Origin of the sequence: Vibrio sp. 10N.261.46.A3, from assembly GCF_041472995.1 — a bacterium.
In the GTDB taxonomy this organism is placed as follows: Bacteria; Pseudomonadota; Gammaproteobacteria; order Enterobacterales; family Vibrionaceae; genus Vibrio; species Vibrio coralliirubri.
On sequence record NZ_JBFRRH010000113.1, the window covers coordinates 1 to 46296 of the forward strand.

43 protein-coding genes and 2 pseudogenes are annotated in these 46296 nt (G+C 44.3%); 27 read left to right on the forward strand and 18 right to left on the reverse strand.

Annotation, left to right across the window (positions count from 1 at the left end):
* A partial coding sequence (locus AB4484_RS22520) for an FIST signal transduction protein (RefSeq protein ID WP_372080501.1) occupies positions 1-1120 on the reverse strand: 1120 nt, incomplete at its 3' end.
* 115 nt (positions 1121-1235) lie between these two features.
* Positions 1236-1601 (reverse strand): hypothetical protein, encoded by a 366-nt coding sequence (locus AB4484_RS22525; protein WP_048610975.1) that lies wholly within the window; start codon positions 1599-1601, stop codon positions 1236-1238.
* Positions 1602-1853: 252 nt separating this feature from the next.
* On the opposite strand from AB4484_RS22525, the gene ccoN reads away from it, so the two are divergent.
* The 10 genes from ccoN (at position 1854) to uspE (ending at position 10858) form a co-directional block, all read left to right on the forward strand.
* Complete coding sequence (gene ccoN, locus AB4484_RS22530; protein WP_009846707.1) at positions 1854-3287, forward strand: cytochrome-c oxidase, cbb3-type subunit I; 1434 nt, start codon at positions 1854-1856, stop codon at positions 3285-3287.
* An 11-nt stretch (positions 3288-3298) separates the two neighbouring features.
* Positions 3299-3919, forward strand: a complete 621-nt coding sequence (gene ccoO, locus AB4484_RS22535) for a cytochrome-c oxidase, cbb3-type subunit II (protein ID WP_017059643.1) — start codon at positions 3299-3301, stop codon at positions 3917-3919.
* Positions 3920-3928: 9 nt separating this feature from the next.
* Entirely contained in the window at positions 3929-4102 is a 174-nt protein-coding gene (locus tag AB4484_RS22540; RefSeq protein WP_004733679.1) for a CcoQ/FixQ family Cbb3-type cytochrome c oxidase assembly chaperone, read from the forward strand.
* The gene (gene ccoP, locus AB4484_RS22545) at positions 4102-5076 is read left to right on the forward strand and encodes a cytochrome-c oxidase, cbb3-type subunit III (RefSeq protein ID WP_017063857.1); all 975 of its coding nucleotides are present in this window, start codon (positions 4102-4104) and stop codon (positions 5074-5076) included. Before AB4484_RS22540 ends, ccoP begins: the two co-directional genes overlap by 1 nt.
* 108 nt (positions 5077-5184) lie before the next feature.
* Positions 5185-5664 (forward strand): FixH family protein, encoded by a 480-nt coding sequence (locus AB4484_RS22550; protein WP_017059641.1) that lies wholly within the window; start codon positions 5185-5187, stop codon positions 5662-5664.
* Between the two features lie 5 nt (positions 5665-5669).
* A complete protein-coding gene (locus AB4484_RS22555; protein WP_372080503.1) occupies positions 5670-8042 on the forward strand; it encodes a heavy metal translocating P-type ATPase in 2373 nt (790 codons plus the stop codon).
* Positions 8042-8278, forward strand: a complete 237-nt coding sequence (gene ccoS, locus AB4484_RS22560; RefSeq protein ID WP_050621316.1) for a cbb3-type cytochrome oxidase assembly protein CcoS — start codon at positions 8042-8044, stop codon at positions 8276-8278. The genes AB4484_RS22555 and ccoS overlap by 1 nt, the downstream gene beginning before the upstream one ends.
* Complete coding sequence (locus AB4484_RS22565) at positions 8268-8942, forward strand: sulfite exporter TauE/SafE family protein (RefSeq protein ID WP_050634304.1); 675 nt, start codon at positions 8268-8270, stop codon at positions 8940-8942. The genes ccoS and AB4484_RS22565 overlap by 11 nt, the downstream gene beginning before the upstream one ends.
* A gap of 86 nt (positions 8943-9028) precedes the next feature.
* A complete protein-coding gene (locus AB4484_RS22570) occupies positions 9029-9775 on the forward strand; it encodes an FNR family transcription factor (RefSeq protein WP_017059637.1) in 747 nt (248 codons plus the stop codon).
* 132 nt (positions 9776-9907) lie between these two features.
* On the forward strand, positions 9908-10858 hold the full coding sequence (uspE, locus tag AB4484_RS22575; protein WP_017070547.1) for a universal stress protein UspE: 951 nt from the start codon (positions 9908-9910) through the stop codon (positions 10856-10858).
* A 122-nt stretch (positions 10859-10980) separates the two neighbouring features.
* On the opposite strand, the gene ttcA is transcribed toward uspE, so the two are convergent.
* The 4 genes from ttcA to AB4484_RS22595 form a co-directional block, all read right to left on the reverse strand.
* Positions 10981-11874, reverse strand: coding sequence for a tRNA 2-thiocytidine(32) synthetase TtcA (gene ttcA, locus AB4484_RS22580; protein ID WP_017059635.1), 894 nt, complete (start codon positions 11872-11874; stop codon positions 10981-10983).
* Between the two features lie 320 nt (positions 11875-12194).
* Entirely contained in the window at positions 12195-12845 is a 651-nt protein-coding gene (locus AB4484_RS22585; protein WP_372080505.1) for a DUF2987 domain-containing protein, read from the reverse strand.
* 123 nt (positions 12846-12968) lie between these two features.
* Complete coding sequence (locus AB4484_RS22590) at positions 12969-13817, reverse strand: glucosaminidase domain-containing protein (protein WP_372080507.1); 849 nt, start codon at positions 13815-13817, stop codon at positions 12969-12971.
* The gene (locus tag AB4484_RS22595; protein ID WP_048612081.1) at positions 13810-14637 is read right to left on the reverse strand and encodes a hypothetical protein; all 828 of its coding nucleotides are present in this window, start codon (positions 14635-14637) and stop codon (positions 13810-13812) included. The genes AB4484_RS22590 and AB4484_RS22595 overlap by 8 nt, the downstream gene beginning before the upstream one ends.
* Before the next feature lie 329 nt (positions 14638-14966).
* Between AB4484_RS22595 and potA the strand changes: the two genes are divergently transcribed.
* From potA to AB4484_RS22625, 6 genes are all read left to right on the forward strand, one after another.
* Positions 14967-16082, forward strand: coding sequence for a spermidine/putrescine ABC transporter ATP-binding protein PotA (gene potA, locus AB4484_RS22600; RefSeq protein WP_017059631.1), 1116 nt, complete (start codon positions 14967-14969; stop codon positions 16080-16082).
* Entirely contained in the window at positions 16066-16923 is an 858-nt protein-coding gene (potB, locus tag AB4484_RS22605; RefSeq protein ID WP_017059630.1) for a spermidine/putrescine ABC transporter permease PotB, read from the forward strand. Before potA ends, potB begins: the two co-directional genes overlap by 17 nt.
* Positions 16923-17693, forward strand: a complete 771-nt coding sequence (gene potC, locus AB4484_RS22610) for a spermidine/putrescine ABC transporter permease PotC (protein ID WP_004733706.1) — start codon at positions 16923-16925, stop codon at positions 17691-17693. Before potB ends, potC begins: the two co-directional genes overlap by 1 nt.
* A gap of 148 nt (positions 17694-17841) precedes the next feature.
* Positions 17842-18876, forward strand: a complete 1035-nt coding sequence (locus AB4484_RS22615) for an extracellular solute-binding protein (RefSeq protein WP_017059628.1) — start codon at positions 17842-17844, stop codon at positions 18874-18876.
* 211 nt (positions 18877-19087) lie between these two features.
* Positions 19088-20125 carry an extracellular solute-binding protein gene (locus AB4484_RS22620; protein WP_017059627.1) on the forward strand — a complete coding sequence of 346 codons (1038 nt, stop codon included), beginning with the start codon at positions 19088-19090 and terminating at the stop codon, positions 20123-20125.
* An 84-nt stretch (positions 20126-20209) separates the two neighbouring features.
* Positions 20210-20995, forward strand: a complete 786-nt coding sequence (locus AB4484_RS22625) for a GGDEF domain-containing protein (RefSeq protein WP_372080509.1) — start codon at positions 20210-20212, stop codon at positions 20993-20995.
* Between the two features lie 144 nt (positions 20996-21139).
* Here AB4484_RS22625 and cobB read toward each other — a convergent pair whose 3' ends face one another.
* The 11 genes and pseudogenes from cobB to AB4484_RS22680 form a co-directional block, all read right to left on the reverse strand.
* Positions 21140-21874, reverse strand: coding sequence for a Sir2 family NAD+-dependent deacetylase (gene cobB, locus AB4484_RS22630; protein ID WP_048612080.1), 735 nt, complete (start codon positions 21872-21874; stop codon positions 21140-21142).
* A gap of 258 nt (positions 21875-22132) precedes the next feature.
* Positions 22133-23353: an ammonium transporter gene (locus tag AB4484_RS22635; RefSeq protein ID WP_048610990.1), complete on the reverse strand. Its 1221-nt coding sequence runs from the start codon at positions 23351-23353 to the stop codon at positions 22133-22135.
* 376 nt (positions 23354-23729) lie between these two features.
* A complete protein-coding gene (locus AB4484_RS22640; protein WP_372080511.1) occupies positions 23730-24146 on the reverse strand; it encodes a hypothetical protein in 417 nt (138 codons plus the stop codon).
* Positions 24130-25203 (reverse strand): formate dehydrogenase subunit gamma, encoded by a 1074-nt coding sequence (locus AB4484_RS22645; RefSeq protein ID WP_372080513.1) that lies wholly within the window; start codon positions 25201-25203, stop codon positions 24130-24132. The genes AB4484_RS22640 and AB4484_RS22645 overlap by 17 nt, the downstream gene beginning before the upstream one ends.
* Before the next feature lie 13 nt (positions 25204-25216).
* Entirely contained in the window at positions 25217-25825 is a 609-nt protein-coding gene (gene fdh3B, locus AB4484_RS22650; RefSeq protein ID WP_004742271.1) for a formate dehydrogenase FDH3 subunit beta, read from the reverse strand.
* A gap of 11 nt (positions 25826-25836) precedes the next feature.
* Entirely contained in the window at positions 25837-28692 is a 2856-nt protein-coding gene (locus AB4484_RS22655) for a formate dehydrogenase subunit alpha (protein WP_248338102.1), read from the reverse strand.
* 10 nt (positions 28693-28702) lie between these two features.
* Positions 28703-28903, reverse strand: coding sequence for a twin-arginine translocation signal domain-containing protein (locus tag AB4484_RS22660; protein WP_004733728.1), 201 nt, complete (start codon positions 28901-28903; stop codon positions 28703-28705).
* Between the two features lie 76 nt (positions 28904-28979).
* On the reverse strand, positions 28980-29612 hold the full coding sequence (locus tag AB4484_RS22665; RefSeq protein WP_372080515.1) for a molecular chaperone: 633 nt from the start codon (positions 29610-29612) through the stop codon (positions 28980-28982).
* A gap of 9 nt (positions 29613-29621) precedes the next feature.
* Entirely contained in the window at positions 29622-31283 is a 1662-nt protein-coding gene (locus tag AB4484_RS22670; RefSeq protein ID WP_050634332.1) for a 4Fe-4S dicluster domain-containing protein, read from the reverse strand.
* 299 nt (positions 31284-31582) lie between these two features.
* Positions 31583-32265 (reverse strand): annotated as a pseudogene (locus AB4484_RS22675) (DUF3306 domain-containing protein).
* Complete coding sequence (locus AB4484_RS22680) at positions 32255-32719, reverse strand: DUF3305 domain-containing protein (RefSeq protein ID WP_372080517.1); 465 nt, start codon at positions 32717-32719, stop codon at positions 32255-32257. The pseudogene AB4484_RS22675 and the gene AB4484_RS22680 overlap by 11 nt, the downstream one beginning before the upstream one ends.
* 454 nt (positions 32720-33173) lie before the next feature.
* Between AB4484_RS22680 and AB4484_RS22685 the strand changes: the two genes are divergently transcribed.
* The 10 genes from AB4484_RS22685 to AB4484_RS22730 all read left to right on the forward strand — a co-directional run bounded on the left by AB4484_RS22685 (position 33174) and on the right by AB4484_RS22730 (position 43263).
* Entirely contained in the window at positions 33174-34004 is an 831-nt protein-coding gene (locus AB4484_RS22685) for a formate dehydrogenase accessory sulfurtransferase FdhD (protein ID WP_048611568.1), read from the forward strand.
* 387 nt (positions 34005-34391) lie between these two features.
* Positions 34392-35333 (forward strand): MBL fold metallo-hydrolase, encoded by a 942-nt coding sequence (locus AB4484_RS22690; protein WP_046225231.1) that lies wholly within the window; start codon positions 34392-34394, stop codon positions 35331-35333.
* Position 35334: 1 nt separating this feature from the next.
* Complete coding sequence (locus AB4484_RS22695; RefSeq protein ID WP_004733741.1) at positions 35335-35649, forward strand: hypothetical protein; 315 nt, start codon at positions 35335-35337, stop codon at positions 35647-35649.
* Between the two features lie 83 nt (positions 35650-35732).
* Positions 35733-36617, forward strand: a complete 885-nt coding sequence (locus tag AB4484_RS22700) for a DUF692 domain-containing protein (RefSeq protein WP_372080526.1) — start codon at positions 35733-35735, stop codon at positions 36615-36617.
* Positions 36610-37395: a putative DNA-binding domain-containing protein gene (locus AB4484_RS22705; RefSeq protein WP_372080520.1), complete on the forward strand. Its 786-nt coding sequence runs from the start codon at positions 36610-36612 to the stop codon at positions 37393-37395. Before AB4484_RS22700 ends, AB4484_RS22705 begins: the two co-directional genes overlap by 8 nt.
* A complete protein-coding gene (locus AB4484_RS22710) occupies positions 37392-38000 on the forward strand; it encodes a DoxX family protein (RefSeq protein ID WP_017083666.1) in 609 nt (202 codons plus the stop codon). The genes AB4484_RS22705 and AB4484_RS22710 overlap by 4 nt, the downstream gene beginning before the upstream one ends.
* Before the next feature lie 108 nt (positions 38001-38108).
* The gene (locus tag AB4484_RS22715) at positions 38109-39725 is read left to right on the forward strand and encodes a cytochrome ubiquinol oxidase subunit I (protein ID WP_050052531.1); all 1617 of its coding nucleotides are present in this window, start codon (positions 38109-38111) and stop codon (positions 39723-39725) included.
* 9 nt (positions 39726-39734) lie between these two features.
* Positions 39735-40871: a cytochrome d ubiquinol oxidase subunit II gene (gene cydB, locus AB4484_RS22720; protein WP_372080523.1), complete on the forward strand. Its 1137-nt coding sequence runs from the start codon at positions 39735-39737 to the stop codon at positions 40869-40871.
* Between the two features lie 26 nt (positions 40872-40897).
* Entirely contained in the window at positions 40898-41005 is a 108-nt protein-coding gene (gene cydX / locus AB4484_RS22725; protein WP_082151276.1) for a cytochrome bd-I oxidase subunit CydX, read from the forward strand.
* A 368-nt stretch (positions 41006-41373) separates the two neighbouring features.
* Positions 41374-43263, forward strand: coding sequence for a methyl-accepting chemotaxis protein (locus AB4484_RS22730; RefSeq protein ID WP_372080525.1), 1890 nt, complete (start codon positions 41374-41376; stop codon positions 43261-43263).
* A 140-nt stretch (positions 43264-43403) separates the two neighbouring features.
* Here AB4484_RS22730 and AB4484_RS22735 read toward each other — a convergent pair whose 3' ends face one another.
* Entirely contained in the window at positions 43404-44987 is a 1584-nt protein-coding gene (locus tag AB4484_RS22735) for an ABC-F family ATPase (protein ID WP_009846736.1), read from the reverse strand.
* A 451-nt stretch (positions 44988-45438) separates the two neighbouring features.
* Between AB4484_RS22735 and AB4484_RS22740 the strand changes: the two are divergent.
* Positions 45439-46296: pseudogene (locus AB4484_RS22740) on the forward strand (ATP-binding protein); the annotation flags it as partial.

Here is a 46296-nt window from a genome sequence, read left to right on the forward strand (position 1 = left end):
GCGACAACGTCGCCGGTTCACCAAACGTAAATGGACATATGTATGGAAGCCCATTAAGTGCTTGATTTATTTGGTCACAAACCTCATCCATATCTTGTTTAAGGTTCAACATTGGACCGGCACAAAAGATATTGATCGCCCCTAGTTTCTCTTCAAGATCCATGTCGTTGTAGTATGAGGAGTGAATGATATTCGCAGCCCGGCTAATCAACTGCTGCTTAGACCCTTGCATCAGGTAGATGGTGTCGCCTTCACTGATGTCTGTGAACAGCTCAATCCCATTACACTCCGTCTCTCTGATCGAATGAGACAATTTGAAATATGGGTAATCGTAAGAAGAGCCAACTTTCCTGCCTAATGGGTAGACTGACGACTTTTCGAAGATATAACCATCATCACTGCCACCTAAGTGGAAATTAGTCCATTCGTTATAAACGGTGACGGCTGGCCTGTGGTCTATCTCCAACAATATTCGGTTTCTTACTTTTGTCACGGTGCCTGAATAGCGCGTGGGTGTATGACCGGCGCTGAAAGAGGAATAGATGGACTGAGACGCAAACACTACGGTTAAAGAGACACCATTTATAGACAGCGACTCTTCGGTGAAGATACTCCAGTTTCCTGAAACCTGATTGTCTGCAGCACTGCCACCAATAATTGGCACTTCAGTACCAAATTTCTTATCGATAGCCGCCATCACCTTTTCTTCGTTACCCGGTGTGGAATGCAACAAGATAAGATCAGGGATTTCACCTTCTCGGTTGGCGTTCTTGAGTGCTTTGTCTATCGCGCTGAAGGTACTGCGGCCTATGGAGTCGCTGAAATGTTCGATTCCCGTACCATAGGCGTTGATCCCCGAGTCATAAATAATGAGGACGCCAATGACTGGACCAGAATGAAAACCAGTTTCAGTCATAATGCCGTGACAAGTAGTACAGCCATGTATGGGAGTATTCGGGAGAGCATCTACGAAATATCTCTGTACAGCGAGTGTCGAATACTCTTCTGTGCAGTAGCAAATAAGACAAGCAATATCGTCAGGGTTTTCCACCCCGCTGAGCAACTCATCTACTGCGATTTTATCGTCTAGGGAGTAAGAGACTTTTGATAGAAATTTCATAGATTCTGGGTAACTTTATTAATGTTCTCTTTATAACACTTTAATGCATTGTGTTTCACTGATTTGGTATATATTTCTATCAAAAGACCCGAGGCGTGCCCCAGTTTTATCTCTGTTACTCTTTGGACAAGTTTACAGAAAACGTGCTCACCTGTTGTGGAAATGTAACCGTTATTGAGGAGGTCTTATCATTAGTTTGTAACAGCCAATTTGATGGCCCTTTTTCTTCCAGAATTCCGCTTTCATTATAGCTAATGATAAATTTGCCAGTTTTAGATGTTTCGATCGAATATCCTAGGTTATCGCCCGAAATTAAAACATTATGATTATCAATACCAAATTCACAAGGTTTTGAAACTATACAGTTTACTGTTTCGTTATTATCGTATGTTACTGTTCTCCAAGTAAATGCAGCTATTAAAATAACCAACATGACGATAATTTGAACAAGCCTGCCTTTTGTTAGCTTTTGTGCCGCCATTATAATCTTTACTCCTTGTTACAAAGTTCAAAGTTTTTAAATAAAAATCCAATTCCAGACCAAGCGTAAGGTTACTACTCTGTCATTGATTTGTTAATTCAAGTATAGTGTCGCGTTGAAAATGCCACTTTTTTTTAAAATCAGCAAGTGGAAATAAAGCCCTGAATAGGCTGAATTTCCTTTTCTAATTTGGGTGGCATTACGACGTGAGTCGTGTTGGAAGTAAAGTGTAGTAAATAAGAAATTGGAAGCATGCAAATGAGCCAAGAAAAGCAGCTTGAACAAAACTACAACTATACGGTCGTCCGTCAATTTACCCTAGTTACAATTTTGTGGGGTATTGTCGGTATGGGCGTTGGTGTTTTGATTGCCGCTCAATTAGTTTGGCCACAGCTAAACTTTGATACGCCGTGGTTGACGTACAGTCGTTTACGTCCCCTGCATACTAATGCGGTTATTTTTGCGTTCGGTACAAGTGCGCTGTTTGCAACATCATATTATGTTGTACAACGTACCTGTCAGACGCGTCTCTTTGGTGGCCCTCTCGTAGCCTTTACCTTTTGGGGTTGGCAAGCGATTATCCTGTCCGCTGCAATTACTTTACCGTTAGGTTTAACCTCTGGTAAAGAATACGCAGAACTTGAATGGCCAATCGATATTGCTATTACTCTTGTGTGGGTAGCTTATGCGGTCGTGTTCTTCGGAACCATGATTAAACGTAAGACATCGCACATTTACGTAGCAAACTGGTTCTTCGGAGCCTTCATCATCACGGTTGCCGTGTTGCACATCGTTAACAGCCTAGCTGTTCCTGTCTCCGCGTTTAAATCGTACTCGATTTATTCCGGTGCGATCGATGCAATGGTGCAATGGTGGTACGGACATAATGCGGTAGGCTTCCTATTGACAGCTGGTTTCCTAGGTATGATGTACTACTTCGTTCCTAAACAAGCTGGTCGCCCTGTTTACTCTTACCGTTTGTCGATTGTTCACTTCTGGGCTCTCGTGTCTCTGTATATCTGGGCTGGTCCTCACCACCTACACTACACTGCACTTCCTGACTGGACTCAATCTCTAGGTATGGTTATGTCTTTGGTTCTGTTTGCTCCATCTTGGGGTGGCATGATCAACGGTATTATGACTCTATCTGGTGCGTGGCATAAGCTTCGCTACGACCCAATCCTACGTTTCCTAATCGTTTCTCTATCATTCTACGGCATGTCGACTTTCGAAGGCCCAATGATGGCAATCAAAACGGTTAACGCACTATCTCACTACACGGACTGGACTATCGGTCACGTTCACTCTGGTGCGTTAGGTTGGGTTGCAATGGTTTCTATCGGTTCGGTTTACCACTTAGTTCCTAAACTATTTGGTCAAGAGCGTATGTACTCTGTATCTCTAATCAATGTTCACTTCTGGTTAGCAACGATTGGTACGGTTTTCTACATTGTTGCAATGTGGATCTCTGGTGTGATGCAAGGTCTGATGTGGCGTGCAGTTAACTCTGACGGTACATTAACTTACAGCTTCGTTGAATCTGTAGAAGCGTCTTACCCGTTCTACTTTGTACGTTTCTTAGGTGGTTTCATCTTCCTATCTGGTATGTTCTTAATGGCATACAACACGTACAAAACTGTTTCTGCACCTAAAGATAGCCTTAAAGCTATCCCTCAACCGGCTTAAGGAGATTTAGAATGAGCTCAAATTCAAATAATCGCCATGAGTTGGTAGAGAAGAACGTTGGCCTACTAGCGATTCTTATCGTTATTGCTATCAGTTTTGGTGCTTTAGTAGAAATTACCCCGCTTATTTTCCAAAAGCAGACAACTGAACCTGTAGAAAATCTACGCGTTTACTCTGCTCTGGAAATGGAAGGTCGTGATATCTACATTCGCGAAGGTTGTAACGTATGTCACAGCCAAATGATTCGTCCTTTCCGCTCTGAAACTGAACGTTACGGTCACTACTCTGTAGCTGGCGAAAGTGTTTGGGAACACCCATTCCTATGGGGTTCTAAGCGTACTGGTCCTGATCTAGCGCGTGTTGGTGATCGTTACTCTGATGAGTGGCACCGTGTTCACCTTATCGACCCTCGTGAACTTGTTCCTGAATCAAACATGCCTGGTTTCCCATGGCTTGCTGAGAATGTACTTGATGGCAAATTGACTAAACAGAAGCTTGAAATCTTCCGTAATCAATTTGGTGTTCCTTACACAGACGAACAAATTGCTAACGCTAAACAAGATGTTGAAGGAAAAACAGAGATGGATGCAATCATCGCTTACCTTCAATCGCTTGGCCACGCAATGAAATAAGGAATAATTATGGACATTATTACATTTCAAAGTGTTTGGACTGTTACTGTTTTTGCTTGTTTCATCGGCATCGTTTGGTGGGCTTTCGGTAAAAATCGTAAGTCGCGCTTCGACGAAGATGCAAACCTAGTGTTCGCTGATGAAGCACCTGCGAAAGATAAAAATCAAGGAGTGACGAAGTAATGAGTACATTCTGGAGTATTTGGGTAACAGTAATCACAATCGGTACATTGATTGGCTGTGCAGCCTTACTTCGTTGGTGTTCCAACGATAAAACAGGTGTAGAAGAAGGTCAGGATATGGGCCATGAATACGATGGTATTCGTGAGCTTAATAACCCGCTACCTAAATGGTGGACATACCTTTTCGTTAGCACAATTGTGTTTGCAGCTGTTTATCTAGCTCTATACCCAGGCCTTGGCAACTTTAAAGGTCTACTAGGTTGGACGAGTTCAAACCAAACAGTTCGTAGCGTAGAAGAGTCTCGCTCTGCAATCGCTGCTGCGCAAGCAAACAAACAGTTAGATGCATACGCGAAAGAGCTTGATGATGCAGACACCTACTTTGGTGAAGCATTCAGAAAGCTAGCTCACGACGAAAATGGTCTACGTTCTGTCCCTGACATTGCATCAGATGCTGATGCAATCAAAGTGGGCCAACGTTTGTTCCTACAAAACTGTTCTCAGTGTCACGGCTCTGATGCACGTGGTCAGAAAGGTTTCCCGAACCTAACTGATGACGCATGGCTATATGGTGGTGAACCACAAGCTATCGTTACTACCATCATGCATGGTCGTGTCGGTCAAATGCCAGGTTGGAAAGACGCTCTTGGCGAAGAAGGCGTAAAAGAAGTAGTTAGCTACACGCTTAGCCTTTCTGGTCGTAGCGTAAACGCACGTGAAGCAGAAGCTGGTAAAGCTCGCTTTGTAGTGTGTGCAGCGTGTCACGGTACTGATGGTAAGGGTAACCCTGCTGTTGGCGCCCCTGACCTGACTGACCGTGACTGGCTATTCGGCGATTCTCGCGCTGATGTGACGGAAACAGTCATGTACGGACGTTCTGGTGTAATGCCGGCTTGGAAGGACATCCTCGGTGAGGATAAGGTTCAGCTCGTCTCTGCCTATGTCTGGAGCCTCAGCAACTCAGATAAAGAGTAACATAATAATAACAGCCCCTTCTTAAGGGGCTGTCTTTCTTTTACAGTTATAACCTTAAGTGTTTGTAAAAATTAGTTTTATTTCATTGTATATATTGAGAATAATAATATGGAACAACCTTGGTATAAGCAGTTTTGGCCGTGGTTTTTGATCTTCCTAACCGTTGGCGTTTCTATGCTAACATTGGTTCGAGTCGCGATACTTACCAACCATTCAGTTAACGTTGTCACTGAAGATTACTATAAAAAAGGTAAAGGTATTAATGTCGACATTTCGAAAGTAAATGTTGCTAAAGAGCTTGGCCTATCAGCTTCAGTTAGCGAGAAAGGTAACTCAGTTATCATTACCCTAGACAAAGGCAAGCTAGACCACTTCCCTGCTATTAGCGCAATGTTCGTGCACCGAACGCTGCCTGATCGTGATTTTACTCAGCTACTGACCGCTGATGCGAGAGGCAACTACACGTTGACTCTGGACCATGAAATGCAAGGTCCATGGTTTATCGAGCTTTCTCCGCATGATTCTGAATGGTTAGTGCAAGGTCGCATGAACTTCCCTATTGATACTCCTACTCAACTAACGAACTAAAGCTTATGTGTGAATCCTGTTATCACTGCGGTGAAGATGTACCAGCGGAAACGGATTTTAAAGTAGAAATCTTAGGATCTGTGCGACCTATGTGTTGTCCGGGTTGCGAAACCGTAGCCCAGACAATCGTTGATAGCGGCTTGGTCTCTTACTACCAATATCGTACCGCTCCAGCTGAAAAAGCGGACCTCGTGCCAGAGCAACTTCTGGCACTCAGTCATTACGACAACGAAGATGTTCAATTGGAGTTCGTCCGTAACTCTGAAAATACCTCTGAGGTGACATTGTCACTAGAGGGTGTCTCTTGTGCTGCTTGTGCTTGGCTTATTGAAAAGCAAGTCTCTTCAAAGTTAGGGGTTGTTAGTATTCGTGTTAATACCACGACTAACCGCGCCCTGCTCAGTTGGGACAACACTCAGACGAAACTGAGCGAGCTGTTGTCTGCAATCCATACCCTAGGCTACAAAGCCGCACCATTCGAAGCTGATCAACAAGAAGCCGCCTATCATCGATCGATGAAGAATTATCTCTATCGTCTTGGTATTGCTGGTTTAGCAACCATGCAGGTCATGATGCTGGCTGTGGCGCTTTATCTTGAAGTCTTTGGTAACCTTGAGCCCGAATTCAAAAGCTACTTCCGTTGGGTGAGCTTAATCTTCGCAACACCGGTTCTGCTCTACTCTGCATTGCCTTTCTATATCAACGCGTGGCGTAGCCTCAAAGGTCGAACACTTGGTATGGATGTACCTGTGTCGATCGCTCTGTTGTTTGCTTACGTTGCAAGTTTGGTCGCAACGGTGACTGAAAAAGGTGAAGTATTCTTCGAATCTATCTCGATGTTTACCTTCTTCTTACTGCTTGGTCGTTTCCTTGAAATGCGCGCTCGCCGTAAAGCAGCCGCTGCTAGTGGTAACCTGCTTAAGCTCGTTCCTGCTATGGCAACAACGTTAGATGGCGAACAAGTTCCGGTAAAAACCTTAAAAGTTGGCGACCAAATTCGCGTTCTTCCGGGTGAACACATTCCTGCCGATGGCAAAGTATTGTCAGGCAGAGTCCATATCGATGAATCGATGCTGACTGGCGAATCCATCCATGTGGTCAAAAACGAAGGCGATACCGTCTTCGCTGGTACATTGAATGGTGATGAATCGTTTGAATTGGAAGTAATGACGTCAAAAGCGGATTCGGTTATTTCCAATATCGTTCGCCTGCAAGATGAAGCGCAACTGTCTAAGCCTAGAATTGCTGAAATTGCCGATGTGGTAGCGCGATACTTTGTTGCGGTGATCTTAATCATCTCATTCGGCACTTGGTTTTACTGGCACCAAACACGACCAGAAGACGCTTTCTGGATCATGCTTTCGGTATTAGTAGCAACGTGTCCTTGTGCTCTGTCACTGGCAACACCGACGGCGATTACTTGCTCAACGTCTCGCATGGGTAACTTCGGTATTTTGCTGCGCAAAGGCCACGTATTCGAAACCTTGTGTAAAGTAAATCACTTGATCATCGATAAAACAGGCACATTGACTGAGGGTGATATTCGTATCAGCCAAGTTGAAACCTTCGCTGAACTTGATAAAGACACTTGTCTCAAAGTAGCGGCGAGCCTGGAACAACACGCTAACCACCCTATAGCTAAAGCGTTCAAGACTCATATTTCAGATGATATCGAAGTAGAGTCTGTCAATAACGTGATTGGTTCAGGCATCACTGGTGAGTGGAACGGCCAAGAAGTTGCGATTGGTAGTAGCGAATTCATTCTAGGTGAAGCTCAACCATCGGAAAGCAACGGCATTTACTTGTCGATGGCGGGCCGTCATATCGCGACATTTACTTATGAAGATCCCATTCGCAAAGAAAGCATCGAGTTTATTAAGCAATTTAAAGAAGCGGGAATCAAAACGACTCTGCTGACTGGCGATTCTTTGATTAACGCTAAGCCTGTTGCTGAAGAGATCGGGATTACTGATATTGTTGCTAACGCGAAACCTGAAGATAAACTTGCTTACCTGAACTCTCGAGATACAAGTGATATTACCATGATGGTTGGCGATGGTATTAACGATGCCCCTATTCTTGCGGGTGCTCACCTTTCCGTTGCTATGGGCGGCGGTACCGATGTGGCGAAAGCCTCTGCAGATATGGTGTTATTGGGTGATAAGCTCGATAGATTACTTAAGTCGCGTACTTTGGCATTAAAAACGCGTAAGATAATCCGTGAAAACCTAGCTTGGTCATTAGGATATAACCTACTGATCCTTCCATTGGCCGTAGCGGGTTTGGTTGCTCCATACATTGCCGTTGTGGGCATGTCTGCCAGCTCTATTATTGTTGTGTCTAACTCGTTAAGGCTTTTAAAAGAGCAAGGTAAATAATGGAAAGTTTATACATTCTGATCCCCATTGCGATTGTTCTGGTGTGCATCGCTGTTGGTATTTTTCTATGGGCGGTGAAGAGCGAACAGTTTGAAGACCTAGAACGTCAAGGTCACAACATTCTGTTTGATGAAGACGAAAAGGCTCACAACCATTCTGATAGCAAACCTGTCAAGAATGAGAAAGCTAACACCGAAAGCCAAACTAACGTAGACAAAAAGAACGATGACGCCTGATTGGATCGGAGCCTTTGTTGTTGGATTGATCGGCGCAGGCCACTGCATGGGAATGTGTGGTGGTATTGCGTCGCTTCTTTCGATTGGCAACAGTAAACCCTCCCCTGTTATTCCCCTACTTTATAATCTAGGACGCTTGCTAAGTTATGCCGTAATTGGTGGTGTGATTGGCGGTGCAATCTCTTCGATAGGTCAGCTAAGCGATTTTAACGCTCTGCTGGGTTGGCTGCGATTATTTGCTGCTGCCTTTATGATCATCTTAGGTTTGTATATCGGTAAATGGTGGTTCGGCTTGTTGTTCTTTGAAAAAGTCGGACAGAAGCTATGGCGCTATATCTCTCCTTTAGGTAAATCATTTCTACCATTGAAGCACCCTAGCCACGCTTTGCCGTTTGGCTTTATTTGGGGTTGGCTACCATGTGGCTTGGTTTACTCTATGCTTACGTGGGCAGCCGTATCAGGAAGTTGGTACAACGGAGCTGGTATCATGCTTGCTTTCGGTTTAGGTACGCTTCCAGCAATGCTCACCGTTGGTATGGGCGCTAATTTCCTCAAAAAACTGCAACAAGCTGACTTATTTCGCCAATTAGGCGCAATTTTAATCCTCCTTTATGGTTTCTATACCGGATATATGGCATTGCAGCTCATTATTTATACCGTATAGGCAATCTTTAAATCCGGTTTTTTTACTACCCAACTGGATAAAGGAATGCTAAAATATTGACGTATATCAAATAGTGAAAGATTGTTATGATTTCTGAAAAGCCTGTGACGAAACGTGTTCAGTCTGGTGGCTGTGCGATCCATTGCCAGGATTGTAGTATTAGCCAGCTCTGTATTCCGTTTACTTTGAATGAATCTGAACTCGATCAACTTGATCAGATCATTGAGAGAAAAAAGCCTATTCAAAAAGGCCAAGAGTTATTTAAAGCCGGTGACGAGCTTAAATCTCTATATGCTATTCGCTCTGGAACGATCAAGAGCTACACGATTACCGAGCAAGGTGATGAGCAGATTACTGCATTCCATCTAGCGGGCGATCTTGTTGGCTTCGATGCGATTACTGGTGACCAACACCCTAGTTTCGCACAAGCGCTAGAAACTTCTATGGTATGTGAAATCCCATATGAGATTCTTGATGACCTATCAGGAAAAATGCCTAAATTGCGTCAGCAAATTATGCGCCTGATGAGTAACGAGATTAAAGGTGACCAAGAAATGATTCTGCTTCTTTCTAAGAAGAACGCGGAAGAGCGTCTTGCTGCATTCCTTTACAACCTTTCTACTCGCTTCTCTCAGCGTGGCTTCAGCCCGCGTGAGTTCCGCCTAACGATGACTCGTGGCGATATTGGTAACTACCTTGGTTTGACTGTTGAAACGATCAGCCGTCTTCTAGGTCGTTTCCAAAAAGCAGACATCTTGAGCGTTAAAGGCAAATATATCACTATCGAAGATCACGATGCGTTGATGGAACTTGCTGGCGTTTCAAAAGAATAGTCTAGATATCAATGATGTAGTTCAATAATGAGCTACATCATGTTTCTCTCTTAAAACCTCTTATATTTCTCTTAATCTCTCCATAACTACGCTACATTATTTATATGTTCGGTCTGAAAAGTAGGCTTAGTTATGAGTATCTATAACAAAATTTTAGTTGTCGCAGACATTAATCACGATGAGCAACCTGCTCTAGTTCGTGCTATCCAACTTGCTAAGAAAAGCACCTCAACAAGCCACATCACTTTCTTTTTGTCGATATACGACTTCTCGTATGAAATGACATCTATGCTCTCTATCGATGAAAGAGACGCAATGCGCAAAGGCGTAATTCATCAACGCGAAATTTGGATGAATAAAGTCGCAGAACCTTACCTAGATGATTCTATTGAATTTAATGTACAAGTGGTTTGGCATAATCGCCCGTACGAAGCGATCATTGCCGAGGTTTACAGCGGCGAGCACGACATCTTAATCAAAGGCACGCGTAAGCACGATACTTTGGAGTCTGTCATCTTCACTCCAACCGATTGGCACTTATTGAGAAAGTGCCCTAGCCCAGTGCTATTGGTTAAAAACGATTTCTGGCCAGATCACGCGAAGATTTTTGCTTCCGTTCACGTTGGCTCTGAAACAGAAGCTCATTTAGAGCTTAACGATACGATGGTCGACAGATTGCTAGAGATCACCGGTCGTTTGGATGCGGAACCTTTCTTGGTGAATGCCTACCCGGTGACACCTGCGAATATTACCATTGAACTGCCAGAGTTTGATCCAACGTCTTATACCGACGCGGTTCGTGGTCATCACTTAACAGCAATGAAAGCATTGCGCCAGAAGCACGGTATGTGTGAAGAGCAAACTGTGGTCGAGCAAGGCTTGCCTGAAGATGTTATTCCTCGTGTCGCTTCTGAAAATAACGCTGCGATGGTGATCCTGGGTACAACGGGTCGTACTGGCTTGTCTGCCGTGTTTATTGGTAATACCGCGGAACATGTTATCGACAAGATTAACTGTGATGTGTTGGCTCTTAAACCGTCTGGTTACGTCAGCCCACTAGACCCTAACCTTTCGAAAGGTTGAGCCGGCGACAAGTTTAACTTATAAAAAAACGCCTCAAGCATTGCTTGAGGCGTTACTGTTTGTCTAGAGCAACGCCATTCCAAACACAGAATGGCTAGCAGCATCTTTATCGAATCAAATGGCTAAACGTTCGTCACGTCGATGAACATTGACTCATCAATGTTTGAAGATGAAATTTCTGCTTCTTCGAATTCGTATGCTTTGCGGTCTTCACTACGGTCCAGTGGAAGGTTCACGAAGTCAAACAGCTCGCGGTCAGCCAGTTGGCTTGGGCTTACGTTCTGGATTGACTTGAAGATCTTCTCAACACGACCTGGCGTTTTCTTATCCCAATCAATTAGCATCGCTTTAATGTTCTGACGCTGTAGATTCTCTTGAGAGCCACATAGGTTACAAGGAATGATTGGGAACTCTTTGTGCTCAGCGTATTTGATTAGGTCCGTTTCACGACAGTAAGTCAGTGGACGAATAACAACGTTACGACCATCATCTGAACGAAGCTTTGGTGGCATAGCCTTTAGGCGCGCACCGTGGAACATATTTAGGAACATGGTCTCAACGATGTCGTCTAGGTGGTGACCCAGTGCGATCTTAGTTGCTCCAATCTTCTCTGCGAATGAGTACAAAGTACCACGACGAAGACGAGAACATAGGCCACACGTTGTTTTGCCTTCTGGCACTTTCTCTTTAACTACTGAATACGTGTCTTTATCTACGATGTAGTAAGGAATGTTCAACGTTTCAAAGTACTCAGGAAGAATGTGTTCAGGGAACCCAGGTTGTTTTTGATCTAGGTTTACTGCCACAACATCAAATTTGATCGGTGCTGCTTCACGTAAACGTAGCAAAATGTCTAGCATCGCAAATGAATCTTTACCGCCACTAATACATGCCATTACTACGTCATTCTCTTCGATCATGTTGTAGTCGATGATGGCATTTCCAACATTTCTTCTCAGACGTTTCTGAAGTTTGTTGAATTCAAGTGTTTCTTTTCTATTATCGTTTTGGTTCATTGCGACTCTCACACCGTCGTATTACCGACTGTAGATTGCTAGTGGGACTGTTTTAGGGCGTGGATTATACGGATTTTTATTTAATGTTGAAATAGTAACGGCAGGATAAACAAGCTGAGTAATAGAAAGATTCTGCTTTTATTGTTCGATAAGCTCTCTAGCTGATAGAGAAACGCGGCTTTACATGCTCTCGGTTGGCATCGCAGATAAAGAAAAGCAGCCTGATCTAATTCGATGAGGCTGCTTTAAGATATGTCGTAAAAGCTTAGGGGAATGATTTCGCTAAGCTTTTACTTCACTAACCATGATTCCGTTAAAAGTTATTGCGCGGGAATGTACGGCAATACGCGAACTGTTGGTTCTGGTAACGTGATGCTGTCACTTCCATTCAGTTCGTCTAAGGTGAATTTCGCTCGCCCTTCTTTGATTGGTAGTTGCTTACCATTTGAAAGCTCGATGTTGCCTTCCAGCTTATTAGCGAACTCTAGCGTTAGCCCTTGGATATCTGGTGTGAACCAACCAGAGAACATGCCGCTGACGTCTTCAAGCATCGCCTGCATCTGTGGTAATAGGTTTTCTATCTGTGCAACTTCGACAGTGCCAACTAAAGGCTCTTGAGTCATCACAACTAAAGAATACGCACATTCTTGTTCTTGAGTTTGTACAAAGATAAGAGGATTTGCTGAGCGTAGATTTTGATCTACCGGTAGAAGCAGTTCATTGGCAGGAGAGACTTTTAGCTCTTCGTAGTGCTCTTCTTTTTCCATCCAAGCTTTGCTGATGTGACAGGTTTGCTGAGCTTGTTGATCAACAAAGAAGACCGCAACTTTGACATCATCATGCCCTTCTTTGGTGTTGTTTTTCAACTGAGTATAAAGCTTAGAATACGTGAACATGTATTCTTGCGCTGAAGCAGGAAGAGAAACCCCAAGGCTTAATGAGGCTAATAAAGCGAGTGCTGTCTTTTTCATTATTATAATCTTGTCGAAGTTGAGCGTTTATAAATAGAAAGAGCAGCCAATGAGCTGCTCTTTTTGTGATATTACTTGGTACAAGCCGACTATCGAAGGCAACTAAGTTGGTATCAAAATGAGTTACTTTTTCCAGTATACCTCGTTGTGACGGATCATAGCTTGTAAATCAGTCACATAGTCGGAACCTCGCTCAGAATATTTTAACAAGCCATTGGTGAGCTCTGTCGCCGTTGCGGTTGTTAAAAGATCATCACCTTGCGCAGCAAGTTTTGCACGAATCGCTCTTAGATCGGCGTAAGCACGATTACGATTAAGGTTCATGAAGTAACGATGTACAGATTCTTGGCTTGAAGAGAATGTGGCGACTTCATGCGAGCTACCTTCGTTACGTTGTAGCGGAACAAGGCCACAACCTTTGGTATAACACCAGTGTCCAAAATAGTTGTTGGCTTTAGTAGCGAAACGCGACGTTCCCCAAGCTGACTCATTTGCTGCCTGTGTCAGTACAAGCGCCTCTGGCAGCACATTCACGCGGTTAAGCATCTCTGCCAGCCATGCCTGATCCAAACCTTCACTAGGGACTGGCAGGCTGTACAACTTCCCTAACCTTTTCGCATAAGACGCATCTTCAGAATCAATACTGCTTAAACCAGACTCAGAGAGCTTAGTTAAAAACGCGCGCTCTTTGGTGATACGTTTGTTTTCGATATTGATGCTTGGACGTAGGAACGAAAAGAACGTGTCCTTTTTCTCATTCACATCTTCGATGGCCGCAAAGTTTGGTGTGCTCGAAGAAACCGTCAAGTCACCAAACTGGTCAGCTGAATTGGAGCTCTGCTCTGTCGTTCGTCGACGCTCTTCTTCTTGGTAAATATAAGGACCAATCAGTGAAATAGAGCCAACAAGAGCCAGTGCCGTCACTTTAAGCGCAAGTGATTTGCTTGTGCTTGCCTGTGTGTCTTTATGCATCGAACACCTGTGGGTTTTTGTTATTGTCGTCGTTATTGCTGTCGTTGTTATCGTCATCGCTCTTTGGACGGTCTGAAGCAATCAGTTTCAATTTGATGCCAAACATTTCACGGTAAAGGATACCTTTCACGTGGAAGAAGAACGGAAGAACGAAGATTAAGCCAATGCCGTACATCATTGCAGCCACGATGAACATCAACATAACCATTAAGTAGATAGACGCGACTACGAAGATCTTCTTATTTACTGCTCTTAATGAAAGCAGCAGCGATTGCATTGGCGGCACTTTCTTATCACAAATCAGCAGAATTGAATGGCTGAACGCAAGCGAGAAGTAAATCGACAAGAATGGCAGAATCATACCTGCGATGCCTTGAAGCATTAGGCTAAACAAAGTCACTAGAATAACCGGAACCGTAAACTGCAAACCTTTACCGATGTGGCGTACTTTGGTTTGTAGGCCAGCGGCGTGGCTCATTGCCATTAAACAGATACCGGCATAGATAGGTGCGCTGATCACTTCATAGCTAAAGTTCGCAATAAAAATCGATTCAACAATTTGTGGCGTGAACGATTCTGGGTCGATAACCGCATCCAAGATAACCGCAGGATCACCAAGCTGTAGTTTTAGTGCGATATAAAAGATAGCGAGCTGCACAAACATCAAAGCAATAATCGCTGGGGAAAACGAAAGAAAGTGACTTATCGTATGTTTCCAAGCTTCTTGGAATACAGCCGTTGCTTTGAGCTCATAATCGCCAGAAAGTGCACGGTTGATACTACCGCCCAAATTAAAATCTTTTTCGATGTCGTTGTTCATATTGATACCTAGGTGTGCCGATTAAGCGAAGCCACCTAACTTATTGATAAAAAATTACCTTCATTATACTCATATGTCGGATACAAACTAAAATATGAATCTGTAACAAGGCTTGCTTTTGCGTCTTAATGGTTAATAATTAGACACTTGTTAGGGTGTAAACCCAGTAAATAACAGTATGGTAAAGGATGTTTACTTTTACCTGCGAAATTTTTTATCTTCGAAAGGTAAAAAATGCTTTGAATTCACGTTTTTGGTGATTATGATGCGCGCCTTAAAGGTGTATAGCAACAGGTCTCAAATAGAACCAAGGTGGAGAAAAACAGACGTTGAACGCTAAAAAATCAGTAGGAAAGCCAGTAGTACAGCTAACTGGCATCAGTAAAAGTTTCGATGGTAAGGAAGTCATCGGCAATCTGGATTTAAACGTAAATCATGGTGAGTTTCTCACGATTTTAGGCCCATCAGGTTGTGGTAAAACAACCGTGCTAAGAATGATTGCGGGTTTTGAAACGGCAGATAGTGGTCAAATACTATTAGCTGAACAAAACGTAACCCAAGTTCCTGCTGAACAAAGGCATGTAAACACTGTATTCCAAAGCTATGCCCTATTCCCGCATATGACCGTTTTCGACAATGTGGCATTTGGCTTACGCATGCAGAAAGTTCCAAACAGCGAGATTGAACCTCGTGTAATGGATGCTTTGAAAATGGTGCGCCTAGAACAAATGGCACAACGAAAGCCACACCAGCTATCTGGTGGCCAACAGCAACGTATCGCAATCGCTCGTGCTGTCGTTAATAAGCCTAAAGTTCTTTTGTTGGATGAATCTCTATCTGCTCTGGATTACAAACTACGTAAACAGATGCAAATCGAGCTGAAACAATTACAACGCCAACTTGGTATCACGTTCATTTTTGTAACGCATGACCAAGAAGAAGCGCTGTCTATGTCTGACCGTATTATTGTTATGCGTGATGGTGTGATTGAACAAGACGGAACACCAAGAGAGATCTACGAAGAGCCTAAGAACCTATTTGTAGCGCGTTTCATTGGTGAAATTAACGTATTCGAAGCGACAGCGAAATCTCGTCAAGATGAAAAACGCATTGTTGCGACAATCGAAGGTGAAGAGTCCATTATCTATCACGATAAAGACGTAACACCGGGTCAAAAACTGCAAGTATTGCTTCGCCCTGAAGATCTTCGTATCGAAGAAATTAAAGAGTCTGAGCAACGCGGTATTGTTGGCCACATTGTCGAGCGAACCTATAAAGGCATGACATTAGACTCAGTCGTAGAACTTGAATCTGGTATGCGTGTCATGGTTAGCGAATTCTTCAACGAAGATGACCCTGATGTTGATCACTCACTGGGCCAAAAAGTTGCAGTAACTTGGGTTGAGAGCTGGGAAGTGGTATTAGAAGATGAGCAAGAAGTTTAATTTACAAAACGCAATTGTTGCTTTAATCACAGGTTGGTTAGTGCTGTTCGTGATGATTCCAAACATCATGATCATTGGTACTAGCTTCCTTACTCGTGATGAAGCGAACTTGATCGAGATGACCTTCACTCTCGATAACTACGTGCGTTTGGCTGACCCGCTGTATTTTAAAGTGTTGATGCACTCTTTCTATATGGCAATTGTCGCAACCCTACTTTGTTTGATTATTGGTTACCCATTCGCTTACATCGTGGCAAAAATGCCGGCGAAGTGGCGTCCAATCATGTTGTTCCTAGTGATAGTGCCATTCTGGACTAACTCTTTGATTCGTACATACGGATTGAAAATTGTACTGGGTACGCAAGGTGTCTTGAACAAAAGCTTGTTAGCGCTCGATATCATTGATAAACCGCTACGTATCATGTACTCAGAAACCGCAGTAATGATCGGTTTAGTGTACATCCTACTTCCGTTTATGATTCTGCCGCTGTATTCAGCGATTGAAAAACTGGACGATACGTACTTAGAAGCGGCTAAAGATTTAGGTGCGAACAAACTGCAAACGCTATTGAAAGTTGTACTGCCACTAACAATGCCGGGCATTATTGGCGGCTGTTTATTAGTACTACTGCCAGCGTTAGGTATGTTTTACATCTCTGACCTATTAGGCGGAGCTAAGAACCTATTGATTGGTAACGTGATTAAGAGCCAAGTGCTCAACGCTCGAGACTGGCCGTTTGGCGCAGCGACGAGTATCGCACTGACCATGGCAATGGCTGTGATGCTGTATGCCTACTACCGAGCAGGTAAGCTATTGAACAAGAAAGTGGAGCTAGACTAATGGGTCGCACAGTTAAGTTCAGCTTTATGGCGCTGGTATACGCCTTTCTATACCTACCTATTATCGTATTGATCGCTAACTCGTTTAATGCCAATAAGTTTGGTATGAAATGGGGTGGCTTCACCACTAAATGGTATGACGCGCTTATTAACAACGACAGCCTAATGCAGGCTGCGTGGCACTCGATCAACGTAGCGGTGTTCTCTGCAACAGCTGCAACGATTGTCGGGAGCCTTACAGCAGTAGCCCTATTCCGTTACCAATTCAAAGGTAAAGGCATCGTAAATGGCATGCTGTTCATCGTAATGATGTCTCCAGATATCGTAATGGCGATTTCGCTTCTTGCGCTATTCTTGGTAATGGGTGTTCAACTGGGCTTCTTTACCCTACTTGCTGCTCACATTACCTTCTGTCTACCGTTCGTTGTAGTAACGGTATACAGTCGCTTGAATGGCTTTGATGTGAAGATGCTAGAAGCCGCAAAAGACTTAGGCGCAAGTGAATGGACGATTCTAAAGCAGATCATTCTACCTCTTGCTAAGCCAGCGGTTGCTGCGGGTTGGTTATTGAGCTTCACTCTGTCTTTGGACGATGTGATCATCAGCTCTTTCGTAACCGGCCCAACGTATGAAATCTTACCACTGAAGATTTACTCAATGGTTAAAGTGGGTATATCTCCTGAGGTAAACGCCCTAGCAACAGTGATGTTAGTGGTGTCGTTAATACTGGTGATCATTTCTCAGTTATTAGCGAGAGAAAAAATCAAGTAAGTCTCCTACTCTATACAGAGACAGGCTTGATTAAGAAGTTAAGAGACTTCAAGTTCAAAAAAGTGTTAATCATAAACAGAATGGTAAATTGCCATTCTGTTTTTCTATCTACTGCCTTCGGGCAACGTTTAGTTTGGAGCTAACGTCAATGAAAAAATGGGCTACTCTATTAGCTGGTAGTGCATGTGCGCTTTCAATGTTATCTGCACCATCATTTGCAAAAGATAACAAAGAATTGGTATTCATGAACTGGGGACCTTACATCAACAGTGAGATTCTAGAACAGTTCACTGATGAAACTGGTATTAAGGTTATCTACTCGACTTACGAGTCGAACGAAACCCTGTACGCAAAGCTAAAAACACACAACAAAGGCTACGACCTAGTTGTGCCGTCGACTTACTTCGTATCTAAGATGCGTGACGAAGGTATGCTACAAAAGATCGACAAAACTAAGCTGAACAACTTCAAGAATCTAGATACTAACTACCTAGATAAGCCGTACGACCCAAGCAACGACTACTCTATTCCTCACGTAGTTGCGATCACAGGTCTTGCTGTTAACACTGACATGTACGATCCAGAAGATTTCCAAAGCTGGGCTGATCTATGGAAACCTGAGCTTGAAGGTCAACTGATGATGATGGACGACACTCGTGAAGTGTTCCACATCGCACTACGTAAGTTAGGTTACTCTGGTAACACAACAAACGAAAAAGAGATCGACGAAGCGTACGCTGAGCTACAAAAGCTAATGCCGAACGTTCTAGTATTTAACTCAGACAACCCAGGCGCGCCTTACATGTCTGGTGAAGTGGGTCTTGGTATGCTGTGGAACGGTTCTGCTGCTGCAGCGCAAAACGAAGGTCTGCCAATCAAACTGGTTTTCCCTAAAGAAGGCGGTATCGGTTGGGTTGATAACTTTGCGATTAGCTCTGGTGCGGTAAACGTAGAAGCAGCTCATAAGATGATCGACTTCCTACTTCGCCCTGAAATTGCTGAACAAATCTCTCGTGATACTGGCTACCTAACAGCCGTTAAAGCGTCTAACGAGAAGTTCAAAGACAGCCCTGCGCTATTCCCATCGCAAGAAGACCTTGATCGTGTTGAATGGCAAGCTGCGGTTGGCGATAAGACAGTGAAGTACGAAGATTACTTCATGAAACTTAAAGCAGGTCAGTAATTTAGCCTATTATCTCACGGCGACTAAGTAACTGGTTTACTTAACAGCCCGACGTAGAGAATCAATAAGTTAAAAATAAGAATATCAATGAATAGGCAGCTTAGGCTGCCTATTTTATTATATCACTGCTATAATATAGCGCGATTTTTCGAAATCCTTTTACTTTGGGTTCACTACCCAGCTCCAAATCAAACAAATGAACGGAACAGTAATGAAAAAAACACTGTATACCGGCGCATTGTGTGCTGCTACTTTACTTTCTACACCCTCTTTCGCAGCTGACCAAGAACTGTATTTTTACAACTGGTCTGAATATATTCCAAATGAAGTACTAGAAGACTTCACAGAAGAGACTGGTATCAAAGTCTACTACTCAACTTATGAGTCTAACGAAAGCATGTACGCTAAGTTAAAAACTCAAGGTACGGGTTACGACTTAGTGGTTCCTTCTACTTACTTCGTTTCTAAGATGCGTAAAGAAGGCATGCTTCAAGAGCTTGATAAAACCAAGCTAAGCCACTTTGCAGATTTGGATCCAAATTACTTAGATAAGCCATTTGACCCAAACAATAACTACTCAATCCCATACATCTGGGGTGCGACGGGTATTGGTATCAACTCAGACATGCTAGACAAGTCTTCAGTTAAAAACTGGGGCGATCTGTGGGATACGCAGTGGGAAGGTCAACTGATGATGATGGATGACTCTCGTGAGGTTTTCCATATCGCTCTATCTAAACTGGGCTACTCTCCAAACACGACTAACCCTGAAGAAATCAAAGAAGCCTACGAAGAACTTCGTAAGCTAATGCCAAACGTATTGGTATTTAACTCAGATTTCCCAGCGAACCCTTACCTAGCAGGTGAAGTGTCGCTTGGTATGCTTTGGAATGGCTCTGCTTACATGGCACGCCAAGAAGGCGCAACGATTGACATTATCTGGCCAGAAAAAGGTGCTATCTTCTGGATGGACAGCCTAGCAATTCCAGCAGGTGCTAAGAACACAGAAGCGGCTCATAAGATGATCGACTTCCTTCTTCGCCCTGAGAACGCTGCGAAAATTGCTCTAGAGATCGGTTACCCGACACCAGTTAAAACCGCTTACCCTCTTCTTCCTAAAGAATTTGCTGAAGACAAGAACGTTTTCCCACCACAATCAGTGATGGATAACGGCGTTTGGCAAGATGAAGTTGGTGAAGCGAGTGTCATTTATGACGAGTACTTCCAAAAACTTAAAGTAAACAACTAGACTGTTACTGACAGGTTAATAAAGCGGCGTAAGCCGCTTTATTTTTATCTATACTTTATATAGTATGGCATTAAACGATATGGAGTGCGTTATAATATGCCAGCGAACCCGATATTATTGGTTGTGACTCTGATGCTTCTTGCGTCGTTCTTGATGCTCGGCCTGAGTTCATTCATCCACATAGACTCTAATTACGACCTGTTTTTCGAAACAAACACCCTCGTGATTACCATGTATATCTATTACGTTGCTCGACATGCCATTCGTCCCCACAAGATCCTTCGCTGTGGCGCACGCCTTCTTATTTTCAACCTCTTTTATGATGTAACGACAGAGCTCAAATACCTCGATGAGTGGGCAGATAGAAACGAATTACTCGATACATTTCTTGAAGATGGTTTATTGCAGATCGCCTTCCTACTTATCGCTTACGGTATTACTGAACTGACAACCAAATTGAAAGATCAGGGCAAGCAAGATGAGCTAACAGGCCTATACAATCGCAAGAAGTTCGACGCGATCCAGCTTAAGGAGTTCGAGCTAATCTACTTTGATTTGGATGGATTAAAGCAGGTCAATGACCGCAAAGGGCATCAAGTTGGCGATCTGATGATCGTTCGTTTCTCTCAAGCGCTCAGTCAATCCGCACTCGAAGATGAAATGGTCTTTAGGGTTGGAGGCGATGAGTTTGTTGTGACAGCGCAGCTTGGTCGTGGAGGCGAGTTTGTTAATCAACTTACTAACCTACTGCATGGAGAAAACATCAGTTTCTCTTACGGAATTGAAGTGACCAATCAAGATAACTTCAAACAGGCGCTTATTGAGTCCGATAAGGCGATGTACGAGATGAAGAAAGCTCAACGAACTTAATTGAATCTTGCTTTAATGACCGCTTCTGCCTTACGACACTTGTATTAGCGCAAGCCGTAAGTAGAAACAAAAAAGCAAACATACATGTGACTCTAAGGTTCTTAAAGCCGGTGTATATTTGCCCTTGGTAACGGATTGGGAGGTTTAAGCCGTTAGAGAGCCCTTCTCTGAACATAACAGCTCACCAACCAGTTTAGGCACCTCGATGCTCGCCTTGCCGTAACGCTTCTCTTCAAATTCACTTTCAACCGCACTTGGTTCGAGGTTTATCTCGATAGTATGTGCACCATGCATTTTCGCATCGTGAACAAAGCCTGCCGCTGGATAAACAACACCTGAAGTTCCGATAGAGATAAACAGATCTGCTTCTTCCAGTGCTGAATAGATGTCACCCATTCGTAATGGCATTTCGCCAAACCACACAATGTGTGGACGCATTTGCGCTGGAATTTGACAGCAATGACAAAGCTCGCCGGTTTCGATGTTGTCTTTATGGTCGATAACTTGATTGGATTCACTGCAACGTGCTTTCAAAAGTTCGCCGTGCATGTGGATAATGTTGTTACTACCGCCTCTCTCGTGCAGGTTGTCGATGTTCTGAGTGATGATTGTTACTTTGCCATCAAGTTTGTCTTCGAGCTCACCTAGCGCCTTATGGGCGGAATTTGGTTGAATGCTCTCACCTTGTAAGCCATGGCGACGCTTGTTATAGAATGCTTGAACCAAGTCGGGATCTTTCGCAAACCCTTCTGGGGTCGCGACATCTTCGATTTTATGGTTTTCCCATAGCCCGTCTTGTGCTCGGAATGTTTGTATCCCCGACTCCGCAGAGATGCCAGCGCCAGTAAGAATTACGATATTTCGATATGGGAAATGCATACAACGTCCTTTTCAATATGTCACTTTGTAACAGCTTAGCACTGTTCAAATTTCAACAATAGTTTTAGGGATTAGACCATAGTCTTAGGCAACTGAATTCATTGGCTATTTGTGACATAACTCGCTTGATGGATACTGCCGTTGTTACTCAAACTCTTGGTTTAGCTTTTCACAGAACCAAAAAAAGCGACCGAAGCCGCTTAGTTCTGTTTAACTGATGCCTACTTGATGAGCTTAAACCCATCAAAGTGAACGACGTTAGTCTTCGTTGATAGACGAGATCTTATGGATTGAAAGATCCGCGCCGTTGAATTCGTCTTCTTCACTTAAACGCAGGCCTGTTAGTTTGCTCAACACACCATAAACAATCATTGCGCCAATCAAAGCCACAGCAATGCCCGCCAGCGTGCCGACCACTTGAGAAGCAAAGCTCACGCCCCCTAGGCCCCAGAATGTTTGTGAACCGAAGATACCTGCTGCTATGCCACCCCAAGCACCACATACGCCGTGTAGAGGCCACACACCGAGTACATCATCGATCTGTGTTTTGTTTTGCATGTAAGTAAATAGGTAAACAAATAGCGCGCCTGCCACGCCGCCCGTCACCAAAGCGCCAAGTGGGTGCATCAAATCTGAGCCCGCACAGATAGCAACGAGACCAGCCAAAGGACCATTGTGGATGAAGCCCGGGTCATTTTTACCTGCAATTAGAGCCGCAAGAATACCGCCAACCATTGCCATGAGTGAGTTCATCGCCACCAAGCCGCTGATGCCATTGATCGCTTGAGCTGACATCACGTTAAAGCCGAACCAACCCACACATAAGATCCAAGAGCCTAGTGCTAAGAATGGGATGTTCGATGGCGCGAAGTTGGTGTGTTTACCCGCACGGATTCGACCTTTACGCATCCCTAAGAAGTAAACTGCGACCAAAGCAATCCAACCACCTACGCCGTGAACCACTACAGAGCCTGCGAAGTCATGGAACCCATAACCAAACTGGCCTTCTAGCCAATCTTGGAATCCAAAGTTGCCGTTCCAAATGATGCCTTCAAAAAATGGATAGATGAAACCAACCGTAAACAGTGTCGCAATCAAAATTGGGTAGAAACGTGCGCGCTCTGCGATACCGCCTGAAACGATCGCTGGGATTGCAGCTGCGAATGTCATAAGGAAGAAGAACTTCACCAGCTCATATCCGTTGCCTTGCGACAGTGTTTCTGCGTCTGCAAAAAAGTGTGCACCGTAAGCAACCCAGTAACCGATAAAGAAGTAAGCAATGGCGGAGACACCAAAATCCGACAGGATCTTAACGAGCGCGTTTACTTGGTTCTTCTTTCGAACGGTACCGACTTCTAGAAATGCAAAGCCAGCGTGCATCAAGAAAACCATGATGGCACCGAGTAATAGGAATAAAGTATCTGAACTTTGGGTAAGGGTTTGTACTGCACTATGAACTTGAGTCACCGTTTCACTCATTAAAGCATTCTCCTTCGCTTTATCTGATTTGCACTGATATCGTGCGATTCAATGTTGTAATTAATTAAAGACTCAACAGTGAACGCAAGATGCGTTCCAAGTGTGTGGTGTAATTTTCGTGCAACAGTTTTTACTTTTAACTTACTGATTAATAGTGCATAAATTTATCGGTGCACTTTCTTGGTTCTGAATAAGCGTGAAAATGGAAACAAGAATTGCACCAATTAAGGGAGTTGCACCATATTGAAGCGGTCAATACCATGCTTCATTAAGTTTCGTTGCTGATTAGAAACAAAAAGCCCAATGACCGAAATCATTGGGCTTTCAAAAGGATGATTGTGCTAGATAATTCGCTATCTAATGAGCCAATACTCGACTACAAGTTTGGACCTGTTGTCGGGTTTTGCGGTAGGTTTTGACTTAAACGCTGCATACCTTGATACATACGAATAAACCAAACCACAATCGCAACACCACCAAACAACATGCCTACATACGGGATGTAGTAAGCGATGTCATCGATAATATGGTTTTGATACCAGTAATCGTTCACACCAATCAACATGCCATTAGAGGTCGCTACCGTCACGATAAGCACAACAAAGAACGTCAGGTTCAAGAAGAACGAGCGAATCAAGCCGTAGTAATGCGTATCCACTACTTCGCCGTCTTCGCCTTTATCTAAACGATAGCCCGCGTAGATGATGGCAACCACACCAGAGAGAAGACAAGTAAATGGTGTAAAGCAGCTTAGGATGTAAGCAACCCAAATACCTTTATGAGGTTTGTTCATTCTTATTCACCCCTTCCGTTTTCTCTGTTGCAGCGTTTGCGCTTTGTTCAACGCCGTTTTTCTCTTGTTCCATCACTTCTTTGTACCAAAGGTCATGGTGCTCTTTTGCCCAAGTTTCATCAACTTCGCCTGTTACCATGCCTTCTAGTGCACCTTCCATACCGAACAAGCCGATGTAGATGTGGAACACAAAGCCACAGATAAGGATCAAAGCAGCCAACATGTGGACTAGGTTTGAAAGCTCCATATCACGACGCGTTTGACCGAAAATTGGGAAGTCTAAAACCAAGCCACTGATCGCAGCCACACTACCCATTACAATCAATAGCCAGAACAGCGCTTTCTCACCCGCGTTCGAAAACTCTGCAGATGGATGAGAACCTTTATGTTTCCCGACCATACCACCTAGTTTCATGAACCACTGGATATCGACCATCTTGAAGATAGACTTACGCCACCACTTGATGAGAACAGCCATCAACAGCACATAGAAAATTGGGCCGATGTAGTTATGGTATTGCTTAGCCAGTAGAACGATGAAACCCCACAGATCCGTTGGGATATAAGGTTTCAAGAAGTGTTTACCGTAAACCAACATCAAACCACTGAACGCCAGTGTTAAGAAGGTAAACGCCATACTCCAGTGCAAGGCACGGTCAAGTCGCGACCAACGTTTGATCTTACGACCGGTTCTTGGCGCGCTTAGCATTAGCGGGCCAATCACAACGTACATCAAAGTCACGAAAGCAATACTGCCAAAGATAGCGACAGCACCGGCTGGTGACATCCACTTCTCTTTCAATATGTACCACGTTTGACCCGGAGTACTGATCAACACACCGTGTTCAGCAGATTTAGATGTGGTGTAACCTTCTTCACCGTTTCTTACTTGTCGCCAAAAATCAGCACCAGCAAGCTGTGTGATTTCTCGTTGAGCAGAGCTCGATTGAGTTTGTGATGAGTTCGTCTCAGATGCATGACTCATAGGAGAAAGCATTGTTAGTGCTGCCAACATCGGCAGCACAACAAGGAAGAGACGCTTAAACATTGTAAGCATATGTCTCTCCTACTTAGCTCTTAGTCGCATCGTAAGAAAGGTCGTTGCCGTCTGTCCAACCTGCACCTTTCGCACCACGTTCAACAACACGCTGACGGAATACATCAGAAACTTTTTCTGCGTCACCCGCTAGCAGTGCTTTTGTTGAACAAAGTGAAGCACACATTGGCAGCTTGCCTTCAGCAATACGGTTCGCACCGTACTTTTGACGCTCTTCAACAGAACCTGGCTCTGTTTCTGGACCGCCAGCACAGAAGGTACATTTGTCCATCTTACCGCGCTCACCAAATGCTTCCTGTTTAGGGAATTGAGGTGCGCCAAACGGACAAGCAAACAAGCAGTAACCACAACCAATACATAGGTCTTTATTGTGAAGTACGATGCCGTCTTCTGTATGTTCAAAACAGTCTGCAGGACAAACTGCCATACAAGGTGCATCAGTACAGTGCATACACGCTACTGAGATAGAGTTTTCACCCGGTTCACCATCGTTCAGTGTTACAACGCGGCGACGCTGAATACCCCATTCCAGAGCATCATCATTTTCATTCTTACATGCAGTGACACAACCGTTACATTCGATACAACGCTTGGTGTCACAAAGAAATTTCATTCTAGCCATTTTAAGACTCCTTACGCTTTACGAATATTACAAAGGGTTACTTTCGTTTCCTGCATCAACGTGACAGGGTCGTAACCGTATGTGGTTGCTGTGTTAGCAGCTTCACCAATAACGTAAGGATCAGTGCCTTCTGGATACTTAGAACGCAAATCTTCGCCTTCGAACTTACCACCGAAGTGGAATGGGATGAACGCCAGACCCGGTTTCACACGACGAGTTACCATCGCTTTCACCTTAATTCGGCCCTTCTCTGCACCCTCAACCCAAACGTCATCGCCATCTTTAAAGCCAATGTCGTTCGCGTCTTTCGGGTTCACTTCAACAAACATCTCTTGTTGAAGCTCTGCTAGCCAAGGGTTAGAACGAGTCTCTTCACCACCACCTTCGTACTCAACCAGACGACCAGAAGTAAGAATAATCGGGTATTCACCAGACTTGTCTTGCTCTTGGATTGACTTGTACAACGTAGGAACACGGAAGATCGCTTCCTTGTCATCCCATGTTGGGTAGTCAGCAACTAGGTCACGACGTGGTGTGTAAAGTGGTTCACGGTGCAGTGGCACGCGGTCTGGGAATGTCCAAACGATCGCACGCGCTTTCGCGTTACCAAAAGGAATACAACCGTGCTTGATAGCCACGCGTTGAATGCCGCCAGAAACGTCAGTCTTCCAGTTTTTACCTTCAGCAGAGGCTTTCTCTTCTGCTGTTAGGTCATCCCACCAACCCAGTTGTTTCAGTAGTTTGTCACTGAATTCAGGGTAGCCATCTTTGATTTCGCTGCCTTTTGAGTAGCTGTCTTCAGCCAGTAGGCTTTGACCTTCAAACTCGACACCGAAACGAGTACGGAAGTTACCACCACCTTCGGCGACAGGTTTAGACGTATCGTAAAGGATATGCGTACCTGGGTGTTTCATCTCTGGGTTACCCCAACATGGCCAAGGAAGACCGTAAGTCTCGCCATTCGCTGGGCCGCCTTCTGCAGCAAGCGTGGTCTTGTGGAACGTGTGCCAGTTCTGTTGGTGCTCTTTCAAACGCTCTGGGCTTTGACCTGTGTAACCGATCGTCCACATACCTTTGTTGAATTCACGTGTGATGTCTTCAATCAATGGTTGGTTGTTCTCAACACGGATGTTTTTGAACAGCTGATCAGAGAAACCAAGCTTCTTAGAAAGAAGGTACATGATTTCGTGGTCAGGCTTAGATTCGAACAGAGGATCAACAACCTTGTCACGCCACTGTAGAGAACGGTTTGATGCGGTTACACTGCCGTAGGTTTCAAACTGAGTCGTTGCTGGAAGCAGGTAAACGCCGTCAGTACGATCGTTCATTACCGCAGCAACGGTTGGGTATGGGTCAACAATAACCATCATATCCAGCTTCTGCATCGCCTTCTTCATCTCTGGACCACGAGTCTGAGAGTTCACTGCGTGACCCCAGTAGAACATGGCACGGATGTTTTCGCGCTGACGAATCTTGTCTTTGTCTTCAAGCACACCATCAACCCAACGAGATACAGGAATACCTGCACTGTTCATTGGTTTTTGACCGCCGTATGCGTTGTCGTCGAAACGTCCTTTGATCCAGTCAAAGTCTACGTCCCAAACTTTCGACCAGTGGCGCCATGAGCCTTCAGACAAGCCGTAGTAACCTGGAAGAGTGTCTGACAGTACGCCAAGGTCAGTTGCGCCTTGTACGTTATCGTGACCACGGAAAATGTTTGCACCGCCACCTGACTTACCTATGTTACCTAGCGCAAGCTCAAGTACACAGTAAGCACGTGTGTTGTTGTTACCAGTCGTGTGCTGAGTACCACCCATACACCAAACGATACAACCCGGACGGTTTTCAGAAAGCAGTTTTGCTGTGTGGTAAACGTCTTCTTCGCTTACGCCAGTAACGCGCTCAACTTCAGCTGGGCTCCACTTCGCAACTTCTTCACGGATCTCGTCCATGCCGAATACACGTTGGCGGATGAATTCTTGGTCTTCCCATTTGTTAGCAAAGACATGCCATAACACGCCCCAGATAAACGCAACGTCTGAACCTGGGCGAAGAGAAACATAGTGATCAGATTTCGCAGCAGTACGCGTACGACGAGGATCCGCAACAACGATCTTACAGTTGTTCTTCTCTTTCGCGATTAAGATGTGCTGCATCGCTACTGGGTGAGCTTCTGCAGGGTTCGAACCAATGAACAGCATCGACTTACAGTTGTGCATGTCATTGAACGAGTTTGTCATCGCACCGTAACCCCAAGTGTTTGCAACACCGGCTACTGTGGTTGAGTGACAAATACGCGCTTGGTGGTCAACGTTGTTTGTTCCCCACAAAGACGCCATCTTACGGAATGCGTAAGCTTGCTCGTTACTGTGTTTTGCACTACCCAAGAAGTAAACAGAATCAGGGCCAGATTCTTTACGAAGTTCTAGCGCCTTGTTACCGATCTCTTCAATCGCTTGTTCCCAAGAAAGCTTCTTCCACTTACCGCCTTCTAATTTCATTGGGTACTTAAGACGACGCTCACCGTGGCCGTGTTCACGCAGAGCTGCACCTTTAGCACAGTGTCCACCAGCGTTGAATGGGTGATCGAATGCAGGCTCTTGGCCCGTCCATACACCGTTTTGAACTTCAGCGTAAATACCACAACCCACAGAACAGTGAGAACAGATAGTACGTTTCACTTCTGTTTTCGCTTCTGGGTCGACTGATTTAGCCTGCGCCTTTTTCATCATACCCGGAGCGAATAGACTTGCGCCTACTACCGCGCCACCAGCGGCTAATGAAGTGTTTTTCATGAAGGCACGTCGAGACACACCCAGTTGATTGGTTTCTTTGCTCACACTATCGGAGCGTTTGACAAGTTTCATCCGTTATCTCCTAAAGTGTGTCGTAGTAATCGCGAATGTGTTGCGTTTCACGATAGCCCGTCTTCTTCATGTCTTCTTTCGGCATTTCAACCGTTTCTGAAGCAGTTGCCACTTTCGTTGTACCAGCGACAACGGCACCAGCAACAGCTGCCGTCGTTAAGCCTTTGAGTAAGTCCCTACGGCTTGTGTTTATTTCTTTATTATCTTTCATCATTGCTTCCTTACCTTACGGTAGATCTTTTTGGAGGCTTAATGCCCCTCTATCGATATAATCGCGTACTGCTCGATTACTCGTAATCAGTGACGTTTTTCACATCAATCTTTAATTTATGCTTACTGCTTTTGGTGTTAACGCTAAAACGCACTTGCTCTAACGTTAGGAATGCTTCGCACAGCTGAGCTGCTGATTTGTAGAAATTCGCACTTTCTGCACTTTCAAGCTGACGCGTAAAAGAGTTGAACCAAGGGCCAAGATGCTTATTGAAAACGGCTTGTTGAAGCGCTTCTTCTTCACCGGTTAGCATTGCCATTACTTCACACAATGCAGCAATATGATCTTCTGGCTCTTTTACTTGATCATCACGCTCAATGCCTAAAAGCTCTAAATCATGACGAATTTCTGCCAGTGGTTTTTCCATCATGGCGCCAGTTCTATGCCAAGAACCAAATGGAACAATCTCTCCACGGCCAATGCCAATGAACAGATCTTGATATTCGTCTTCTAATGCTTCGCGATTTGATTCCGTTGCTGCTTGTTGAATAGCAATCCAAGCTTTTTGCATTGCGCTCTCAGACGCTTCAATGTCTAGCGTCTTTAGGAAATCAATCACCTCTTCAGAAGGTGCGCTACGAAACAATGCAGAAAGAACCAAATAGATTTCAGTTCTTAGTGTCTGGTCTTGATCTAAATGAGTATCCAATGCCAACTCCTAGTATTTCAGTTGTTTCAATGGGTCTTGAGCCATCGAATCAAACATATCTATCACACGGCAGTCTTCACACATCGCAATACGGTTGATTGCTGATTCGTCTGAAAAATGAGAGTGACCGCGTAACTTATTTTGTAACATGTCAATCATAGACTGCGGTGCGAATGGCTTATGACAACGAATACATTCCGCTGCTTTCTCTTCATGAATCACAACTGCCTTCTGACGTTCTTCTTTCACCCAGTTCATGCGAGGCGTTAGAGTCAAAACATTTTCAGGACACGCCTTTTCACACAGACCACATTGAATACAGTCTTGTTCTACAAACTTAAGTGATGGAGATGCGCCGTCGGTATGAAGAGCACGCGTAGGACAAACCGCCACACAACTCATGCACAACGTACAATCTTTGCTTTCACACGAAACCGTGCCATATGGCGCATTCGAAGGAAGCTCAACAATGTTCTCAACAGGAATGCGAGATGAAGACATAGCATCAAGTGCTGTGAATAGACGTTGACGTTTATTGCCTTGAAGATCGCCAAGTGCAAGATCGAATGAATCAACACAAAGTGTTGGAGGACCTTCACGTAGAGACTCTAAATACAGGATATCGATGGTTTCTTTTGGAACACCGATTTGGTCGAGTAACTCTTGAGCGATCCCTACTTCGTTATTAAGAACACGAATGATGGTTTCTGGCATAAAACGAGAAGCAGCAAACAGAACTTGAGTTGCGCCATTCACTAGCGCTGCAAACCAAGTATCAATACCAATAGAAGGCAGTTCTTCAACAACGATTGGAATCACGTTATCTGGCAATGCTTTTAGCGCCATCACATTGTAGGTTTCATGACGAGAGCTACAGATAAGTACGATTGGATCCAGACCGCCCGCTTGCTCATAATTCGCTAGCGTACGTTCAATAAACTTTTGTGTATCGTCAGGATTTGGAAGCGCATAGGTAATTGCTTCTGTAGGACAGCTAGTTGCACAAGTACCAACGCCTTGACATAGGTAAGGGTTGATCTCAATCTTGTGGCCTGTCTTATCAGAGCCTTCACTTGAAAGTGCGCCAGCGGGACAAGCATCGACACAACGCTCACAGCCTTTTACGCCACGAGAACTGTGTGCACAAAGGTCAGTGTCTAGACGGAAGAACTTAGGCTTATCAAATGTGCCCATAAGCGTTGGAATCTCTTCCAGTGCTTCAGCCAGTTTTGGATAGCCACGGCCTACAGGGTAATAACCCGGTACAGGTACTTCTTCTGTCATGCAGCTATTCAGACATAGGTCTAAAACAACATCAAAACAATCGTGATTAATCGCGACCTTCGCCAGGTTGCTTGATGTGCCTTTGTTTTCGATCACAACTTCAAACGTGCCAAGGAAACCGGATACTTGAACCGAATTCGCGAAGTACAGTTCTGGGTTTGTGCCCTTTTCGCCATCTGTTGACAATAAGGTTAGGCTCGTCAATTGAGGTAATTGAGCCGCAGCACTTTCAATGATCGCAGTTGGACCAATAACAAGAGTATTACCGCCGCTTTCGTAGCTAACGGTAGGTGGAATCAGATTTGTTAACTCAACTGTATTTTCAAATGCATACAGTCTTGCTTTAGCGTTATTTGAAGTTGCTTGTTCTAATAATTGTTTAAGCATTGCTCAGTTCCATCTTTGGACATGGATAATCTGTTCAACCTTCATTGTAGTAAGCGATAGAGAACTTGCAGAGTAATCCGTTAACAACTAACCCTTTAGCCAGTGTGTCGTTGGTTAGACCGTGAACTCGTCTATCTACAAAAAAGTTGATAATGAACGTTATTTAGCAAATGCCATGCCAATTTAATATGTCTTATATTTCAGTAATTTAATCCTTTATAACGTTTATTGTGCGTATAAAAAAACCGCTTGGGACATTTTGTCGCAAGCGGTTCATTGAGTGTTTAGTCAAAATGTACCTATTCTTTGTGTGGTATATTTTGTCCCATCTCTTTCAGGTCAGCTTCGTCTGACATTGTAGCGTCATTATCTAACACTGTGTTTTTATACAGCTCTTTTCTTGTTCGGTTATTTCGGCACTTTCTGACGTTTCAAATTCATGATCAGATACCTCAAGATCGCTTTCAGAATTTTCTAAAACCTCATCTTCGTCTTTATTATCAATGAGTTGCTCTTCTTCTAGTGCAGTGTCTTCTTCCGTTTTGTCTTTAACCCAATCACGCAAGGTTTCCGCTACCCCTTCAGAAAGAGACTTCAAATTACTGTAATCGTCGTCGTAATCATCTAAACCATCACGAACGTTGAACTCTTCTGAGAGGAATAATTTACGCAATGCCGCTTTTTTTACGCTTTCTGAGGCTTCTGACACCAATAATTGAGCAACAGACAAGTCTTCAGTCGTTTCTGATGCTGTCTCCTGATAGTCAATAGCGTGAGCGTCTTCATTATGTTCTGGAGACTCATTTTCTAAAGTCTCACGCTCTAATGACTCCGATGTTTCTGCGTCTATAGATGAAGCAGTAGTCGAAGCTTCAGTGGAAGTAAGCTCAGTTTCCTCAAGCGTTTGTTGCGCTTCTAATGGTTGGTCGGTTGATTCATCAAGCTTTCGTTGAGACCAACGGCTAAAAAAGTTAGTTGCCATTTGATCGACCCGCGCCTTTACGTTTCTTACGTCTTGCTTCTAATAACTCGCCATTACGACCGATGAACGCTTCCATCCAAGCTTGTACAGGTAATGGAATGTCGTATGAAAGGACTTGGTTGTCACCGTCCATGTATTGCCCTGCAACGGTTTGTGATGCTGTAAGTAACTGAATGATTGGCTTAACACCAGAATCGACATTATCCATCACTAAGAAAAGCTTAGGTTGCTGAGAGCTTAGGTTGAAACGATAGTCTGTACGCTCGTCTTTATGTAATTGGAGTAAACAAACGTCTTGGGCATCGTCTTCTGGCGACAGTTCAAACCCCGTCAATTCCCATTGCGTCGTTACCCAGATACCTGTTTTGATCTCTTTCTCTATTCTTTGGACACCGATTGGCCAAGCTGCTTCTGTTTTTTCATATTGTTCTTTGAATTCTTTTATCTCAGACATACTTCACCCAATTGATTTTCTTTGGTCTGAATGCACTTAGGACATTTTGTACTGTGCGCAATCATATACACCCCATAAAGCAATAAACACGCCAATACGGATTACCTACGAGAGCGTGTCTATAGCGTTCGTTATCAAGTTGTCACTATAACGTTAGTCGATACTGGTTATTTCAGACAACTCCACCCGGTGAACTCTCATATTTTGCGCTATTTTAATCTAATGCTTCATGTTTCCATCAATCCCCGTTATTTTGGAATAAGATTTGCTTTAGCTAATTCGCTAATGTTATTCACAGAGCTATGTATTCTCAGAGCTATGGCATGTTCGGAACGATAATCGAAACCTAGGCCATAGCGAACCAACAAACTAGCGCATTGATGAATGAGAGCCTTATTGCTCTTGTTGACTTCTTATCTCATAAAATCGCTATCTCATTAAGTAGGAAATGACTGTGGTAAAACCAAACATAATAAAAACCAGTGAGAACCCACTTCAGACAATCGAAGTTGAAGTGTTTGATGAATATGGCGAAAAGCTAACAAAACAGATCGCGTGTGAGCGCCCTCTTACCGTAATGTTGAACTGGAAAGAGATAGTAACCTTAATGACATTGGGCTCTCGTCCTGAGTCATTAGTATTAGGCTATTTGAAAAACCAAAGCTTCCTTTCTGATCCGGAAGCGGTTGAATCTATTATCATCGATTGGGAAACCAGCTCTGCTGCGGTTATCACCAAAGAAGATACAAGCCAACTTGAGCAAGCGCTTAAGAAGAAGACAGTAACCTCTGGCTGCGGTCAGGGCACCATGTATGGCAACGTAATGAAGCAGTTGGAAGATTACCAAGTGCCTCAAAACAAGATTAAACAATCTGAAATCTATACAGCGCTTGAAGCGTTGACTCATTACAACGATACCTACAAGAAAGCAGGCGCGGTGCACGGTTGTGCGGTTTGCAAAGACGACAAGGTTCTATCGTTTGTTGAAGATGTTGGCCGACACAATGCCGTTGATACATTGGCTGGTGAGATGTGGCTTAACAAAGAGACCGGTGAAGATAAGATCTTCTATACCACAGGCCGTTTAACGTCTGAGATGGTGATTAAGGTTGCTCAGATGGGTATCCCTGTTTTGCTATCACGTTCTGGCGTGACACAAATGGGGTTAGACCTGGCTCAGAAGTTCGGCATCACAACCATTGCTCGCGCTAAAGGTTTACGCTTCCAAGTGTTCACGGGTGCAGACAAGATCGACTTTGATGTAAAAGGCGAACAATCAGCGTAAGTTCTTTAAAGGCAAACTTTCAGATGAACTCATAAAAGGTGCAGGCGAAGGCTTGCACCTTTTTCTTTTGTTTCTTTTATTCCATTTACTCTCCTTAGCATTCCCTCTTCTTACTCCATCATTCTATTCGCATAATTTTAACAGCCAGTTCGCTGTTACCACCCTTTCTGAACATTATTTCAGCAACAGAACGCGCTTAATATTGGTGTTTAGTTTTACTTAACGTTGATTTCAAAATTACTAGATATACCAAACGTTAACAATTCTTTATCTTATGCTCCGTGAACAGAACGAAGCACGCACTTATCGTGCTGCTTGGCGAAAATTTCACTTCTTTGAATGCTCACTTCGAAGAAAACACATAAGAAAAAAGAATTGGATAACAATATGAAACAGCCTTTAAAAGCTTTAGCAATAGCTCTTGGATTGACCTTGGGCGCCAACTGTCACGCAATTGAACTTAAGCCGGTCGATACCGACTTTACATTACAAATACTGGGTTCAGGTGGCCCTATCTCGGATGACCTACGTGCTTCATCAGGTGAAATCGTATGGTGGAAAGGCAAATCACGAATCATGATTGATGCCGGTGGTGGTGTTTACCTACGTTTCGGTCAAGCGGGTGCAAAACTTGAAGACCTAGATTTCATGGGTATCACTCACTTCCATACCGATCACGTCAATGACATGCCCGCTCTTCTTAAAGGCGGCTACTTCTTTGAACGTGAAAAGGCGTTGGAGATTTCAGGTCCAGCCGCAGGTTCAGCGTTCCCTAGCCTCAACGGCTACTTCGCAGCGAACTTTGACCCAGACCATGGCGCATACGCTTACCTTGCTGGCTTATACGATGGAACCGATGGCCTATTCCCAGTCAATCTTACCGATGTTGACTATCAATCCACAGTGCCAACCGTTGTTTATGAAAAAGATGGTTTGAAGATCACTGCTCTGGGTATTCCTCATGGTGATGTGCCTTGTCTCGCTTACCGAATTGAAAGTGAAGAAGGCGTAATGGTGATTTCAGCTGACCAAAACGGTAGCAACCCTGCGTTCTTAGACTTCGCTCGTGGCGCCGACATCATGATGATGCCAATGGCGATTCATGAACAAGCCGATGGTGTCTCTACATTCATGCACGCTAAGCCTTCTGTAATTGGTGAAATTGCGAAAGAGATCAATCCAAAAATGTTGGTACTTAACCACTGGATGGGTCTAGGCCTTAAGCGCAAATCTGAATCAATCAAAATTGTACGCGAATACTACGACGGACCAATCATGTCTGGTCGTGATTTAGCGAGCTTCCCTATGTCTGCTGTAAAGGAGAAATAATATGAACAACAAAATCGCCCTATCAATCGCGATCACGTCTGTGATTAGCCTTAACTCTGCAATGGCATTTGCTGATGCACCTGCCGAAGCCCCTGTTGAAGCTAAACAATCTTCAGGACACGGTGGTAAATGTGCTGCGGGTAAATGTGGTACAGAAAAACGCTTCGAAAAAGCGGAACTGACAAGTAACCCTCAAGACCGTTTAGTGCGTGCTCGTGACGGGAAATGTGGCTTAACGGCTGAAGGTATCTCGCCAAGCAAAGAGCGCATCCTAACGGCGAATAGCAAGGTGACAGGTGGAGTATGTGGCCAGTAGAAACGCATAAAACTAAAGCTTTAAAAACCAAAGCTCTAGCATCAAATGACCGAGCCCCTAAAAGCCGCGAGTTAAACCATAAAGTGCGAACCATTCAGAATACAGACAAAGGTATTGGGCTACGCAGTGAGCATATTGAACTGCTTGCTCGTTCCCCGAAGCATCCTGATATTGATTTTCTGGAACTGGCTCCCGAGAACTGGATGAGCTTAGGTGGTCTTAAGCGCGAACAACTACAGGATATAGCGAAGCAATACCCTTTGATCGCACACGGTTTAAGCTTATCCATTGGAGATTGTCAGCCGCTTAACACGAAGTTTGTACGTCAGGTTGGTCAATTTCTCGATGAACTGAATATTCAGGTATACAGCGAGCATTTGAGCTTCTCTCGAGACAGCCAAGGGTATCTGTATGAACTGTTACCCGTGCCACGTCACGCAGAAAACATCGGCTATTTAGCGGACAGAATCAAGCAAGTCCAAGACATCATTCAACGTCCTTTGGTAATGGAGAACATCTCTTATTACCACAACTACGGAGATGAGATGCCTGAGGGTGAGTTTATCGCTGAAATAGCAAAGCGCAGTGGCTGTGAGTTGTTGGTCGACATCAACAATCTCTACGTGAATAGTCAGAACCACCATTTTGATGCCGCTGAAATGCTTAAAGCTTTACCGAGCGATGCTATTCGCTATTACCACATTGCTGGGTATTTAGTTGAAAGTGATGGCTCAGGTGGAAGTAACAAATCGCTGATTGATACCCACGGTATGCCGGTACAGCAAGCGGTTATTGACTTGGCGCGTTACACCTTCTCTATTCATGGCAGTAAACCGTTATTGCTCGAAAGAGACAACAACGTACCGCCTTTGGTCGTGCTGACTGAGGAATTACGAACGATGCACAGTCAGGTTCTAGATGCTGGTGTTGCTCATCGCCCAATGAATCAGGAGTTGGTTTATGCATAACCCTCCTAGCATGATGATTACTCAAACACACGCACTAACCGCACTGATACGTTCGCCACTTGAAGACAACGCAGTGTGTCGATACAGCGAGTTCATTAGAGATAACGTATTTGGTGTATTGAACAACACATTCCCGCTGTTTTGCCAGCAAGTCGACCAAGACCAACTACTGATATTGGTTGATGAGTTTGTTGTCGTGCATTACGCCTCAGAGCCAGAGTTTCATCATATAGCCACTGAGTTTGTTAGCTTTATCCAGCGTCGCACTCAACCAATGGGTATGTCTAGTCTGAGTGATTTGTCTACTTTGAGTGCGAGTCATGATCTTACATCCGACCAGCTAGCGGTGTTGGAGTACGAATGGTGTGCCTTTTGCGTTGAAATTGACGCTTCAAAGCAAGTATTGCCGATGTCATGGACGGGTGACCTTCGTGTTGATGAACAACAGCTTCAATTGGGTTTGTTAGTCAACAGTACGATGAAGCTCGTACAGGTACCTTTCCTTGTTCATGGTGAGTCACTGACGTTTCTAACACAAAGGCGACACCCCATTTATTACGCGATTTATCGCGACCGTGACCAACGCGTCAACACGATAAAACTAAGAGAAATTGATGTTGCGATTATTCAAATAATTCAACAACAACCAAATCGTTCTTTAGCCGATATAAAACAAATAATTGCTCAACAATTGGCGAGATTCGAGTTTATTAATTGGGTCGAACATTTCAGTGAAGTTGAACTGATTGGCGTTCACTCTTTAGGAGAAAAATTATGATTAAGTCAGCCCTCAGCTGGTACGACGCTATTGTCGAAAAATGCAAACAATACGATTACTTAGTACTGCTTTCAGTACGTCTTTATTTGATTCCGGTGATTTATGTCGGTGCACGCTCTAAAGTGCTGGGCTTCTCGGGAACAGTGGCATGGTTTGGTGCTTCAGCAGCCGACGGTGGTCTTAACCTTCCCTTCCCTGAGCTACTGGCATTCCTAGCGGCAGCGACCGAAGTATTGGGTTGTATCTGTATCGCGTTAGGTCTGTTTACTCGCTTTATCTCGATTCCAATGATTTTCATGATGAGCGTCGCGAGTGCAATGGTTCACTGGAAACACGGTTGGGATGCGATTGCGACTGGTGGTATGGAAGCAACCGTTCGACTTAACGGCTTCATCGAATGGCTCGCGGTTAACTTCCCAGGTCGTTACAACTACATAACAGAACTTGGCGACCCGGTAATGCTGAACAACGGTATGGAATTCGCAGGCACTTACTTCGTGATGCTGTTAGTACTGCTTGTTTACGGCGGTGGTCGTTACGTGAGTGCAGATTACTGGCTACGTAAACAGTTCTCTAAAAAACAAAACAAAGCACTTCGTTGGTAATAGATTATTTTCACACAGCTACATGTAAAACCCTTAATTAGTTCTCTCTAATTATCATCTTATTTTCCATTATCTTACCCGTCACACTCGTGGCGGGAAGGAGTTTTTATGCTTACAGATGTCGTTGATCTGTCGCGGTTTCAATTCGCAAGTACCGCTCTTTATCACTTTATATTCGTCCCCCTAACTATAGGCCTCTCCTTCTTACTCGCAGTGATGGAATCGCTGTATGTCATGACCAACAAAACCATCTACAAGGACATGACCAAGTTCTGGGGTAAGTTGTTTGGTATTAACTTTGCTGTCGGTGTTGCTACTGGCTTAACCATGGAATTCCAGTTCGGTACTAACTGGGCTTATTACTCGCATTACGTAGGCGATATCTTTGGCGCTCCGCTGGCCATTGAAGCCTTGATTGCGTTTTTCTTGGAATCAACCTTAGTCGGTATGTTCTTCTTCGGTTGGGACAAGCTCTCTAAACGTCAGCACTTATCGGTGACGTGGTTGACGGCGTTGGGTTCGAACTTCTCTGGTCTGTGGATTCTGATGGCCAATGGCTGGATGCAAAACCCAGTGGGCGCAGAGTTTAACTTCGAAACCATGCGTATGGAGATGACAGACTTCGTCGAAGTGATCTTCAACCCTGTGACTCAAGTGAAGTTCGTACATACCGTTGCGGCAGGTTACACAACCGGCGCGCTATTTATCATGGGTATCAGTGCTTACTACATGCTTAAAGGGCGTGATTTACCGTTCGCTCGTCGTTCATTTGCAGTAGCAAGCGCTTTTGGTATGGCTGCGATTGTGTCTACAGTGATGCTAGGCGATGAATCTGGTTATGAATTGGGTGATGTTCAACAGGTGAAGCTAGCGGCTATCGAAGCTGAATGGCACACAGAAGAAGCCCCTGCCTCATTCACACTGTTCGGCTTCCCGAATCAAGAAACCATGGAAACGGACTACGCGATTAAGATCCCATACGTGATGGGTATTATCGCGACGCGTTCTTTGGATACGCCTGTTGTCGGCATTCGTGATCTATTGGCAAAGAATGAAGAACGTGTTCGCAGCGGCATCTTAGCTTATGGGCTATTAGAAAAGCTGCGTTCTGGTGATAAATCACAACAAAATATCGATGATTTTGAATCGGTTAAGCATGATCTAGGTTATGGATTGCTGGTTAAGAAATACAGCGATAACGTGGTGGATGCAACAGAGCAACAGATCAAACAAGCAGCCAAAGACACAATCCCAACGGTTGCCCCTCTGTTCTGGAGCTTTCGCATCATGGTGGTGTGTGGCGTCTTGATGTTTGCCATCATTGGTCTTTCATTCGTACAAATTTGTCGCCGTAAGATTGGTACCAATCGTTGGTTACTGAAAGCAACAATATGCGCGATTCCACTTCCTTGGATTGCTTGTGAAGCTGGTTGGTTTGTAGCGGAATACGGCCGTCAGCCTTGGGCTATTGGTGAAATTCTGCCAGTAAACATGGCGGCTTCTAATCTACCCGCTTCAAGTCTATGGATCTCTATCGGCTTGGTTTACTTGTTCTACACCGCATTCCTAATTGTAGAAATGTTCCTGATGGTTAAGTTTGCAAAAATGGGCCCGAGCGCACTGAAGACGGGTCGCTATCACCATGAGCAATCAAACCAAGATCTAGCCATTACAGGTGAGCAAAGCGCACCGCGTCAGCTAGATAAAACTATCGACCTTCATTAAGGAATTCAGATGTTTGATTACGAAAATCTTCGCCTGTTTACATGGGCAGTTATTGGCGTGTTGTTGATCGGTTTTATCATTACCGATGGCTTCGACATGGGCGTTGCGGCGTTGCTCCCTGTTCTAGGGAAGTCGGAAGTTGATCGACGAATCATGATTAACTCGATTGCCCCCCACTGGGATGGCAACCAAGTATGGTTGGTTACCGCGGGTGGCGCTATCTTTGCGATATGGCCTGCAATCTACGCGGCTGCGTTCTCCGGGTTCTATTTAGCCATGATTATCGTGTTGGCGACCTTGTGGTTAAGACCGCTCGGTATGGATTACCGCGCTAAAATCGATAACCCGCAATGGAAGAAAGCGTGTGATATTGCACTTATCGTCAGTGGCTTCATTCCTCCGGTTATCTTTGGTGTTGGTTTCGGTAACTTGATGATTGGTGTTCCGTTTGAATTTAACGAATTGCTAATGATGTCATACCAAGGTGGTTTCTGGGATCTACTCACGCCCTTCCCACTGCTATGTGGCTTGGTGAGCTTGGCGATGGTTGTCACGCAAGGCGCGGCATTCCTACAGATGAAAACGACGGGTGATTTAAAACAACGCGCGCAGAAAGTGATCGTATGTATGGCGCTTGTCACTGTCGGACTGTTTATTGTTGGTGGGATATACGCGTATACACTTCCGGGTTACCTGATTACTAGCCCAGTTGTGACTGATGGTGTTTCAAACCCGTTATTAAAACATGTCATGAAGTTTGATGACTTACTGCTACATAACTACGAAAACTATCCGGTACTTTGGGGAATTCCTGCGCTAGGCATCATCGGAATGCTGAGTTGTGCAGTAATGACTCGACTTAACCGCGCTGGTTTGGCCTTCGCTTCTTCGAGCTTATCGATAGCAAGCATCATAATGACAGCGGGCGTTGCCCTATTCCCAATGATCATGCCATCTAGCTTGATGCCATCGCATAGCTTAACGCTTTGGGACGGAACATCGAGTGAGTTAACACTGAGCATTATCTCGGTTGTCGCAGTTATCGTGGTGCCAATTATTTTGGGTTACACAATCTGGTGTTACTACAAAATGTTCGGTCGACTAGACAGCCAATACATTCACGATAACAGCTCATCACTGTATTAATTAAAGATGAAATAGGAGGATAACCTATGTGGTATTTATGTTGGGTACTGGGCGTATTACTCGCCTGCGCGTTTGGGATCATTAATGCGCTGTGGTTAGAGCACACCGACTTTCTCGATGAACAAAACGAATAAAGCTGATCGGTAAAGTTACTAACAACGGTTAACTCGATAGTAAGCTAACTACTTAAAATAACTGAAAGTCCTCACTTAATACGATGCCTGCGATTTCAAAGATTGCCGACATGAGTGTTAATGAGGGCTTTTTCTTTTTGCATCTAATCTCATGTGCTTAACCTCATCTTATCCAGCAAACTAGACTCTTCAAATTACTAAGTTAATTGTCAAGTTGGTGCATATCATCGATTAAGTTGCTTTCGCCACCAACCGACCTTGCTTTAACAACTCTATAGGCTATTAGTTACATATCCATCATTTAAATGTATCTAATAACTATTAAGCATAGATGGACATGAAACGTCATCGGCTAAAGGGAGTTAACCATGAACAATCCATCAGAACCTCAGCATCGTTTGCTGTCTCTTTCTATTCGCAGTAAGTTTATTTTAATCAACCTCACCCTGTTTATTTCTGTTTTTATCTATGCCATCTACGAGCAGTTCAGCTTAGACAAATTGGAATCATTGGAGATCGCTGCAACCGAAAACCTCAGAAGCTCAGTCGATTTACTAACGCTTAGGCGACATGAGAAAGACTTCTTGTCTCGCCACGATCAAAAATACGCAGAGCGTTTCGATAAAACCGCCGAGACATTGAATCAAAGATTGGTGACGTTGAACCAAACCCTAACCTCGCATGAGCTTCACCTGACCGATCAAATGACCAAGATCTCCGATACCCTTCATCAATACCAGAAACAGTTCCACCAGATCGTCAATCAAGTGAACGACATTGAACGCACCACCCCACCTTTAGGCTTTGTCGCAGTTCTCGATGGAAAAAGAACAGCGCTAAAATCAGCAATCGAATCAGAATCAAGTTTGGCACTGGAACTTGCGTTGTTAGAGCTGATTGAAAAAGACTTCCATTACCTCGCACATATTAATGGCCAAACGAATGCGGCGTTAACTAATGCTCTTGTTGAGTTTGAACCCTACTCCCAAACTTCGATTGCGACTGAACAAGCCTATTCCGAATATAAGGCTGCGGTTGAGACGCTATTGGTTGCTAACAGCAATCTAGGTTTGTCTGCAGAGTTGGGGCTTAGAGGCGCCTTACGTAGCAATGTTCATCAAACGGAACAAGCCATTGAAGAAGTGCAGAATGAGATAAGCCAAGCGATTACAGCGGCAGTTAGAAACACACAAAACATGTTACATCTGTTTGGTGCAGCTATCGTCGCTCTGCTTTCTCTGTTATTGGTGTTCATCGGTCGCAACATCCTGGGTCGAATTAAAGCGATAAACGTGATGATGGAGTCTATTGCAAATGGAGATGGAGACTTAACCGTCAGAATGAACGCCAAAGGTAACGACGAGCTCGCTCAACTTGCCCACTCGTTCGATACCTTCATCGATAAACTGCACGGTAACATCAAAGAGCTATCCGGCGTGATGACGGTGCTGACAGACAGTTCATGCAGCTCTGAAGAAGCGGCAGTTAAAAGCATGAGCAATGCAGAGAAACAAAAGCAGCAATCTGAATCGGTAGCGACGGCAGTTAACGAGTTAGTGATGACCAGTAATGAGGTGACGGCGAACATCGAAAATGCCGCAACCAATGCCGAGAAGATCAAAGAAAATGCCCATCAAGCGCTACAAAAAACACAATCAACCAACGACAGCATTAATGTCTTGGTAGAAAACATCGCAGAGTCTCAGGATCTCATCGTTCAGCTTGAAGAACAGAGCCGTGAAATCAATCAGGTGGTGACGACCATTCAAGGTATTGCTGAGCAAACTAACCTATTGGCACTTAATGCTGCGATTGAAGCAGCGCGTGCTGGCGATCATGGACGAGGTTTCGCCGTGGTTGCGTCCGAAGTGCGAGAGCTTTCACTAATGACCAACGATTCTACTCATCAAATAGAATCCACGATTCATGGTTTAACCACTGGGATAGACAAGACCGTTGCTAAGATGACAGCGAGCTTAGAACAAACTGAGCTGGTGAAAAGCCAAACCCAAGACGTGGTGAATGCGATAGAAGGAATACACTTCCAAGTTGGCGAGATGTTCGACTTAAACAGTCAGATCTCAACAGCGTCCGAAGAGCAATCGATGGTTTCGGTTGAGATTGACCGAAACATTACGGATATCGCACACCTTGCCAGTGATACTTATACCGTGGTTTCTGGATCAGTGCGTTGCAGTGAACAAGTCTCGAGTGTGAGTGTGAAGCTAGAGAAGATTGTCGCGCAGTTTAAATACTAGTGATTAGTGATTAACGCAAGCTAGCTGATTTATGCGGTATGAAAAAACAAAAGGCCTCTATCTGATTGCTAAGATAGAGGCCTTTCTAATTTTGAATACGTACTAACGTGTTATTACGTATTAGCTCTTGCTACACGGTATTAGCCGCGTGCTTTCAAGAACTCAGCGTAAGTACCGCGGAAATCGTTGATCTTGCCATCTTTGATTTCAAGGATACGAGTTGCAAGCGAGTCTACGAATACACGGTCGTGAGATACGAAGAACAATGTGCCTTTGTAGTTCTCAAGAGCCAAGTTAAGCGCTTCGATAGATTCCATATCCATGTGGTTTGTTGGCTCATCCATTAGCAGGATGTTTGGTTTATGCATCATGATCTTACCAAGAAGCATACGACCTTGCTCACCACCAGAGATAACCTTTACAGATTTCTTAATGTCGTCTTGACCAAATAGCATACGACCTAGGAAGCCACGAACAACTTGCTCGTCTTCGCCTTCTTGGCGCCATTGGCTCATCCAATCAAACAGGTTCATGTCTGTCTCGAAATCATGTGCGTGATCTTGAGCGTAGTAACCGATGTTTGAGTTTTCAGACCACTTGTACTCACCAGTGCGAGGCTCAAGAGCGCCAGCTAGTGTGTTAAGTAGTGTTGTTTTACCCACACCGTTCTCACCGATGATAGCAACACGCTCACCTACTTCGAAAATACCGTCGAACTTGTTGTATAGGTCTTCTTCAAAACCTTGAGATAGGTTTTCAACCACAAGTGCGTTACGAAATAACTCTTTAGACTGTTCGAAACGGATGAATGGGTTTTGACGGCTAGACGCTTTAACTTCGTCTAGTTGGATCTTATCGATCTGCTTAGCACGTGACGTTGCTTGCTTCGCTTTAGATGCGTTAGCAGAGAAACGAGATACGAACGTTTGAAGTTCAGCAATTTGCGCTTTCTTCTTAGCGTTGTCAGACAATAGACGCTCACGAGCTTGAGTCGCAGCCGTCATGTACTCATCGTAGTTACCTGGGAATAGACGAAGTTCGCCGTAATCAAGGTCAGCCATGTGTGTACAAACAGAGTTTAAGAAGTGACGGTCGTGCGAAATGATGATCATTGTGCAGTTACGTTGGTTTAGCGTATCTTCCAACCACTTGATGGTATCCATGTCCAGGTTGTTCGTTGGTTCGTCAAGAAGCATGATATGCGGGTCTGCAAACAGTACTTGAGACAATAGAACACGAAGTTTCCAACCCGGTGCTACTTCGCTCATCAGACCGAAGTGCATTGATTCTTCAATACCTACCGCTAGAAGAAGCTCACCCGCTTTAGCTTCTGCCATGTAGCCGTCCATTTCAGCGAACTGAACTTCAAGGTCAGCCACTTTCATGCCGTCTTCTTCGCTCATTTCTGGCAAAGAGTAAATGCGGTCACGCTCTTGCTTAATAGCCCAAAGCTCTTTGTGACCCATGATAACCGTGTCGATTACCGTGAATTCTTCGTAAGCAAATTGGTCTTGGTTTAGCTTAGCAACGCGCTCGTTTGGATCGTAGCTTACGTTACCAGCACTTGGCTCAAGTTCACCAGATAGGATCTTCATGAACGTCGATTTACCACAGCCATTCGCGCCGATTAAACCGTAGCGGTTGCCTTCGCCGAACTTAACTGAAATATTTTCGAAAAGTGGCTTAGCGCCGAATTGTTGGGTGATATTTGCTGTGGAGATCAATGCCATTACCTTTTTAATGTGAAAAACGCCGCAACGTTACTTGTTCAGGGCTTTAACTGCAAGTATTGATTGCAATTACTGGCCATTAAGTGAGTGATAACCTAGCCAAATCATAGTTTGAGCTGACTCACATTTTTGATTTTCTATTTATCGCCGAAAAGTCGTCGATTTTAAGGAAAAACAAAATATCGAACAGCGCCCTATAATGGGCGGTATATAACGTCCCAAATCATGCCAACCATTGAATATATCGTATGCTGATTGGTCACAGTAAAACTAACCCGATCAAAGCAACAACATACATAGGCAAGACTAGCCTAATCCCTGACAATTTTATGACAAAATCAGCCGAAACGGGAATAAAGTACTCGCCCCCGACACGGGGTTGGATTTCACAAAGTCAGATTATCTAACTATAGTAATCCTAACCTCATAATTCTAAGAGACTTTTATGCGTTCACTATCGCGCTTCTTAATCCTCACTTTGGCCATTCTCTCTTGGCCTAGTCATGCCAACTTGGAATATGACTTACAATCTCAGCCGCAGGTATCCGACTCTGCTGTTGATCTCGATGATCGAATTGATTCGTTACCCGATCCCCTCTTTATGGAGCCGTCGGACAGGCGCCAAGTCAATATATTGCTCGCTGAAGTGCTACAAGTTCAAAAGCAGGAAATCAAAACCTTCGAGCAACAGATAAAAGCCTACAGAGCGAACAACGACGCCGAACAATGGTTTGCCGTTCAAACCAGTTACGTCACTTTGAATAGCTTGAATGTGAGCAAGCAACACCTGTTAGAGCAGACGAACTCCGCTAATAAAGAGCGCCTAACGGGTTTTGGCCCTTACGGCGTAACTCAATTTAAACAAGAGTGGGAATTAACCAAGCTCAACATTGAGTATCTTGTCTACTTCCAGATTCGTAGTTTTAAAGCGCTTGTTAAAGACATCTTTATTTCGCCAGTACCTGTGATTGGTGCATCGTTAAAAGTGTTGTTCATCTACTTTGGTTTAGCGTGGTGGCTTGCCAACAGCACTCGCTTGATCGAATTGTTCAGAATTAATTTTCTTGAAGCGAAAACGAACCCTCCATTTTTAGTACGTGTGATCTGGTACATCAGCCGCGCTGATCGTGCGATTGCTTGGTTAATCGCGATTACGCTTTCACTAAGAGTGCTCTCCAGCATCCCTAGCCTACAACACCTGATTTTCCTTGAGATCTTCACCTGGTGGATTCTAGGTCCATCAGCTTTATTTTGGAATTTGCGTATCGTTTGGGTCGCACATCCAATCAAGAAGTGATTGCGC

Bases quoted from the DNA above. Each gene is read 5' to 3' on its own strand.
- AB4484_RS22525 (WP_048610975.1), bottom strand. From the start codon at position 1,601: ATGGCGGCACAAAAGCTAACAAAAGGCAGGCTTGTTCAAATTATCGTC.
- ccoN (WP_009846707.1), top strand. From the start codon at position 1,854: ATGCAAATGAGCCAAGAAAAGCAGCTTGAACAAAACTACAACTATACG.
- ccoO (WP_017059643.1), top strand. From the start codon at position 3,299: ATGAGCTCAAATTCAAATAATCGCCATGAGTTGGTAGAGAAGAACGTT.
- AB4484_RS22540 (WP_004733679.1), top strand. From the start codon at position 3,929: ATGGACATTATTACATTTCAAAGTGTTTGGACTGTTACTGTTTTTGCT.
- ccoP (WP_017063857.1), top strand. From the start codon at position 4,102: ATGAGTACATTCTGGAGTATTTGGGTAACAGTAATCACAATCGGTACA.
- AB4484_RS22550 (WP_017059641.1), top strand. From the start codon at position 5,185: ATGGAACAACCTTGGTATAAGCAGTTTTGGCCGTGGTTTTTGATCTTC.
- AB4484_RS22555 (WP_372080503.1), top strand. From the start codon at position 5,670: ATGTGTGAATCCTGTTATCACTGCGGTGAAGATGTACCAGCGGAAACG.
- ccoS (WP_050621316.1), top strand. From the start codon at position 8,042: ATGGAAAGTTTATACATTCTGATCCCCATTGCGATTGTTCTGGTGTGC.
- AB4484_RS22565 (WP_050634304.1), top strand. From the start codon at position 8,268: ATGACGCCTGATTGGATCGGAGCCTTTGTTGTTGGATTGATCGGCGCA.
- AB4484_RS22570 (WP_017059637.1), top strand. From the start codon at position 9,029: ATGATTTCTGAAAAGCCTGTGACGAAACGTGTTCAGTCTGGTGGCTGT.
- uspE (WP_017070547.1), top strand. From the start codon at position 9,908: ATGAGTATCTATAACAAAATTTTAGTTGTCGCAGACATTAATCACGAT.
- ttcA (WP_017059635.1), bottom strand. From the start codon at position 11,874: ATGAACCAAAACGATAATAGAAAAGAAACACTTGAATTCAACAAACTT.
- AB4484_RS22585 (WP_372080505.1), bottom strand. From the start codon at position 12,845: ATGAAAAAGACAGCACTCGCTTTATTAGCCTCATTAAGCCTTGGGGTT.
- AB4484_RS22590 (WP_372080507.1), bottom strand. From the start codon at position 13,817: ATGCATAAAGACACACAGGCAAGCACAAGCAAATCACTTGCGCTTAAA.
- AB4484_RS22595 (WP_048612081.1), bottom strand. From the start codon at position 14,637: ATGAACAACGACATCGAAAAAGATTTTAATTTGGGCGGTAGTATCAAC.
- potB (WP_017059630.1), top strand. From the start codon at position 16,066: ATGAGCAAGAAGTTTAATTTACAAAACGCAATTGTTGCTTTAATCACA.
- potC (WP_004733706.1), top strand. From the start codon at position 16,923: ATGGGTCGCACAGTTAAGTTCAGCTTTATGGCGCTGGTATACGCCTTT.
- AB4484_RS22615 (WP_017059628.1), top strand. From the start codon at position 17,842: ATGAAAAAATGGGCTACTCTATTAGCTGGTAGTGCATGTGCGCTTTCA.
- AB4484_RS22620 (WP_017059627.1), top strand. From the start codon at position 19,088: ATGAAAAAAACACTGTATACCGGCGCATTGTGTGCTGCTACTTTACTT.
- cobB (WP_048612080.1), bottom strand. From the start codon at position 21,874: ATGCATTTCCCATATCGAAATATCGTAATTCTTACTGGCGCTGGCATC.
- AB4484_RS22635 (WP_048610990.1), bottom strand. From the start codon at position 23,353: ATGAGTGAAACGGTGACTCAAGTTCATAGTGCAGTACAAACCCTTACC.
- AB4484_RS22640 (WP_372080511.1), bottom strand. From the start codon at position 24,146: ATGAACAAACCTCATAAAGGTATTTGGGTTGCTTACATCCTAAGCTGC.
- AB4484_RS22645 (WP_372080513.1), bottom strand. From the start codon at position 25,203: ATGCTTACAATGTTTAAGCGTCTCTTCCTTGTTGTGCTGCCGATGTTG.
- fdh3B (WP_004742271.1), bottom strand. From the start codon at position 25,825: ATGGCTAGAATGAAATTTCTTTGTGACACCAAGCGTTGTATCGAATGT.
- AB4484_RS22655 (WP_248338102.1), bottom strand. From the start codon at position 28,692: ATGAAACTTGTCAAACGCTCCGATAGTGTGAGCAAAGAAACCAATCAA.
- AB4484_RS22660 (WP_004733728.1), bottom strand. From the start codon at position 28,903: ATGAAAGATAATAAAGAAATAAACACAAGCCGTAGGGACTTACTCAAA.
- AB4484_RS22670 (WP_050634332.1), bottom strand. From the start codon at position 31,283: ATGCTTAAACAATTATTAGAACAAGCAACTTCAAATAACGCTAAAGCA.
- AB4484_RS22680 (WP_372080517.1), bottom strand. From the start codon at position 32,719: ATGTCTGAGATAAAAGAATTCAAAGAACAATATGAAAAAACAGAAGCA.
- AB4484_RS22690 (WP_046225231.1), top strand. From the start codon at position 34,392: ATGAAACAGCCTTTAAAAGCTTTAGCAATAGCTCTTGGATTGACCTTG.
- AB4484_RS22695 (WP_004733741.1), top strand. From the start codon at position 35,335: ATGAACAACAAAATCGCCCTATCAATCGCGATCACGTCTGTGATTAGC.
- AB4484_RS22705 (WP_372080520.1), top strand. From the start codon at position 36,610: ATGCATAACCCTCCTAGCATGATGATTACTCAAACACACGCACTAACC.
- AB4484_RS22710 (WP_017083666.1), top strand. From the start codon at position 37,392: ATGATTAAGTCAGCCCTCAGCTGGTACGACGCTATTGTCGAAAAATGC.
- AB4484_RS22715 (WP_050052531.1), top strand. From the start codon at position 38,109: ATGCTTACAGATGTCGTTGATCTGTCGCGGTTTCAATTCGCAAGTACC.
- cydB (WP_372080523.1), top strand. From the start codon at position 39,735: ATGTTTGATTACGAAAATCTTCGCCTGTTTACATGGGCAGTTATTGGC.
- cydX (WP_082151276.1), top strand. From the start codon at position 40,898: ATGTGGTATTTATGTTGGGTACTGGGCGTATTACTCGCCTGCGCGTTT.
- AB4484_RS22730 (WP_372080525.1), top strand. From the start codon at position 41,374: ATGAACAATCCATCAGAACCTCAGCATCGTTTGCTGTCTCTTTCTATT.